Raw genomic sequence first — 57671 nt, forward strand, 5'->3', positions numbered from 1 at the left:
TCGGTCGCGCCCAGACCGGTACCGGCAAGACCGCTGCGTTCCTGATCTCGATCATTACGCAGTTGTTGCAGACCCCACCGCCAAAAGAGCGCTACATGGGTGAACCCCGCGCACTGATCATCGCCCCGACCCGGGAGCTGGTGGTACAGATCGCCAAGGACGCCGCCGACCTGACCAAGTACACCGGCCTCAACGTGATGACGTTTGTTGGCGGGATGGACTTCGACAAGCAGCTCAAGCACCTGGAAGCGCGCCACTGCGACATCCTGGTGGCCACGCCGGGGCGCTTGCTGGACTTCAATCAGCGCGGCGACGTGCACCTGGACATGGTCGAAGTGATGGTGCTGGACGAAGCCGACCGCATGCTCGACATGGGTTTCATCCCGCAAGTGCGTCAGATCATTCGCCAGACCCCGCCGAAAAACGAACGCCAGACCCTGCTGTTCTCCGCGACCTTCACCGAAGACGTGATGAACCTGGCCAAGCAGTGGACCACCGATCCGTCCATCGTCGAGATCGAGGCACTCAACGTTGCCAGCGAGAACGTCGAACAGCACATCTATGCCGTGGCCGGTGCCGACAAATACAAGCTGCTCTACAACCTGGTCAACGACAACGGTTGGGAGCGGGTCATGGTGTTTGCCAACCGCAAGGACGAAGTGCGACGCATCGAAGAACGCCTGGTGCGTGATGGCGTGAATGCAGCGCAACTGTCCGGCGACGTGCCGCAGCACAAGCGCATCAAGACCCTGGAAGGTTTCCGCGAAGGTAAGATTCGCGTGCTGGTGGCCACCGACGTGGCCGGGCGCGGGATTCACATCGACGGCATCAGCCACGTAATCAACTTCACCCTTCCGGAAGTGCCGGACGACTACGTGCACCGGATTGGCCGTACCGGCCGTGCCGGTGCTGCGGGCGTGTCCATCAGCTTTGCCGGTGAAGACGATTCGTACCAGTTGCCGTCAATCGAAACCTTGCTGGGCCGCAAGATCAGCTGCGAAACGCCGCCGACGCATCTGTTGCGTCCGGTGGAACGCAAGCGCCCTTAAGCCAAAGGCTCAGGCCGAATTCCATTCGGCCAGGATCGGTTGGCGAACACGCGAGGCCTCCTGCGAAAAGGCCTCATGGAAAGTGAAGCTGCTGCCCGACATATCGACAAGGCGATGGGCCTGAGGCTGGGGTTGCGGCTGCCCCAGTGGCTGCTGCAAGTTCTCGGCATCGCCCCCGATAGGCGCTGCCGGCTGGCGCTTTCTGATCCGACCGTCGACCGAGCGGTACAGATTGACCACGCGCAAGCCAAAACGCGTCACCCCCCAGGCTTGGCTTGGCAGCGTAATGTCATTGAAGAACTTGTAAGAAGCACCGGTCAGCAACTTGCCAGCGGCCTGCAATCCAGCCCTTGCTTGGGAACTCAATAGACTGAAGCTTCGGACCGCCGGGCTTGCGGCGACTTCAACCGCCCGGGAAGCGCCCGTCGCCGCTATGCCTGCGCCCCCTAAACTGGCCGCGACACCCACCGCTGCAAAGGTCAGCGATGCCCAGTTCAGGACGTTGATTTGACTGGAGCGATCCCAGCCCATCTGATTGTCGACCGCCTCAACGCTCAGTGCGGCAATCCCCAACGTCCCACCTACCGAGGCCGCGCCTGAGGCTACCAACAGCGCGCTCTTGCCGGCAATGGTCAGTGCAGCGGCTTGAGCGCCGATGGCAGCGAGCAAGCCCGCGGTTGCAAGCCCAGCGGTGACCACCGACATGCCCAGTGCAACACCGGTCAGTGCCCACCGGGCCCATGTTGGAAAACTGAAGAGGCCGCTGGGGTCCGACCAATTCACCGGGTCACCGCCACAATAGGCGTAGCTGTTGATCCCGCCCTCGTCAAAAGGACTGAGGGGATCAGGAGAGAGAAACACCATCAGTTCGGGGTCATAGGCACGGCGCCCATTACCCAGGTGATAGAGGTTGACCGGTACGTCCAGCCGCTCGCCGTTGTAGGCGGGCAATTGCATTTCCATCATCGTGGGCGACACGTCATCCCGCAACTCGATCCTGGCGTCACCGTAGGGTGCGTAATGCCGGCGCACCTGGTCCGTGATCGGTGCCACCACACCGCGGACGCTGCCAGCGCCGTCAAGAACCAGTAGTTTCTGGTAATTACCACTATCTCGGTAGGCCACCACCTGGTCACCGTCGCGCACGTAACGTGCCCGCATGCTGACCTGCGCCAGCGTGTCGAGCCGATCCCCGGCATAGGCCAGCATCACGGGAGCTTCGTTGCCTCGCGCAGCAAGCACCTGGCGTGCTTCACCGTCGTACTGGTAGCTGTACTTGTCTGTGGCGGTCTGTACAGCAGTGAGCTGGTCAAAACCGTTGTACGTGAAACCGCGACCGAAGGTGCCCTGTTGCAAATTACCGGCGGCGTCATAGCTCAGGGTCAGGTTTCGTACCGGGTTTGTATGGGTCAGGTGCGTCAGGCAGGCAGGGTCCTTACCCTGGAAAAACCGCTCGCTGCGGTCGCTACTGCCATCGATAAACGTTGTCCGCACTTCAGTCATATTATCGAGACCGTCATAACTGAAACGCTGTTCCTTGATCGCCCGATCCAATTTATCCATCGGGTATTGCGTGCCCTCGCACACATAGGATTTGAGTCGCGAATAACCATCGTAAGTGAACGTCTCGCCCGTGACCACGGCGTCATTCGCGTCTTTCAACGTGCGAGTGGCCAGCAGGCCATCGTCGTAATAGGTGCTGACAATGTTCTGCAGTAGCGCACCGTCCTGTTCCAGCTTGCGTTCCGACTCACGCCCCCATGCGTCAAAGGTCACCGAGTCGGTAAGACGCATTTGATAATTGAGGGTTCGCGCCGAAAGGCGGCCCAGACTATCGTAAGTCCGGATCATGCGGACGAAACCGGTGGTGGTCTGTTGGAGGCGTCCGAACTGGTCATATACGAGGTCACTGTGCTGCCCATCCGCCGCGGAGTGCCGCAACAGCCGCCCACCCGGCGAATAACTCGTCAGGCTAGTCAAGGGCTGGCTGCCCAGCGTCTGGACTTCCTTGGCGAGATAGCCGTTCTCGTCGTAACTCATCTCATGCTTGAGCCCGGCGGTGAGTGATTGTCGCATCGCTCCACTGATGGGGTCGTACTCAAGGTCTATCGGTGCATGCCCTGCCATCTTGACGCTCGTTAATGTCTCCAGCTCAGGATCATGACCGTACTCTTGACGATCACCGCGCGGCGAAGTCACCGCCACTGGCGCAACCTGGTTGGGCTTGTACTCCCAGGTCGTGGCTGTTGCGCTGCCGCGCGCCTGGGAAATGACGCGGTCCAGACTGTCGTATTCACGCGTGCCAACCAGCTTGCTGTCTACGGTGAGGGTGCGCACCATTGGCTCGCTGGTGCCAAGCGCATACGTCGTCAACGTCTCACGGGGTGGCGTTCCGTCGGAAGGGGTTTCCAGGCTGCGCACCACACGATCAAAAATGTCATAGGTGTATTCAGTCCGGGTCTTCCTGGCATCGACGCGCTCCGTGCAGCGTCCCAGCCCGTCATAAGTCCGGGTTTCCACCACGATGCGTGCACCGCCAGCGCTCACCCGCTCAACCCGCGCCGGCTGATTGTGTTCGTTGAACCAGGTTTCCAGTTGCGCCCCACCTTGTACCCCCGTCACCCTGCGATTGAGGAGCGGGTCATACTCGTCGATCAGTACCCGACCATCGGGTTGAGTTACCGTCCACGGATTGCCCCAAATGTTATAGGCGTGACTGGTTTTCAACGTACGCGGCCCATCCCCCAGATAATCCAGACGGGTTTGCTTCACGAGCCGCCCAAGTGCGTCGTACCCCCAGTCCCCCAGGAGCCTGTCATTGCCTGCAATACCATCAAGCGATTGTGCAGCAGAGAGCTGGCGTCCCATGCCATCGAAATACGTAAAGAGCACGGTGCCTTGTGCGTCCGTGGTGACCAAATGGGCCATCTTGGCCCCGGCCGAAAAGTGATAGGCATAACGACGTCGGGCCATCTGGAGCGTGGCTGGCGCGGCGGTTTCCGATGTCAGCCGCCCACTGACATCGTACGTCATCGCCAGGCTGCCGACGGCATCACGTGTCATGTCGAGCAGACGCTGATTGGTCAGTGACCACGTGCGCGCGGACTCGAGCCATTGACCAGGCTCACGCCCCTTCAAGCTCCGGACTTCGGTGATCGAGTCGCCATTGAAGGTGCAGGTGAAATCGGAGACCAGAGAGAGTTTGTCGATCGTCGTCGTGGAGCTTTTCAAGCGACCATGCAGGGCGGGGTTGGCGGCCACAGAATGATAGGTATAAGACGTATGGGTGCCCCCTTCAAGGTTGATGGCAAGCGGCATGACGAAGTAGCCGCCCCCCGTTATCGAGACGTCGGTGTGGGAATGTTCAGTGGTCCGAGCCGCAGTGGTCGATCTGGCCGGGAAAAGCTTTTCCAGCTTCAGGTAACGTTGAAAGAGTCCATGGGGGTCGGCAGGGCATCTTCGAGGCTCGCCGGTCACCGGGTAATAAGTGTATTCGGTGCGTACGCCGGAGGCCTCGGTGCGGCTTAGTTCGTTGCCGAAGTCATCGGTGGTAATACTGACCACTTCCGCCCTTGGGGGGTTGCCACCCTGGGGATACAGCTCAAAGGTCTTGGTGATGCGGCTCGGAAGTTGGAGATTGGCGGGCTGATTTGGAAACTGGATGCCCAGAACTTCATTGTAGACAGTCTCGGTTTTGACCTGGCTGCCATTGGCTAGCATTAATTCCTCAGTCATCAGGTGAAAACGATTATAAGTGGCGCGGGTCGACCGCAGGGGCTTGACATTATTATCAACGTAAGTTTCTTCCGCCCAATAAGCGTACTCGCTATCCACCCGATACAAATTATCCTGGCCCTGGCGGAATCCGCCATTCAGAGGATATCCCGTGAAGTTACGGTTGGGACTGTATTTATAAGATCGGACGACAGAGGGCTGCCCGCGCCCAGGATTTTGCTCCCAGTGGGTGACGACCGGAATATACAAACGGGCATCGTATTGAAGCCCATTGGGGTTATACCGAATTATCTCTTGCCCCCCCATGGGTGTCATAACCTGCGAAATAGCCACCATTGCGTCAGGCAACCTGAGGTACTGAAACGAATAGGCCTCACTTGCGACTGGCCCGGCCAGGTCATAAGGAACCGTGACCTTGGTCAGTTGGTTGTCGATATGAGTATATTCAAATCGCGTACGGGCATAACGATTACCATCAATTAGTGTATCGGCGGTTACCAGCGATCCGGCGGAATACTTCAGCATCAACAGGTCGGTTTCTTTATCGTCAACAATGCTCTGCAATAAGTTATTACCGCCATACCGGAAGCTCAGCCGCTCGCCATTTTCGAACTGGATAGCACTGATCTTATAGGGACCGGGAATGCTGAGGGGACGCAGGATTTCGACAGTGCCATCCTTGTAAATTACGTGCAGCGTATTTTGCGCAACCCGTTTTATGGTGAGGTCCTTCAACTTATGGTCGGTAATAACAGCATTGTCCCCTACGGAGGGCAGCCCTTGGGTTAGATATTGTTCACCGTTGAGTAGCGTAAGCTTGAAGCTGTTCGGGTCAAATTCGGTATTCGACAAGCTCCAGCCTTTACCGTAGCCACTGTTGCGGGTATCCATCATCGAGAACGCCAAGGCAATCTCTCGACTGACCTCTAACGGCCCTTTTGGGCTCAAGACTGCCAAACGAACCAGACACCCATACTGCCCGGTACGCAGGTCAACCGAACCGCCGAGGTGGGCACTGAAATTAAACGCGTTCGAATAGATGTCCATAGGCCCACCGCTTCGCACTTGGAGAGGGGATGAAATGCCTGGAACGTCAGGGTTTTGAAGTGGCGCGCAGCACCATCACATTGTAATTGTCGGTCTCGGTCAGGTAATAGTGATGCGAGCAGCCATAACTATCGACCATTGTCCAAATACTGGCCCCTTGTTGATCGGTGTTGGGGTTATCCAACCAGGCCTTGACTCGCGCAGCACGCATGATGGTATTGCGCTTGTTCGCAGGAATTGGGTCATTTCCCCCTGAAGATTTTTTCAGCAGGCTATTCATTGTGATGTTTCCAACAGTATTACCCCGTATGACACCGCCGATCTGTCTAATACCGTGCCCAATGTCCCGAGTGTAGTAAATATCAAAGTGATCCCCCTGAACAGATGAATCTTTTAATTTTACGGGATCAGTCGGAGGTATATTCTCGACAAATCTCAACCCAAGGGGGGGCGTCCAATAATAAATATCCACATCCACACCCTGCACTGAAAAGGCGTCGGTATCAGCCCAATGATCGAGCCGCTCAGCAGACAATGTATAGGGCTCTTGACACTTAACAGTGACAGATGATTGATAATTAACATTATCTCTCTCCATATTAGTTGTATATGTTTTACGTCCCACCGTAATTTTTGCCATAAACTGCTGATTACCACTTGATCTCAGATCACACCTCAGGTATCGCTTCTCATTTTCGAGCGGACCAATACCGGGCATCGGCTGAATAATAGGGTTAGAAGGGGCTGTAGCCATGCTGGGTTCCTCAAGCACCCCCGACCACCGACCCATGTTAAATTCGTTCCTTTTTGTATCACAATACCATCCGGCCGGAATTGTCGCTTCTGGGTTTGTGGAATACTCAACCACCGTGGCACTTTCAAGCTCCGTCGCCTCAAAGGCTGCCAGCTCCCATATACCTTCAGCGTTTCTCCTCTCCTTTTGGACAATTATATTGACTTGACATTGCTGTTTGCCACCCAGATACACCTCATTATTAACTACATTGCCACCATCGCGAGGGAATTCAATATCAAACGTTTTTAAACGAACATTGGGATCTTCCGCTTTCATTTCCTTCTCCTTATCCAACATAGAGAACAGTTATCATCAACGCCACATCTTGTACCGACCTGATGCAAGTAAGCGCTTTATAGAAGGGACCGCCTACTGTTAGAAATAACAGTTTTTCCGGAATTTTCAGGTCAAAAGGAAATAGCGATTTCCTGCTTTATCGCCAGGCTGAATATAAATGTGAAAGCGGGCTTGTGGAGGAGCAAGCAAGCCTGCACATTTGGTTTCAGCATTTTCAAATCCAGGAGGAACACATGAACCAGGCCGACTACCTCATCATCGGCGGTGGCATCGCCGGCGCATCCGCCGGCTACTGGCTGTCACACCATGCCCGCGTCATCGTGCTGGAACGCGAGTCGATGCCGGGTTACCACTCCACCGGCCGTTCCGCCGCCCTGTACATCGCCGCCTATGGTACGCCCCAGGTCCGCGCGCTGACGCTGGGCAGCCGCGCCTTCTTCGATCAGCCGCCCGCAGGCTTTGCCGAACACCCCTTGCTCACCCCACGGGGCGAATTGCTGGTGGACTTGATTGGCGACCCCGGTGAGTTGCAGCGCCAGTACCTGAGTGCCAAAGCCCTTGTGCCAGAAACGCGACTGCTCGACGTCGAGGAGTCGATGGCCATGATGCCGATCCTGCGCCGGGAAAAAGTCCATGGCGGGATCTACGACCCGACCGTGTGTGACATCGATACCGATGCGCTCTATCAAGGTTACCTGCGCGGCATTCGGCGCAATGGCGGAGAAATCCACACCGACAGTGAGGTGCAGAAACTAACCCGTGACGGTCAGGGACTGTGGCAAGTGCGCACGGCCCAACAACACTTCAGCGCCCCGGTGATCATCAACGCCGCCGGCGCCTGGGCCGACCATATCGGCGAGTTGGCCGGTGCACAGAAAATCGGCCTGCAACCCAAACGTCGCAGCGCGTTCGTCTTCTCTCCACCCGCCGAGCTGAACATCCACGCATGGCCGGAGCTGGCGGCCCTCGACGGTTCGTTCTATATGAAACCCGACGCCGGCATGTTCCTCGGCTCACCGGCCAATGCCGACCCGGTGGAGCCCCACGATGTGCAACCGGAAGAGCTGGACATCGCCACGGGCATCTATCACATCGAGGAAGCCACCACCCTGAGCATCCGCCGGCCTGCGCGGACCTGGGCCGGGCTGCGCAGTTTCGTCAGCGATGGTGATCTGGTCTGCGGGTTCGATCCACAGGTGGAGGGATTATTCTGGATTGCGGCTCAGGGCGGCTACGGGATCCAGACGTCTCCGGCGATGGGCCAGGCCAGTGCGGCGCTGGTGCGCGGCAAGCCTTTGCCGGATGCATTGGCGGCGTTCGGGTTGACCGAAGCGATGCTTTCTCCACACCGGCTGCACGCCTCGACCTGACCTGTGTGGCGGGGGAGCTTGCTGTGGGGAGGGAGCTCCCTCGCCACACGTTATTTCCAGCGGTCAGCGGCTGCGTGATCGCTGTCGCGCCCTTCCACCCAGCGTGGCCCTTCGCTGGTGTTTTCCTTCTTCCAGAACGGAGCGCGCGTCTTCAGGTAGTCCATCACAAAGGCGCAGGCATCGAACGCGGCCTGACGATGGGCGCTGGCCGCCGCAACAAACACGATCGGCTCACCCGGCTCCAGGGCGCCAATGCGATGCAACACTTCCAGCTTGAGCAGCGGCCAGCGTTGCTCGGCCTCCACGGCGATTTTGCCGAGGGCCTTTTCAGTCATGCCCGGGTAGTGTTCGAGGAACATCCCTGCCACATCCAGGCCATCATTGAAGTCGCGCACATAGCCGACAAAACTCACCACCGCGCCTACGCCCACATTGGCCGCATGCATCGCATTGACCTCGGCGCCGGGATCAAACGCCTCGGCCTGCACCCGAATCGCCATGGTCAGCCTCCGGTCACGGGCGGGAAGAATGCCACTTCGTCGCCAGCTTGCAGCGGCTCTTCAAGGTCGCACAGTTCCTGGTTACGAGCGCACATCAGGCTGGCCTCATTGAGCACTGCGAATTCCGGGTCACTGGCCAATGCCTGGCGTACAGCGTCGACCGTCGCGAAGTCACCTTCCATCTCCAGGGAGTCCAGGCCAATCGCTTCGCTGTAGCGCGCAAAAAACAGTACGTTGATGCTCATGCCTGGTCCGCCTTGAAATGCCCGCTCTTGCCGCCGAGTTTCTCCAGCAGCCGAATGGTTTCGATGGTCATGCCACGGTCCACGGCCTTGCACATGTCGTAGATCGTCAGGGCGGCAACACTGGCCGCGGTCAACGCTTCCATCTCCACGCCGGTCTGCCCGGAGAGTTTGCAGCGGGCGACGATGCGCACCGCGTCCAGGCCATCGGCACTGAGCTCGACCTTGACCCCGGTGAGCATCAACGGGTGGCACAGGGGAATCAGATCACTGGTTTTTTTTGCGGCCTGGATCCCGGCGATACGGGCCACGGCAAACACGTCGCCCTTGGGGTGGGCGCCGTCGACAATCATTTTCAGGGTCTCGGGCAACATGCGCACCCGCGCTTCGGCCACGGCTTCACGGAACGTCACGGCTTTTTCAGTGACGTCGACCATGTGGGCGCGACCTTGGGAATCGAGATGAGTCAGCACAGGGATACTCCTGATCAGGAGCTCCGATTGTAAACCCAACGCCGATCAAATGTGGGAGCTGGCTTTTGTGGGAGTCGGGCTTGCCCGCGATGCAGGCACCTCGGTATGTCAGTTACACCGAGGTGATGCTATCGCAGGCAAGCCAGCTCCCACATTGACCGTGGTTACAGGTGAGATTCGGCGTATTCGGCCAGAATCGAACGAGGGACACCTTGCAAGGCGATGTGCACGCCGTTCGGGAAGTCCTTGAAGCGTTCCGTCAGGTAAGTCAGCCCGGAGCTGGTCGCGGACAGGTAAGGGGTGTCGATCTGTGCCAGGTTGCCCAGGCACACCACTTTGGAACCGGCGCCGGCACGGGTGATGATGGTTTTCATCTGGTGCGGCGTGAGGTTCTGGCATTCATCGATCAAAATCAGGCTCTGCTGGAAGCTGCGACCTCGAATGTAGTTGAGGGATTTGAACTGCAACGGCACTTTGCTGAGGATGTAGTCGACGCTGCCATGGGTGTTTTCGTCATCCATGTGCAAGGCTTCGAGGTTGTCGGTGATCGCCCCCAGCCACGGCTCCATTTTTTCCGCTTCGGTGCCGGGCAGGAAACCGATTTCCTGGTCCAGGCCCTGCACGCTGCGGGTGGCGATGATGCGGCGATAGCGTTTGGTAACCATGGTCTGTTCGATGGCGGCAGCCAGGGCGAGGATGGTTTTCCCCGAACCTGCGGCGCCGGTCAGGTTGACCAGGTGGATGTCCGGATCAAGCAAGGCATACAGCGCCAGGCTCTGGTAGATATCACGCGGTTTCAGGCCCCAGGCTTCCTGGTGCAACAGGGGTTCCTGATGCAGGTCGAGGATCAGCAGCTTGTCGACCTGGATCTCTTTGATCCAGCCCACAAAACCCTGTTCGTCGATGATGAATTCGTTGATGTGCACAGCCGGCAGGTTGTCGATCAGCTGTACCTGGTGCCAGGTGCGGCCATGGTCCTGACGGGTTTCGACCTTGCTGACGCGATCCCAGAACGAGCCGGTCATGGTGTGATAACCACGAGACAGCATTGACACGTCGTCAACCAGTTGGTCGGTACTGTAGTCCTCGGCAGCGATCCCACACGCTCGTGCCTTGAGGCGCATATTGATGTCTTTGGTCACCAGCACCAGGCGCAGGTCCTTGTCGCGTGCGTGCAGGTCGATCAATTGGTTGATGATTTTGTTGTCGTTCAGATTCTCCGGCAGCAAGCTGTTGGGCTCGCTGCGCTTGTTCATCAGAATCGACAGCAAGCCCTTGGGCCCGCCTTTGCCACGCTGGATCGGTACGCCCACCTCGACGTCGTCGGGGGAGGCTTCGCCGAGGGTCTTGTCGATCAGGCGGATGGCCTGGCGGCATTCGGCGGCAACGCTGTGGTGCCCGCTTTTGAGTTTGTCGAGCTCCTCAAGCACGATCATCGGGATGGCGACGTGGTGTTCTTCGAAGTTGAGCAGTGCGTTTGGATCGTGAATCAGTACATTGGTATCAAGCACATAAAGGATTGGCTGGTCGGAAGAAGGGTTACGTCCATGATCATCCATACTCGGTCACCTTTGTGGGAGCCAGTCGACGCAATACCGCGACAGTGCTGCGCCTCGATTCGACCGTCGAACGCACTTGAGGGGCGTCAAGTGCGGTGCACACAAGAGGTGTCTTGGAAGACGCCACCTGTGTTGCAGGTTTCGGCTGTCTGTCTTCGTAATACCGCAAAACACATGACAGGAAAAAGCACTTTGACGCTTTTTTGAAGTTTATTTTTCAGGATGACGAATAGCACTAGGCGCGCCGGCATTGCACCGTTAAAGTCGGAAGTCCGCCTGTATCGAAATACCTCCCAAAATCCCCCCTGAAAAACCTCAGCCCCAACAGGGCCGGGCTTTTCGTGCTTTTTCAGCGAAACGCTTCGCGGCAATCCTGCCAGCCGAGTCCACTTTCTGCCGTGGCGTGTAAAAGCCAGGGTAAAGCGATGCGCGCCTTGTCCTGGGTGTCGTGGAAGACGATCACCCCGCGCCGCCACAACAGCATCAGTGTGAGCACGCGGTTCGCCGACTCATCAGCCTTGAGCTTGCCGGGTTCGTCTTCCGAGTCGATGTCCCACAAGGCCACTTGCAGCCCTTGTGACTGGAAAAATCCCTGGCTGTCGGACCGGCGCTGACCGTACGGCGGGCGGAACAGCGGCAAGTAGTTTTCCGGCATCAGGTTTTGCGCCAGGGAGGCGCTGCGGGTGATGGACGACTGCCAGTCGACCCAGTGGCTATGGGAGCGGTACTGCCAGCCCTGGATGCCGACGCACTGGCCCTGGTACAGCGCCTGCACATCGGTGGCCGAGCTTTTCTCGACGCGGGTTTGCAGGCTGTTGCCCAGCACGAAGAAGAGGCTGTGCATTTTCTGTTTGCGCAGGTAGTCGGCGAGCCAGTCGGTATTGCCGCTGACCGGGGACGGTCCGCTGTCGAAGGTCAGCAGGAACATCCGGTCGTTGAGTTCGTCGCCGTTGCGTTCGTGATCGCCGAAGCGCGCGATTTCGCTGCTGATCTGGGGGAACAGGGCGGCCTTGCGCAACTGTTCATCCAGGTAGCGCTCGTGGAATGCGCGGCTGGGGCCGGCCCAGCCTATATAGAAGGAGTTGTCGCTGACTTCGAATTTGGCGGCTTGTTCGCGCAGGTCGTCCATGTTTTCCACCAGGTAGCAGAAGGAGGCGTCCTGTTCGCAGCTTTGTTGGGCGAAGGTGTAGTTTTCCAGTAGCCGTTGCCAGAGTTGACGGCGCAGGTCGTCGATCGAGGCCTGGTTGATGATCTTCAGGCCCAGGCGCTGCTTGAGGGCGGGTTCGTCGAGGGATTCGCTGGCGAGCAGGGTGTGGGCGAACATCAGGATTTCTGCGCGTGAGGCGACGTCGAACAGGGCGGGGCTGCTGAGGCGTTCGGGCCAGGTGCCGCGGTCCAGGGTTGCGACATCCACGGGGGCGGCTTGGGCGCCCAGGCAGATGAGCCAGGCTGACAGTAAAAGCGCAATTCGCACGAAGGGTCTCCCTTTCCAGAGTCGTCGGGCACTATAGCCGATCGTGTGGGGGCGCTATTGGGTTGGTGTGTATATGCGTTATTTGAGTGATGGCTTGTATTGGTTCCGCTCTTACAGCGGCTCACTTTTGAACGCTTTTGCAAAGTGACTCGCTGTAAGAGCGAAACCATAAGCCGCCGTAACCGCAGAAACGGATATGCCCCCCCCAACGACCGCACAGCTATCTATCACCATCATAGGTGGAGTCAAACCGCCCTACCCCCTAGAATCCCCCCACGATTAAAGGAGACGACTTCATGCTGACGGTGATTTCCCCCGCCAAAACCCTCGATTTCGAGTCAAAGCCGGTCACCCCGCGCTTCACCCAGCCGCAATACCTCGACCACTCCCAGGAGCTGATCGAACAACTGCGCGAACTCAGCCCGGCGCAAATCAGCGAACTGATGCACGTCTCCGACAAAATCGGCGGCCTCAACGCCGCACGCTTCGGCAGCTGGACCCCCGCCTTCACCCCCGCCAACGCCAAACAAGCCCTGCTGGCATTCAAGGGCGACGTCTACACCGGCCTCAACGCCGAAACCCTCAAGGACGCCGACTTCACCTACGCCCAGGACCACCTGCGCATGCTCTCCGGCCTGTACGGCCTGCTGCGGCCGCTGGACCTGATGATGCCGTACCGCCTCGAAATGGGCACCAAACTGCCCAACGCCCGTGGCAAGGACCTGTACGCTTTCTGGGGCACCCGCATCAGCGAGTGGCTCAACGAAGCCCTGGCCGAACAAGGCGATGACGTGCTGCTCAACCTCGCGTCCAACGAGTACTTCTCGGCAGTCAAACGCCCGGCATTGAATGCGCGAATCATCAACACCGAGTTCAAGGACCTGAAAAACGGCCAGTACAAGATCATCAGCTTCTACGCCAAGAAGGCCCGGGGCATGATGAGCCGCTTTGTGATTGAAGAACGCATCAACGACCCGGCCAGGCTCAAGGAGTTTGACGTGCAGGGTTATCGCTTCAATGCGGAGCAGTCGAAGCCGGATAACCTGGTGTTCCTGCGGGATCACGCACCGGAATAACCTGACAACGAAGATCCAAATGTGGGAGCGGGCTTGCTCGCGAAAGCGGTGGTTCAGTCGATGCCTTTATTGCCTGACACGCCGCTTTCGCGAGCAAGCCCGCTCCCACATTTTGTTTGCATTCCAACTCCGAATTCGCCATTTATTTGGCGTCAAAAATAATTCTTCAGATTCCCTAACATTTATTTCACTCGACATTCGTCATTTTTTTTCGTAGTGGCACCACTTTTTTAAAACAGTAGTGGCACAAAACTATTTACCCCTCGCAACTCCCCGCAACTACTGGCCTAAATAGCAAGTGCTATCAGAATAGTACTAGTGCCATCTTTCCTAATATTTCAAGAAATTTCCGGAAACAGGATGAGTGGACAGGAACTATGTCCTAAAGCACCGCTCATACCACCGGTAACGATTATCTCTGAAGATGTAAGAGATGACTTACGTGGCGACCAAGGGAAGTAGCAAAGTTGTCATATAACTTTGACTCAATGGTCAAATCATCAACTGATTAGTTGAAGGCGGACGCAAAGGTTTCACTACTTTCTCCGACAAGGCCAAGGCTGAGCTCACCTGTATGGGTCAGTGAGACAACCCAAGCCGTTGATATATAAGGGCTCAAAGCCCCTGTCAACGCCTTGCGGCACTGGCGCCAGGCCCTTCCCCAGGAAGGCTGGCTGCATTTCAGGGCAAGCCCCAACAATAAGGCCAAGTTGCGCACAACTTGAGTGCATTAGTTAGTCACTCGACTTTTAGTATGCCTGCACTGGATATACCGACGTTTATTCGTCGCACTTCCCAGTGCCTGGGTGACGCTTCAAAACATGAACTCCGGCCATCTAGTGGCACGATTAACAATGAGGTAAATGCGATGCGCATCAGCATATTTGGTTTGGGTTACGTCGGCGCGGTATGTGCCGGTTGCCTGTCTGCACGGGGCCATGAGGTCGTTGGCGTAGACATCTCCAAGGAAAAGATTGACCTGATCAACGCGGGTAAATCCCCCATCGTTGAACCGGGTCTGGGCGAGCTGTTAAGCCAGGGCGTTCAAACCGGCCGACTGCGCGGCACCACCAATTTCGCCGAGGCAATCCGTGATACCGACCTGTCGATGATTTGCGTCGGCACGCCGAGCAAGAAGAACGGCGACCTGGAACTCAACTACATCGAATCGGTGTGCCGCGAGATCGGTTTCGTCCTGCGTGACAAGACCTCCCGTCACACCATCGTGGTCCGCAGCACCGTGCTGCCAGGTACCGTGGCCAATGTGGTGATTCCGATTCTCGAAGACTGCTCGGGCAAGAAAGCCGGCGTCGACTTCGGCGTCGCCGTAAACCCTGAGTTCCTGCGTGAAAGCACCGCCATCGCCGACTACGACCTGCCGCCGATGACCGTCATCGGTGAATTCGACACCGCTTCCGGCGATGTTCTGCAGTCGCTGTACGAAGAACTCGACGCGCCGATCATCCGCAAGGACATCGCCGTCGCCGAGATGATCAAGTACACCTGCAACGTCTGGCATGCGACCAAAGTGACCTTCGCCAACGAGATCGGCAACATCGCCAAGGCGGTGGGTGTCGACGGTCGCGAAGTGATGGAAGTGGTCTGCCAGGACAAGACCCTCAACCTGTCCCAGTACTACATGCGCCCGGGCTTTGCCTTCGGCGGTTCCTGCCTGCCCAAGGACGTGCGCGCCCTGACATACCGCGCAGGCTCTCTGGACGTGGATGCGCCGCTGCTCAACTCGCTGATGCGCAGCAACGAGTCACAGGTGCAAAACGCTTTCGACATCGTTTCCAGCCACGACAAACGCAAAGTCGCCCTGCTGGGCCTGAGCTTCAAGGCCGGCACCGATGACCTGCGCGAAAGCCCGCTGGTGGAACTGGCAGAAATGCTGATCGGCAAGGGTTTCGACCTGAGCATCTACGACAGCAACGTCGAATACGCTCGCGTGCACGGCGCCAACAAGGACTACATCGAAGGCAAGATCCCTCACGTGTCGTCCCTGCTCAACTCGGACTTCGACGAAGTGATCAACAACTCCGACGTGATCATCCTGGGCAACCGCGATGAGAAGTTCCGTGCCCTGGCGCACAACGCACCCCACGGCAAGCAAGTGGTCGACCTGGTGGGCTTCATGTCCAAGGCCACCAGCGTGAGCGGCCGTACCGAAGGCATTTGCTGGTAACAGCAACGGCAAGTTTCAAGCGGCAAGCGTCCTGATCCCCGGCGCTTGCTGCTTGAAGCCTCCTTCACCTGCGGAATGACGCCTATGTCCAAGTTAAAACACGTACTCCTCCAATCTGCCGGCTGGCTGTTTTTCCTGAGCCTGCTGATGGGACTCGCCCTGCTGTTGCCGGCGAGTACGTTCGACTCAGAGTCGAAGAATTTTATTTTCCTGATTGGCGCCGTCGGTATCTGGCGCTACTCGATGGGTGCTACGCATTTCTTTCGCGGCATGCTGTTCCTGTACGTGGTCTACCCGCACCTGCGGCGCAAAGTGCGCAAGCTGGGCAAGGCGGCAGACCCGTCCCACGTATTCCTGATGGTCACCAGCTTTCGGATCGACGCGCTGACCACGGCCCAGGTCTACAGCTCGGTGATCCGCGAGGCCATCGAATGTGGCTTCCCTACCACCGTGGTCTGCTCCCTGGTGGAAATGTCCGATGAGCTGCTGGTCAAGAGCCTGTGGGCCAGGATGAACCCGCCCGACCACGTCAAACTGGACTTCGTGCGCATCGCCGGTACCGGCAAGCGTGACGGCCTGGCTTTCGGTTTTCGCGCCATCTCCCGCCACCTGCCGGACGACCGTGCCGTAGTGGCCGTGATCGATGGCGACACCGTGCTCGCCGAGGGCGTAGTGCGCAAGACCGTGCCGTGGTTCCAGCTGTTCGGCAATGTCGGCGGCCTGACCACCAACGAGTTCTGCGAAGTGCGCGGCGGCTACATCATGAGCGAGTGGCACAAGCTGCGCTTCGCCCAGCGCCACATCAACATGTGCTCCATGGCCCTGTCCAAACGCGTGCTGACCATGACCGGCCGCATGTCGGTGTTCCGCGCCAACGTGGTCACCGACCCGGGCTTCATTGCCGATGTGGAAAGCGACTCGCTGCAACACTGGCGCCTGGGCCGCTTCAAGTTTTTGACCGGTGACGACAAGTCCAGCTGGTTCAGCCTGATGCGCCTGGGCTACGACACTTTCTACGTACCGGACGCCGCGATCCACACCGTGGAACACCCGCCGGAAAAGAGCTTTATCAAGGCCAGCCGCAAACTGATGTTCCGCTGGTACGGCAACAACCTGCGCCAGAACTCACGTGCCCTGGGCCTGGGTATGCGTCGCCTGGGCCTGTTCACCAGCATCGTGCTGTTTGATCAACGCGTGTCGATGTGGACCTCCCTGCTGGGGCTGACCGTGGCGATCATCGCCACCTTCAAATACGGCGGCGCGTTCATCCTCGCCTACCTGCTGTGGATCGGCATCACCCGCCTGATTCTGACCCTGCTGCTGTCGTGCTCCGGCCACAAGATCGGCCCGGCTTACCCGGTGATTCTCTATTACAACCAGATCATGGGCGCGCTGGTGAAGATCTACGTGTTCTTCCGCCTTGATCAACAGTCCTGGACCCGCCAGGACACCAAACTGACCCGCGATTTGGCCAGCTTTCAACGTTGGTTCAACACCTGGTCGTCTCGGACCATGACCTTCTCCGCCGGCAGCATTTTCGTCGCCGTGTTGCTGATGATGGTTTGACCCTGCCAAGCCTGAATTAACTAGGAACTAAACACCATGAATAGCCCAGTAAACGCCAACGTTGTCCACGAATCCGAAGCCCAGCGCCAACACGCCCGGGTCAAAATCCCGGCCAAGCTGCGCTTCTTCGGCGCCGATCAAACACCGATGGAAGTGCGGGTGATCGACCTGTCCGCCGGCGGCCTGGCCTTCAACGCCCCGCAGCAGCCGCTGAAAGTCGGCGATGTGCACAAGGGTCGCTTGCAATTCGTGATCGACAACCTGGGCCTGGCGATGGACGTCGAGCTGCAGATTCGCTCCTACGATCGCCAGACCGGCCGCACCGGTTGCCAGTTCCAGAACCTCGATGCACAAGACATCTCCACCCTGCGCCACCTGATCACCTCGCACCTGGCCGGTGACATCGTGACCATGGGTGACGTGCTGGCAACCCTGCAACGCGACAACTTCACCAAGGCGCGCAAGGTCAAGGACGGCGGCAGCAACATGAGCGTCGGTGGCCGCCTGCGGGCGGTGACTTTCAGCCTCGGGATCTTCGTGGTGGGCCTGGCGGCATTCGGCTTCGTGGTCAAATCGGTGTACGGCATGTACTTCGTCAGCCACGCCACCTCCGGCCTGGTGAGCGTGCCCGGGATGAACGTGACCATGCCCCGCGATGGCACCGTGCAAAGCCTGATCAAAGGCGATGCGGTCGCCGCCAAAGGCGCGCCATTGGCAACCTTCAGCACCAGCATGCTCGACGTACTCAAGGGCCATCTGGACGAAGACCAGCTGCAACCGGCCAAGGTCGAAGAGCTGTTCGGCAAGCAAATGACCGGCACCCTCACCTCCCCTTGCGACTGCGTCGTGGCCCAGCAACTGGTCGCCGACGGTCAGTACGCCAGCAAGGGCGACGTGATCTTCCAACTGGTGCCACGCGGCAGCCAGGCCAACGTTGATGCGCGCTTCTCCTATCGCCAGTTTGCCGACGTACGCCCGGGCACCCGCGTGAACTTCCAGGTAGCGGATGAAGAGCAGGTACGCACCGGCACCATCGTCAGCAGCACCAGCCTGAACAGCAGCGAAATGTCCTCCGACATCCGCGTGCAGATCAAACCCGACGCCCCGCTGGACAGCACCTACGCCGGTCGCCCGGTTGAAGTGACCAGCGATCGCGGCCCGTCCCTGAACTGGCTGATCGACAAAGCCATGGCCAACGGTCTGTAAGCAGAGGACATGCCTGTGATGACTCTCTCAAAAACACCGCAATCCCTGTGGGAGCGGGCTTGCTCGCGAAAGCAGTGTGTCAGCCAACACATGCATCAACTGACAGTGCCCCTTCGCGAGCAAGCCCGCTCCCACATGGGAACTGCGGCGTTGCTGGCTGTTGCGGTCAGCCTCGCCGGTTGCGCCGGCCTGCCCGACCAACGCCTGGCCAATGAAGCGCTGAAACGTGGCGACACCGTCACTGCCCAGCAGAACTACCAGCAGCTCGCGGATTTGGGCTACAGCGAGGCCCAAGTGGGCCTGGCGGATATCCAGGTCGGCACCCGCGACCCCGAGCAAATCAAGCAGGCCGAAGCGACGTACCGCGCGGCTGCCGATACCTCGCCCCGTGCCCAGGCACGCCTGGGCCGCCTGCTGGTGGCCAAGCCCGGCGCGACCGAAGCCGAACACCATGAAGCCGAAGGCCTGCTGAAAAAGGCCTTTGCCAATGGCGAAGGCAACACCCTGATCCCGCTGGCAATGCTCTACCTGCAATACCCGCACAGTTTCCCGAACATCAACGCCCAGCAGCAGATCAGCAAATGGCGCGCCTCGGGTTACCCGGAAGCCGGTCTCGCCCAGGTGCTGCTGTATCGCACCCAGGACACCTACGACCAGCACCTGGATGAAGTGGAAAGCATCTGCAAGGCCGCACTGAACACCACCGATATCTGCTACGTCGAGTTGGCCACGGTCTACCAGAAAAAAGCCGAGCCGGAAAAACAGGCCGACCTGCTCAAGCAGATGGAAGCCGGCTACAGCCGCGGCACCGTCACCGCCCAACGGGTCGACAGCGTGGCTCGTGTACTGGGTGATGCAAGCCTGGGCAAGACCGACGAAAAAACCGCCCAGGCCCTGCTGGAAAAAATCGCCCCCGGCTACCCGGCCTCCTGGGTCAGCCTGGCACAACTGCTCTACGACTTCCCGGAACTGGGTGACGTCGACCAGATGATGAAGTACCTCGACAACGGCCGCGCCGCCGACCAGCCCCGCGCCGAACTGTTGCTGGGCAAGCTCTACTACGAAGGCAAGTGGGTCCCGGCTGACGCCAAGGCCGCCGAAGAACACTTCCAGAAAGCCGTCGGCCGCGAAGTCGCCGCCGACTACTACCTCGGCCAGATCTACCGCCGTGGCTACCTGGGCAAGGTCTATTCGCAAAAGGCCCTGGACCATCTGTTGACCGCTGCGCGCAACGGCCAGAACAGCGCCGACTTCGCGATCGCCCAGCTGTTTTCCCAAGGCAAGGGCACCAAGCCCGACCCGCTTAACGCCTATGTCTTCAGCCAGTTGGCCAAGGCCCAGGACACGCCGGAAGCCAACGACCTGGCGACCCAGCTCGAAGCGCCGCTGACCCCGGAACAACGCGCCGAAGGCCAACGCCTGGTGCAACAGGAGCTGGCCGTGCGCGGCACCCTGGCCCAAAGCACGCTGCAATTGCACGCCCTGCAAGAAGAAGACGGCGAGGAATCCCTATGAAGCTCAACCCATTCGTCAAGGCCGGTATCGGCCTGACCTTCGCCCTGCTGTGGTCGTGCCCGACCCTGGCGGCGCTGACCGAAGCCAAGAACTTCGGCCTGGAAGTCAAAGTCACCGGCCAGTCCGAAGATGACCGCGACCTGGGCACCCAGAAAGGCGGCGACGTCAACGGCATCGGCCTTGACCTGCGCCCGTGGATCTACGGTGAAAGCGGCAACTGGAGCGCCTACGCCATGGGCCAGGCCGTGACCTCCAGCGACATCATCGAGACCGACACCCTGCAACAGTCCTCGGATGACGCCACTCAACAGACCAGCAACGACGACCGCAAGAGCAAGAAGAACTACCTGGCGATGCGCGAGTTCTGGGTCGCCTATGGCGGCTTCACGCCCTACCCCGGCGAGATCCTCAAGCTCGGTCGCCAACGCCTGCGCAATGACGACGGCCAATGGCGCGACACCAATATCGAAGCGCTGAACTGGACCTTCGACACCACCTTGCTCAAGGCCAATGTCGGCGTCGCCGAGCGCTTCAGCGAATACCGCACCGACCTCAAGGAACTGTCGCCCAAGGACAAGGACCGTCAGCACCTGTACGCCGACGCCGCCTATCAGTGGACGCCAGGCCAGTGGATCGGCCTGCGCGCGCACCACACCCATGATGACGGCAAGCTCGACTACCCGGAACCGGGCGTGGCCACCGACTCGCTGGACAAGCGCGAGAACGGCGACCTGACCTGGCTCGGCATCGAAGCCAACAGCGACGCCTACAACTGGCGCAACACCAACACCGTCAACTACTGGGCGAGCGTCACCGGCATGCAGGGCGACCGCGACACGGTCAACGCCTTGAACGCCGACGGCACCCGCCCGGCCAACGCCAAGCGCAGCGATGACGTGAATGGCTGGGCCACCGATTTGGGTGTACGCCTGCGCCTCGACCCGCAGTGGCAAGTGGGCGCCGCCTACTCCCGCGCCAGTGCCGAATACGAGCAGAACGGCCTGCAAAGCAACCGTTCGAACTGGACCGGTACCCAGTCCCGCGTCCACCGCTTCGGTGAAGCGTTTCGCGGCGAGATGAACAACATGCAGTCCATGAGCCTGTTCGGGTCCTGGCAGCTGCGCGAGGACTATGACGCAAGCCTTGTGTACCACAAGTTCTGGCGCGTAGACGGCAACAAGCCGGTGGGCAGCAACGGCATCGATGCCGTGCAGAACAACACCGATGACGTGACCGGCGCGATCCTGTCCAGCACGTCCCTGCCGCTTGAAGACGGCAAGAAAGACCTGGGCCAGGAGATGGACCTGGTGGTCACCAAGTACTTCAAGAAAGGCCTGCTGCCGGCCGGGCTCAGCCAGTCGATCGACGAGCCGTCGGCCCTGGTGCGCTTCCGTGCAGGCGTGTTCAAGCCGGGCGACGCCTATGGCAGCCAGGTCGACTCGTACATGCATCGCGCCTTTGTCGACGTGATCTGGAAGTTCTGATGGGAGCCTGCGCAATGAAGTCTCAAAGCCTGCTCGTCGCGGCCATGCTGCTGGCCAGCGCCTCGGCCTTCGCCGACAAAGCGCCGACCATCGCCAAAGAGCTGCAACAGGCCAAGACCTACACCATCTCCAGCCCGCCGACCGAGCCGCTGGAGATGGCCAAGCCTGCGCTGCCGGACGTGTCCGGCTACACCGCGGCGAATATCGCGAAAAAGATCGTGCGTACCAAGCCAGGCAAAATCAGCATCCGCCGGATGATGCAGGAAGACGCCCTGAAGGACTTCATCGGCGGCGACAACAAGATGGCCGAATGGGTAGTGCGCCAGCACGGCATTCCCCAGGCGATCTTTGTCGACGACGGCTACATGAACCTCAAGGACCTGCTGAAGAAAGTGCCCAAGCAGTACTTCAGCGAAACCTCGCCGGGGGTGTTCCTGGCCAAGTTGCCGATCGTGGTGGGCCGTAAAGGCATCCTCGAAATCGACAAGCAGACTCAAGAGCTGCGCCTGTCCCAGGAAGCCGGTTCGTTCCTGATCAACGACGGCCAGTTGTTCGTACGTGACACCAGAATCACCGGCTGGCGCGAGAAGACCAACGGCCCGGCGACCTTCCAGTCGCCCAAGGAATTCCGCCCGTTCCTGCTGGCCTGGGGCGGCACCGAGACCTACATCGCCAATAGCAAGATGGCCAGTTTCGGCTACGCCAACAGTAAGTCGTATGGCGTGAGTATTTCCCAATACACGCCGAACATGGCCAAGGTGCTCAAGCGTCCTGAACCGACGGGCTGGATCGTCGACTCCGAGTTCTCGGACATGTGGTACGGCTTCTACTGCTACGAAACCACCGGCTTTGTGCTCAAGGGCAATACCTACAAGGACAACATCGTCTACGGCATTGACCCCCACGACCGTTCACACGGCCTGATCATCACCGACAACACCGTCTACGGCACAAAGAAGAAGCACGGCATCATCATTTCCCGGGAAGTGAACGACAGCTTCATCTTCAACAACCGCAGCTTCGACAACAAGCTCTCGGGCCTGGTGATCGACCGTAACAGCGTCAACAACCTGATCGCCGACAACGAGATCTACCGCAACCACACCGACGGCATCACCCTCTATGAGAGCGGCGATAACCTGCTGTGGGGCAACAAGGTCATCAGCAACCGTCGCCACGGCATCCGCGTGCGTAACAGCGTGAACATTCGCCTGTACGAGAACATTGCCTTGGCCAACGGGCTGACCGGCGTGTACGGCCACATCAAGGATTTGACCGACACCGACCGCGACATCGCCCTCGACCCGTTCGACACCAAGGTCTCGCTGATCGTGGTCGGCGGTGAACTGGCCGCCAACGGCAGCGGGCCGCTGTCCATCGACTCGCCGTTGAGCGTCGAGCTGTACCGCGTATCGATGCTTGCGCCGACCAAATCCAGTGGCATCAGCTTCTCGGGCGTTCTTGGCGATCGCCAGGAAGAGATCCTCGACTTGCTGGTACGCCAGAAGAAAGCCGTGCTGATCGACCCTGTCGAACGCCAGACCGAAATGCAGGACTGAGGATGACCTTTATGCACCCACACATGATCAAACTGCTCAGCCTTTCGGGTTTGACCCTCGGCCTGCTCGCGGCCAGCCAGGGCGTGCGCGCCGACGAAATCAAGGCGCCAACCTTCACCGCCGAACCGTGCTGCAGCCTGTGCCCGGCCGCCCACGACGCGAAGAACTACACCACGCGCTACCAGCAGAACTTCACCACCCTGGTGCAAGCTCAGGGCGATTGGCTGTTCCGGACCCAGGAAGACCTGCGCACCGAATTCGACACCAGCCCCGCCGGCTACAAACGCATGCAGCAGCTGCACGATGCGTTCAAGAGCAAGGGCGTGGAACTGGTGGTGGTCTACCAGCCGACCCGTGGTTTGGTGAACCGCAACAAGCTCAACCCTGAAGAGAAAGCCAGGTTCGATTTCGACAAGGCCCTGGGCAATTACAAGACCATGCTCGGGCGTTTCGCCAAGATGGGCTACGTCGTGCCGGACCTGTCGCCGCTGACCAACGAGCAACTGCCGGACGAGTTACCGGCCCACGATTTCTACTTCCGCGGTGACCAACACTGGACGCCATACGGCGCCCAGCGCACCGCCAAAATCGTCGGCGCGAAAGTGCGGGCGATGCCTGAATTTGCCGGCATCCCGCAGCGCGAATTCGAGACCAAACGGTCCGGGCGCATGGGCAAGACCGGCACCCTGCACAACATGGCCGGGCAACTGTGCGGCACCAGCTACGCGATCCAGTACATGGACCAGTTCACCACCGAGCCCAAGGGCGAAGCGGCAGACGGCGACCTGTTCGGTGATTCCGGCAACCCGCAGATCACCCTCGTGGGTACCAGCCACAGTGGCAAGAACTACAATTTCGCCGGCTTCCTGGAACAGGAAATCGGTGCCGACATCCTCAACGTCGCCTTCCCCGGTGGTGGCCTGGAAGGCTCGATGATCCAGTACCTGGGCAGCGAAGAATTCCAGAAGACCCCGCCGAAGATCCTGATCTGGGAATTCTCGCCGCTGTATCGCCTGGACCAGGAGACCATCTACCGCCAGATGATGTCGCTGCTGGACAACGGCTGTGAAGGCAAGATCGCCCAGATGAGCGCCAGCACCACGCTGAAACCCGGCAAGAACGAATTGCTGGTGAACAGTTCGAACAAAGACCTGCGCAACAGCAGTCACCAGGTCGACATCCGCTTCGCCGACCCATCGGTGAAAACCCTGCAAGCCACCCTCTGGTACATGAACGGGCGCCACGAGGACATCAAGATCGAGAAACCCGAAACATCCGATACAGACGGGCGTTTCGCCTTTGAACTGCGCACCGATGAAGACTGGGCCACGCAAAACCTGCTGGCCGTGGAAGTGCAGGGCCCTGAAGCGGGCCAGGCCGCGCAGAAAGTCGAAGCGAAAATTTGCACACGCAACGTATTCCCCGCCGGTGGTCAACAGACTGCTTCAACGGGGCAATGAGGTTACTTATGCAGAAGTTATTGATTCCAACGCTGCTGGGCCTGGCGATGTTTGCCGGCCAAGTCAACGCCGCCTCACCACTGCGTCCGCCCCAGGGTTATTTCGCCCCGGTGGAAGCATTCAAGACCGGCGACTTCAAGAATGACTGCGACGCCATGCCCGCGCCGTACACCGGCTCGCTGCAATTTCGCAGCAAGTACGAAGGTTCGGACAAGGCTCGTTCCACCCTGAATGTGCAGTCCGAAAAAGCCTTTCGCGACAGCACCGCCGACATCACCAAGCTGGAAAAAGACACCAGCAAGCGTGTGATGCAATTCATGCGCGACGGCCGTCCGGAGCAGCTGGAATGCACGCTGAACTGGCTCACGAGCTGGGCCAAGGCCGATGCATTGATGTCCAAGGACTTCAACCACACCGGCAAGTCCATGCGCAAATGGGCACTGGGCAGCATGGCGTCGGCCTATGTGCGCCTGAAGTTCTCCGACTCTCATCCGCTGGCCAACCACCAGCAGGAGTCGCAGTTGATCGAAGCCTGGTTCAGCAAAATGGCCGACCAGGTGGTGAGCGACTGGGACAACCTGCCGCTGGATAAAACCAACAACCACTCCTACTGGGCTGCCTGGTCGGTGATGGCGACCTCCGTCGCCGTGAACCGCCGCGACCTGTTTGACTGGGCCGTGAAGGAATACAAGGTCGGCGCCAACCAGGTGGATGCCCAAGGCTTCCTGCCCAACGAATTGAAGCGTCAGCAACGGGCCCTGTCGTACCACAACTACGCCCTGCCGCCGCTGGCGATGATCGCCAGTTTTGCCCTGGTGAACGGTGTGGACCTGCGCCAGGAAAACAACGGCGCGTTGAAACGCCTGGGTGACAAGGTGCTGGCCGGGGTGAAAGACCCGGAGATCTTCGAGCAGAAGAACGGCAAGGAACAGGACATGAAGGACCTCAAGGAAGACATGAAATTTGCCTGGCTTGAGCCCTTCTGCACCCTCTACACCTGCGCCCCGGATGTGATCGAGCGCAAGCACGGGATGCAGCCGTTCAAGACGTTCCGCCTCGGGGGTGACCTGACCAAGGTCTACGACCCGGCGCATGAGAAAGGCAACAAAGGCAGCTAGTCGCTGATCGTTCCCACGCTCCGCGTGGGAATGCAGCCAGGGACGCTCCGCGTCCCAAAAGCGGACGCAGAGCGTCCAGTGAGGCATTCCCACGCAGAGCGTGGGAACGATCACATAGCCCTCTCATTTCGGTGGGGGGTTTGGGGGGGCCGTTGGCCCTTGACTGTTGGTTAAACATGGAGAGATCGGGATGGTTTTCTCGTCCAATGTGTTCCTGTTCCTGTTCTTGCCGATCTTCCTCGGCTTGTACTACCTGAGCGGGCAACGCTATCGCAATCTGCTGCTGCTGGTTGCCAGTTATGTGTTCTACGCCTGGTGGCGAGTGGACTTCCTGGCGCTGTTCGCCGCCGTGACGCTGTGGAACTACTGGATCGGCCTCAAGGTCGGTGCGGCAGGCGTGCGCACCAAGCCGGCCCAGCGCTGGCTGCTGCTGGGCGTGGCGGTCGATCTGTGCATCCTCGGCTACTTCAAGTACGCCAACTTCGGTGTCGACAGCATCAACCTGATGATGAAGTCGGCCGGCCTTGAGCCTTTCATCCTGACCCACGTGCTGTTGCCGATCGGGATCTCGTTCTACATCTTCGAGTCCATCAGCTACATCATCGACGTGTACCGCGGCGACACCCCGGCCACCCGCAACCTGATCGACTTTGCGGCGTTCGTGGCGATCTTCCCGCACCTGATTGCCGGCCCGGTGTTGCGCTTTCGCGACCTGGCCGACCAGTTCAACAACCGCACCCACACCCTCGATAAATTCTCCGAGGGCTGCACGCGGTTCATGCAGGGTTTCATCAAGAAGGTGTTTATCGCCGACACCCTGGCGGTGGTCGCCGATCATTGCTTCGCCCTGCAAAACCCTACGACGGGTGACGCCTGGCTCGGCGCACTGGCGTACACCGCGCAGCTGTACTTCGACTTCTCCGGCTACAGCGACATGGCCATCGGCCTGGGCTTGATGATGGGTTTTCGCTTCATGGAAAACTTCAAGCAGCCGTACATCAGCCAGTCGATCACCGAGTTCTGGCGGCGCTGGCATATCAGCCTGTCCACCTGGCTGCGTGACTACCTGTACATCACCCTGGGCGGCAACCGTAAAGGCACGCTGACCACCTACCGCAACCTGTTCCTGACCATGCTCCTCGGTGGCCTGTGGCACGGTGCGAACATCACCTACATCGTGTGGGGCGCCTGGCACGGCATGTGGCTGGCGATTGAAAAAGCCATCGGCCTCAACACCGCACCGCGCAGTTTCAACGTTGTGCGCTGGGCCTTCACCTTCCTGCTGGTGGTGATGGGCTGGGTGATCTTCCGCTCGGAAAACCTGCACGTCGCCGGCCGTATGTACGGCGCGATGTTCAGCTTCGGCGAGTGGTCGCTGTCGGAACTCAACCGCGCCAGCCTCACCGGCCTGCAAGTGGCAACCCTGGTGGTGGCGTACGCGACCCTGGCGTTCTTCGGCCTGCGGGACTTCTACAGCAACCGCCCACCGGAAAAAACCAAGCCTGCGGTGAACACCCAGGCCGATGGCCCGGCGACTGCGCAACCGGGCTTGATCAAGGCCGTACCGGGCGACAACCCGGGCAGCATCCATGAGCCCGGCTACACCGTGGGCACCGAGGCCACCGTGCAACCGGCCTACTGGAGCGCCACCTGGCCACGCTACGCCATGCGCGCCGCAGTACTGCTGCTGTTCGTGGCGTCGATTCTCAAACTTTCGGCGCAGAGCTTCTCGCCGTTCCTTTACTTCCAGTTCTGAGGGAGCCGACCATGACCCGTTCATTACGCGTCCTCTACATCGCCTTGTTCCTCGCCGTGCTGCTGGCGTTGGGCGCCTGGTCGATGCGCAGTTTCCTGGGCTTCAGCACCAACGCCGACGCCACCGTGCTCAACGGCCGCTGGACCAAGGCCGTCGAGACCCACTACGACGACCAGTTCCCGATCAAGCGCCTGGGCACCAACCTCTGGGCAGCGCTGGACTACAAGCTGTTCAACGAAGGCCGCCCTGGCGTGGTGATTGGCCGCGACCACTGGTTGTACAGCGACGAGGAATTCAACCCCATCGTCAACGAAGACCAGAACCTGCAAGGCAACTACGCCTTGGTGGAAGGCGTGCGCCAGAAGCTCAAGGCCCAGGGTATCCAACTGGTGATGGCGATCGTGCCGGCCAAGGTGCGGCTGTACCCGGAACACCTGGGTGAAGTGCAGCCGGCGAGCATCCGCGCCGGTCTGTACCAGGACTTCCATGCCCGCATGGCCGCCGACAAGATCGTCGCCCCTGACCTGATGGGCCCGCTGCAACAGGCCAAGCTGCACGGCCAGCAAGTGTTCCTGCGCACCGACACCCACTGGACCCCGGACGGCGCTGAAGTGGCGGCCAAAGAATTGGCCAAGACAATTGCCAACAAAACGCCCCTGAGCGGCGAGCCTCAACGCTTTGTCACCGAAGCCGAGAAGACCGAGCCACACAAGGGCGACCTGCGCCTGTTCCTGCCGCTGGACCCGCTGTTCGAAAACCTGATGCCGCCCAAGGAGCCACTGCAAAAACGCGTGACGCACCTGGCTGAAACCAAAGGCGACGATGCGCTGTTCACCGACAGTGAAACCCCGGTGGCCCTGGTGGGCACCAGCTACAGCGCCAACCCGAACTGGAACTTTGTCGGAGCGCTGAAGCAAGCCCTGGGCAGCGACGTCATCAACTACTCCGAAGACGGCCACGGCCCGATCCTGCCGATGCTCAGCTACCTGAAAAGCGACGACTTCAAGAACAGCCCGCCACAGGTGCTGATCTGGGAGTTTCCCGAGCGTTATCTGCCTGTGAACAACGAAATCGGTGATGCCGACCCGCAGTGGGTTGCGCAGCTCAAACAAGCCGGTATGCGCCAACAGAACATGGCTATCAACACCCCCACCGTTAAAAACATGAACTCCGAGACGCCCGACCGGGCGCAAAACTGAAAGAGAGGTAACTCACATGACTTTCACTACTAACCTCGCAAAGACTTTTGCCCTCGTCGCCGGCATGAGCGTTGTTTCGATGTCCGCCTTCGCCGGTGGCGACGCCGCCCTCTACGGTCCCGTCGCGCCAAAAGGCTCGAGCTTTGTGCGGGTGTACAACGCCAGCAACCAGGAAGTCAGCGCCACCGTCGGCAGCACCAACCTCAACGAGGTTGCACCGCTGGCCAGCAGTGACTTCAGCTTCATGCCGGGCGGTGACTACAGCGCCAAGGTCGGCAGCCAGACCCTGCCGGTCAAGCTCGCCGCCGACCACTACTACACCCTGGTCAGCAGCGGCAGCGGCCAACCGCAACTGATCGAAGAACCGCCGTTCAAGAACAAGCAGAAATCCCTGGTGCGCGTGCAGAACCTCAGTGACAAGTCGCTGACCCTGAAAACCGCCGATGGCAAGACCGACGTGGTCCAGGCCGTGGCCGCCAAGGGCCGTGGCGAGCGCGAGATCAACCCGGTGAAGGTCAGCCTGGCGCTGTATGAAGGCGATAAAAAAGTCGGCGACGTGAAGCCGGTAGCTCTGGAACGCGGTGAGGCCGCAGTGCTGTACGTCACCGGCACCGGCGCCAACCTGTCGCCAGTGTGGGTGAAACGCCCTGTGTCGACCCGCTGATTAGATTTTCAGATTGACGCTGCCCCTTGTGGGAGCTGGCTTGCCTGCGATACGGACAACTCGGTGTATCAGGTACACCGAGGTGATGCCATCGCGGGCAAGCCCGGCTCCCACAGGCTCTAACCAAATTTGATTCAAGGAGAAACACCATGATCCCAGTAATCCTTTCCGGTGGTAGCGGCTCACGTCTTTGGCCGCTTTCGCGTAAACAGTTTCCCAAGCAGTTCCTGGCCCTGACCGGCGAGCACACCTTGTTCCAGCAAACCCTGGAGCGCCTGGTGTTCGACGGCATGGACGCGCCCATCGTGGTGTGCAACAAGGACCACCGCTTTATCGTCAACGAGCAACTGGCTGCCCGCAAACTGGAAACCCAGCGCATCCTGATGGAGCCGTTCGGCCGCAATACCGCGCCAGCCGTGGCCCTGACGGCGATGATGCTGGTCAACGAAGGCCGCGACGAACTGATGCTGGTGCTGCCCGCCGACCACGTGCTGGATGACCAGAAAGCCCTGCAACGCGCCCTGGCCCTGGCCACTGTGGCGGCTGAGCGTGGCGAAATGGTGCTGTTCGGTGTGCCGGCCACCCGTCCGGAGACCGGCTACGGCTACATCAAGTCGACCAACGATTCGCTGCTGCCCGAAGGCGTCAGCCGCGTGCAACAGTTCGTGGAAAAACCCGATGAAAAACGCGCCGCCGAATTCGTCAAGAGCGGTGGTTATTTCTGGAACAGCGGCATGTTCCTGTTCCGTGCCAGCCGCTTCCTCGAAGAGCTGAAAAAACACGACCCGGACATCTACGACACCTGCCTGCTGACCCTGGAACGCAGCAACCAAACCGCCGACACCATCGACATCGACGAATCCACCTTCGCCTGCTGCCCGGACAACTCCATCGACTACGCCGTGATGGAAAAAACCCAACTGGCCTGCGTGGTGCCGTTGACTGCCGGCTGGAGCGACGTGGGTTGCTGGGCATCGCTGTGGGACGTGAATGAAAAAGACGCCAACGGTAACGTCAGCAAGGGCGACGTGGTGATCCAGGACAGCAAGAACTGCATGATCCACGGCAACGGCAAGCTGGTGTCGGTGATTGGCCTGGAAAACATCGTGGTGGTGGAAACCAAGGACGCGATGATGATTGCCCACAAGGACAAGGTCCAGGGCGTCAAGCAGATGGTCAACACCCTCAACGAGCAGGGCCGCAGCGAAACCCAGAACCACTGCGAGGTGTACCGTCCATGGGGCTCGTACGACTCGGTGGATATGGGCGGGCGCTTCCAGGTCAAGCACATCTCGGTGAAACCGGGCGCGTGCCTGTCGTTGCAGATGCACCACCACCGCGCAGAACACTGGATCGTGGTCAGCGGCACCGCCGAAGTCACCTGTGACGAGAACGTGTTCCTGCTCACCGAAAACCAGTCCACCTACATCCCGATTGCCTCGGTGCACCGTTTGCGTAACCCGGGCAAGATTCCATTGGAGATTATCGAGGTGCAGTCCGGCAGCTACCTGGGTGAAGACGATATCGAACGCTTTGAAGATATCTACGGTCGATCCACGCCAATCGAGCGTGGCGTGTCGGTGAAAACCATCGCGCAGTAAACAGAGCAGCACAACAAGCCCCCGCCCCACCGACTGCGTCCCCTATCCGCAGCCGGTGGGCCGGGGGCTTTTTCTTTGGGGCCGGGGAACCCGAAGATGGTCAACTCCACCTACGCTTGGTTAGGATGCCCGTTCCGTTTTCGAGGTTGTTGCCATGTTCTTTGGTGTCTTGCTGATTATCACCTGGCTGATCCTCTTGCTGCGCTACCCCGCCAGGGCGTTGCCGGTTTCCCTCGCGGCCGCCGTCGGCCTGGGCCTGGTGGCGGTATGGGTGGTGTGGCTGGACAACCGCGAGGCCCAGCAATTGGCACGCCTGGAACTGCGTACCGTCTACGCGCCGAAAGAATGCCCCGCAGACCGCCCGCTCAAGCTCACCTTGAACAACGGCAACAACGTACCGCTGACCGAACTGCGTTGGCGCATCGCCGCGTATGCGCCGGGCGATACGGTCAACCTGGCAGACAACGTGTACGCTGCCCCGCGCTATCGCGGCCCCGGCGAACTGCAGGCCGGCGCCACCTGGGAAGACTGCCTGCCAGTGCCGCCGCTGCGCCCCGGCTACCGCCCGCAAACCCTGGAATTTCGTGCCGAGCATTTGCAAGGCAGCTTCTCTGACTGATAACGACAAAGGACTGATCCATGCCCAACGTACTGATCACCGGGTGCTCCAGTGGCATTGGCCGTGCCCTGGCGGACGCCTTCAAGCAAGCCGGCTTTGACGTGTGGGCCAGCGCCCGGCGCAGCGAGGATGTGGCGGCACTTGCCAGCGCCGGCTTTAACGCGGTGCAACTGGACGTCAACGACAGCGCTGCACTGGCGCAGTTGGCCGGGCAGGTCGGCGAGCTGGATGTGCTGATCAACAACGCCGGCTATGGCGCCATGGGTCCGTTGCTCGACGGCGGCACCCAGGCGATGCAGCAGCAATTCGAGACCAACGTATTCTCAGTGGTCGGCGTGACTCAGGCGCTGTTCCCGGCCCTGCGTCGCCGTAAAGGGTTGGTGGTGAATATCGGCAGCGTGTCCGGCGTGTTGGTCACACCGTTCGCCGGTGCGTATTGCGCCTCGAAAGCCGCAGTGCATGCCTTGAGTGATGCGTTGCGCATGGAGCTCGCACCGTTCGGCGTGCGGGTGATGGAAGTGCAGCCAGGCGCCATCGATACAAGTTTTGCAAAAAACGCCGGCACCCAGGCCGAACTGTTGATCAATGAAAAGTCGCCCTGGTGGCCACTGCGCGAAAGCATCCGCGCCCGGGCCAAGGCCTCCCAGGATCGGCCTACGCCCGCCAGCCAGTTTGCGGCAGACGTGCTCAAGGCCGTGCAACAGGGCACGCCGCCGCGCCTGTTGCGCTCGGGTAATGGTTGCCGGGCACTGCCGTGGATGGCGGCGCTGTTGCCCAAGGGCTTGCTGGAGACTGTCTTGAAAAAGCGCTTTGGCCTGAGCGGCCAGCTCTAAGAGCCCCCGCCTCCCCGTGGCGAGGGAGCTTGCTCCCGCTGGGCTGCGCAGCAGCCCCAAAACCACCCATCCAAGTTTCCTGAAAGAATGCGCTGACCTTTTCAGGGGTGCTTCGCCCCCCAGCGGGAGCAAGCTCCCTCGCCACACGGTTTCTCGGCTGATCAGCCTTTCATGAAATCAATGAAGGCCCGCACTTTCAGGGGCAAATGCCGGGTATCCGGGTACAACGCGTACACCCCCTGCGGCGCAAATCGATACCCCGGCAGCAACCGCACCAAACGCCCCGCATCCAGGTCTTCCTGCACCAGCCACTGGGGCAGGATCGCCACGCCATGCCCGCGCACGGCAAACGCCTGGAGAATCGCGGCACTGTCGGCAACCAGTGAAGCCTTGCCGGGGCCTGGACGGTACAGGTGCTCATGGCCGGCCGGGTCGAGCACCGTCAACTCCGTCAGCCGCCCGTGCCCCAGCTTGGGCAGTTGCTCCAGCTCTTCCAGCGTGGCGACCCCGGCAAACCCCGGTGCAGCCACGGCGAGGATTTCGTAGCTCGACAGCTGCACCGCCCGATGATTGGAGTCGAGCATCCGCCCCAATCGAATAGCCACATCGAAGCGCTCGGAGATCAGGTCGGCGTGGCTGGAGGAGGTGGATAACTGGATGTTCAATTCCGGGTGCAGGCCGCGAAAGGTTTCCACTGCCGGCACCACCACCGCCAATCCGTATTCGACGGTGGTGGTGATCCGCAATGTGCCCTTGAGCTGGCTGTGCTCCGAACGGGCTTCTTCCACCGCCAGGCGCGCTTCTTCCAGCATGCGCGTGCAGCGCAGGTAAAAGCGTTCGCCCGCATCGGTCAGTGCCAGTTGCCGAGTACTGCGGGTCAGCAGGGTCACGCCCAGCTCGGCTTCCAGGCGCTTGAGGTTGAAGCTCACCACCGCTCGCGTCTGCCCGAGGACATCAGCGGCTGCCGTCAACGATCCGGCCTCGACCACGGCCTTGAAGGTGTCGAAACGGTCCAGGCTGACCATATGCCACGCGATCCTTTGTCAAAATATTTTTGACAAACTAACAGTCAAACCGCTGTTTCCCAAGTGCCCGCACCCGCCTACCCTGCCGCCATCCACAGCAGGAACCGCGCAATGACCTACCGCTCGAAAGTCACCTGGATCTTTCTACTGGGCTTCGCCCTCGACCTGGTGAACATGTTTGTCGCCACCATCGCTTACCCGGACATCGCCCGCGAGTTGCACGCCTCGGTCACGCAACTGGCATGGATCGGCAACGCCTACATGCTCGGCCTGACCGTCGTCATTCCCCTGAGTGTTTGGCTGGCGGCGCTGTTGGGTGAGCGCCGGTTGATTGCCGTCAGCCTGTTGCTGTTCGGCGTAGCCTCGGTGCTGGTGGGCCAGGCCGCCTCGATTGAAGCGCTGATCGGCTGGCGCCTGTTGCAGGGCTTGGGTGGCGGCTTGTTGATTCCGGTGGGGCAAGCCTTGGCCTATCGGCATTTTCCGCCGGCAGAACGCAGCCAACTGACAGCCAGGGTCATGCTGGTGGCGCTGCTGATTCCGGCGTTGTCGCCAGCATTGGGCGGCCTGGTGGTGGACAGCGTGTCGTGGCGCTGGATCTTTTTCGCCAACCTGCCGCTGGCGCTGATCACCGTGATGCTGACCTTGCGCTGGCTGGTGGCAGACACGCCCGCGTCCACACGCCCGGCGCTGGAGCTCGGTCACGTATTGGGCCAGGCTCGCCGCCCGATGCTGCGGGTCGCGATGCTGGTTTACCTGTTCATCCCGGGGGTGTTTATCGGCACCAGCCTGGTGGCGATTCTTTATCTGCACGGTCTTGGCTTTACCGCCAGCCTCATCGGCGCGCTGATGCTGCCGTGGGCGCTGGCCTCGGGGCTGGCGATTGCCTTGAGCAAAAAACTGTTCAATCGCTGCGGGCCGAGGCCGCTGCTGCTGGCGGGCATGCTGCTGCAAGCCCTCGGCATCCTGTTGCTGATCGAGCCGCACCCGGTTGTCGTGGTGCTCGCCTACCTCCTGATGGGCCTGGGCGGCAGCCTGTGCAGCAGCACCGCGCAAACCCTGGCCTTTCTCGACATTCCGGCCGAGCGCATGGGGCATGCCAGCGCCTTGTGGAACATCAATCGGCAATTGAGTTTTTGCCTCGGTGCCGCCGTGCTCAGTGGGGTGCTGGCTGCGCTGGACTCGTTCACCGTCACCTTCGCGATTGCCGCAGCGTTGACCCTGTTTCCGTTATTTGCCGTACTGTGCCTGGATGCGTCCAAGGTACGGACACTGCTTCACCCTGCCAGCGAGCCCACACGATGATTGACTACCGCGATTTTTTTGATGAAGTGATCCAGGCCCATGTCGAAATCGAACAATGGTTTGCCGGCACAGCCCCCGAGGGAACACTGGAGGTTTTGCTGAGGCGTTTTTCGCCGGACTTTTCCATGATCACCCCGGCGGGCAAACAACTGGATTTTGCACTGCTCAACCAGCTGTTCAGCCAGGCTGGCGGCAAGCGGCCCGGGTTCAGGATCAGCCTCAGCGAGTTTGCCGGGATTGACCGACACGCCCGTGGCGCAACGGTAAGTTATCGCGAACAGCAGGTGGATGGCAGCGGTGCCCAAACCGATCGGCGATCGACCGTGGTGTTTGAAAAGCAGGCCAGTGGCGCCCTGCTGTGGCGCCACTTGCACGAGACGTTTCTACAGGCCTGACACGGTAAAAATGTGGGAGCGGGCTTGCTCGCGAATGCGGTGGATCAGTCGATATTTTCGTTGACTGACACACTGCCTTCGCGAGCAAGCACGCTCCCACATTCAGTTCTGTGTTTGATTGACGATCACGGTGCAGGTGATCCCCGCCGCCAACAGCACACCTTCCGGCACTTCATCGATATGAATCCGCACCGGCACCCGCTGGGCCAGGCGCACCCAGTTGAACGTCGGGTTCACATCGGCGATCAACTCGCGGCTCTCCGGGTTGTCCCGGTCGTAGATGCCGCGCGAAATGCTTTCCACGTGGCCCTTGAGGGTTTCGCCGCTCATCAACTGCATGTCGGCCTTGTCCCCGACTTTGACGTGGGGCAGCTTGGTTTCTTCAAAGAAGCCGTACACCCAGAACGAGTTCATATCCACCACCGCCATCTTCGCCTCGCCAATACGCGCATAGTCGCCGCGGTGCACGTTGAGGTTGGTGACGTAGCCGTCGACCGCCGCCACCACCTGGGTGCGCTTGAGGTTCAGTTGCGCCGCTTCAAGCTGGGCCAGGGCATGTTGGTAGTCGGCCAGGGCCGAGTCGGCGATGTTACTGGCGTCGTCGCGGTTTTCCTTGGAGATCACCAGGGCGTCGAGGTCGGCGCGGCGGTGGGCGTTGACCTTGCGCATCTCCCAGGTGGCCTTGCGGGAAGCCACCAGGGATTGCGCCTGCTTGACCGCAATCTGGTAATGCTCAGGGTCGATCTGCATCAGCAGGTCACCCTTTTTCACCAACTGGTTGTCACGCACCGGAACGTTGACCACTTCGCCGGTGACGTCGGCGGCGACGTTGATGATGTCGGCGCGCACCCGGCCATCGCGGGTCCAGGGAGTTTCCATGTAGTGCACCCACAACGTGCGGCCAATCCAGATCGCCAGGGCCAGTACCAGCAAGGTCGCGAGCAGGCTGAAAAACTTTTTCATCGGGGCATTCTCAACGGTAGACGGTCAGCGCCAGGGCGCCGAACAAGCAAGCGAACAGGCTCAGGCGCAGCAGCGCCGGGTGCCAGAAAAAACGGTACAGGTCAAAGCCGGCCAGAAACCGGTCGAGGGCCCAGGCCAGGCCCGCCGCGATCAGAAACATCAGGGTCATGGTGGGCATGTAGACGCCGTGGAAGGCGATTTCACGAGGCATGGGCGGGTCCTTCGGGCTTGAGGGCAGCCAGGGGTGATTGCGGGTCCAGCAATGAGGTGCGGATAAAGTGCAGGTAGCTTTTCACCCGGCGCAGGGCCGAGGTGTCGAAGTGCGGGGCGAAGGGTTCGTCGGTGGCCTGCACGCGGCTGATCGCGTGGTCCACGGCGACCAGGCTGCGCTCCAGGTTGCTGGCGCTGGGTTGCAGGAACAGCCGCACCAGCGAACGGCCCATCACCCGGATCGCCTGGCGCCACGGCTGGGACTCGGCATACGCCGGGTGCACCGGCAGGATCGCCTGTTCCTTGCGCAACTCGATGATCGCGTGGCCGACTTCCAGCACCACGAACATCCAGCGCAGCAGGTTGCGTTGCACCTGGGGTTGCCCGGCGGCAAAGCCGTAGGCCTGGTGCAGCAGGTCGCGGGTGCGGCTTTCGAAACCCGACGCCAGGCCCTTGAGTTTGCCGCTGATGGCGAACACCACTTGCTCGCGCAAGTCCTGCTCCAGCCGACGCCACAACCAGCGGCTGTTGGGCGGCAGGATGATCGCGCCCGCCGCCGCACACACCAGCATGCCGATGACCATGGCGATGTAGTCGTTGATGAAGGTATAGGGGTTGTAGATCGTGAGGTTGTCCGGCACCGAGCCAGTGCTGAAGAAGATCAGCAACCCGACGCCGACTCCCGCGTACTGCGGGCGCGAAGCCAGGAACGAACCGAAGATGATCACCGGCGCGAGCATCACGCACAGCAACGGGAAACCGTCGATCCAGGGGAACACGAAGAACATTTCGACAAAGCCCACCAGCGCCCCGATCAAGGTGCCGCAAGCCATTTGAAAGGCCATGCGCTTGGGGTTGGGGGTGGCGGCCGACAAACCCACCGTCGCCGCGGCGATCAGGGTCATGGTGGCGCCACTGGGCCAGGCCGTGGCCACCCAGTAACTGCCGAGCACGATCAGGATAAACGAGGCGCGAATCCCCGAGGCGGCGCAGGCCAGCCAGTTGGTTTTGGGGGTGTAGGGTTCGTCCCAGTGTTCGCGCTCGTGGCTGTGATCCGCCAGGGAGGCGTGGGTCTGGGCGTAGTTGTGCAAGTCGTCGACGAAGCGGTACAGCAGCTCATAGGCGGTGTGAAAGTCCAACAGTTCGGCGTCGCTGGGGGCGCTTTCCTGGAAGCGGGTGCGCAGGCTGCGCACCTTGGCGGGCAGGCCTTCCTTGTAGGCGTTCAACTGATTGGCCAGGCGCGCCGCATCGGGGCTGGTGAGCGCACGGCCGGAAAAACCGTCGAGCAGTTCCGCCAGGTCTTGCAGGCCCGGCTTGATGGCAGCCACCACGTGATCGGCCTCCTGGCTGCGCAGGCGCTCGAGCAATTGGTGCAAGGCGTTGAAGCGCGTGGTGATGCCCATGAACTCGCTGTTCAAGCGCGTCAGCCGGCCATTGCGCCGACGCATGTGCGGGTCTTCGAACACGGTGATGCTGCGCAGCCCTTCCAGGCCCACGGCTTCGGCGATAAAGCGCACGTTGCTGCGTTCAAAGCCTTCGCGCTCGCTGCGACCGCGCAGGCCGTCGGTGACGAACAGCGCGAACACACCGAAGCGCTGGTACAGGGCGTTGCGCATCGCAGCGCTGGAGGTTTGCGGCAGGATCGCGGCGCTGACCAGCGTGGAGCAGACAATCCCCAACGAGATTTCCAGGACTCGCCACACCGCCGCCATAAACGCGCCGTCGGGATGGGCCAGGGCCGGCAAGCCAACCATCGCCGCGGTGTAGCCGGCCAGCACAAAACCGTAGGCGCGAAAGTTGCGATTGCGGGTCGCGCCAGCAGTGCAGATGCCGACCCAGATCGCCAGCGAACCGAGGAACAGTTCAGTGTTCTGCGCAAACAACGCGATCAGGAACACCATCACCGCCGAGCCCGCCAGGGTGCCCAGGAAGCGGTAGAAACTCTTGGCGAACACCTGGCCGCTTTGCGGCTGCATCACGATAAACACCGTGATCATCGCGGTACGCGGTTGCGGCAATTCCAGGCGCATGGCCAGCCACAACGTCAGGAAGGCCGCGATCAGCACCTTGAAGATATAGACCCAGGTCACGCCATCACTGCGTGCCCAATCGAAGAAACCGCGGCGCCACTCAAGCGAGTGCAACCAGCGCAGCGGTGCAGGCAAGGGAGTCATCGCATCCTACTCAGTGATCAAACACGGCGAGGGCCGCCGGGGTCTTGCTCGGTAAGGTCTGGCTGTCCTGAGGCACATCGCTGCCGGCACCGAGGCCACCGCCCAACGCGGTCACCAGTTCGGCGTGGGCACTCAGGCGTGCAGCCTGGACCTGCTGCTGCACCTGCTGTTGGCGGAACAACAGGCTTTGGGCATTCAGCACGTTGAGGTAGTCGGTGAGGCCGCGCTGGTAGGCGATCATCGCGATGTCATAGGTCTTCTGCGCCGAAGCCACGGATTCGGCGGCGAAGGCTTGCTGCTTGTCCATCGACTCGCGGCGGATCAACTGGTCGCTGATGCCCTTGAGCGCGTTGACCAGGGTCTGGTTGTAGTGCGCGACGGCGATGTCGTAGCCGGCGCTGGCTTCACCCAGTTGCGAGCGCAGGCGGCCACCGTCGAAGATCGGCAGGCTGATGGCAGGGCCGGCGGTGTAGTTGAGTTTCTTGCCGGTCAGGAAACTCAGCATTCCGCCGCCGGTGGCGACGTAGCCGAGGCTGCCCACCAGGTCGACGTTGGGGTAGAAACCGGCGTGGGCCACATCAATGCCACGGGCCTGGGCCGCCACTTGCCAGCGGCTGGCGACCACGTCCGGGCGCTGGCCGAGCAGTTCGGCGGGCAAGCTCGACGGCAGTTTCAGCGGCGCGGCCAGGGACAAGGTGGGCCGCTGCAACTGCGCGCCCGCCCCCGGCCCTTTGCCCGCCAGCGCGGCCAACTGGTTGCGACTCAGGGCGATCTGTTCATCCAGGGCGTCCAGTTGGCGATGGGTTTCCGGCAGCGGCGTCTCGGCCTGGCTGACTTCAAAGTGGGTGCCGATCCCGCCATTCAAACGCTTTTGCGCAAGGTCGAGAATCTGTTGTTGCTGGGCCAGGGTGGCGGCCACAATATCGCGCTGGGCGAAGTGCAACGACAGCTGGATATAGGCGCGCACCACGTTGTTCTGCAATTCGAGCTGCGCCTGGCGCGCTTCGGCGGCGCTCATGTGGGCCATGTCCACGGCGCGCTCGGTGGCATTGCTTTCGCGGCCCCAGAGGTCGAGGGCATAGCTCAAGCCCAGGGACGCGTTGTTGTCCCAGGTGGTGGAATTGTCCAGCGCGCCTGGGCCGTAGAATTGGTCGCTCGGCCAGTTATGGCGCTTGAGCGTGGCATCACCATTGATCTGCAACGACTCGGCCGACTCGGCGATCCCGGCCATGGCCCGGGCTTCACGCACACGTGCAGCGGCCATGGCCATGCTCGGGCTGCCTTGCACGGCGAGGTCGATCCAGTGGTTGAGTTGCGGGTCGCCGTAGGCTTGCCACCATTGCGCGGTGGGCCAGTGGGCGTCCTGGGCAGCGCTTTTGATCGCCTCGTCGGTGGCCAATGAATTGGCGACGAGTGACTGGCCTTGAGGGGCAATTCCTCCGGTTCCGATGCAGCCGCTGATTGCTAACGATAAGGCCCAAACACTGAGAGTCTTCAGCTCTCTGCTGATGCGACGCGGCACTGCTGCGAATTCCTGAGAGGGTGTTGCGGGGAAGGTGGCGCAATTCTAAGGGGCGGGCCGGATGGCGATAAGGTGGGATTCTTGTGAATCTTTGTTACCGTTCAGGCGATAATCCGTTCGTAGGGATCACTGGATCCTGCAACTTCGTGTCACAATTTGCCATCTCCCCTGAGAGCACCTTAATGGACACCTTGCAAAACATGCGCGCCTTCAGTTGTGTGGCCGAAGCCGGCAGCTTCACCGCCGCCGCCGTGCAACTGGATACCACCACGGCCAACGTCTCGCGCGCGGTCTCCAACCTTGAGGCCCATCTGCAAACCCGTTTGCTCAACCGCACCACCCGCCGCATCGCCCTGACCGAGGCCGGCAAGCGCTATTTGCTGCGTTGCGAGCAGATCCTGGCGTATGTCGAGGAAGCGGAAGCCGAAGCCAGCGACGCCCACGCCCGCCCCGCCGGGCAGCTGAAAGTGCACACCATGACCGGCATCGGCCAGCACTTCGTGATCGATGCGATTGCCCGCTACCGCCGCACCCACCCGGACGTGACCTTTGACCTGACCATGGCCAACCGCGTGCCGGACCTGCTGGATGAGGGTTACGACGTGTCCATCGTGCTCGCCAGCGAGTTGCCGGATTCGGGGTTTGTCTCGCAGCGCCTGGGGATAACTTACAGCATCGCCTGTGCCTCGCCGGCCTACGTCAAGGCCAACGGCTGCGCGCAACGGCCCAGCGACCTGCTCAACCACGCGTGCCTGCGCCTGGTCAGCCCGGTGATTCAGCTGGATAAATGGTCGTTCAATGGCCCGGAAGGCCAGGAAAGTGTGGCGATCAACAGCTCACCGTTCCTGGTGAACTCGGCCGATGCGATGAAGACCGCGATCACCAGCGGCATGGGCGTTGGCCTGTTGCCGGTGTATGCGGCGATAGAAGGGCTGCGCAACGGCACCCTGGTGCGGGTGATGCCCAACTACCGCTCCCAGGAGCTCAACCTGTACGCCATCTACCCGTCGCGCCAATACCTGGATGCGAAGATCAAGACGTGGGTGGAATACCTGCGCAGTTCCCTGCCGGAAATCATGGCCGCGCATCAGGCGGAACTGGCGGCCTATGAGCTAAGTGGCAGTTTGGGCGGGGTACGACTGAGTAACTGAGGGGGGCAGGCGCTACACCGGCAGCGTAATGCCAAAGGTGTTGCCGCCGCCCTCGCTGCGCACAAACACATCTCCGCCGTGCATCAACGCGATCGCCTTGACGATCGCCAGTCCCAACCCGTGATTCGCCCCACTATTGCTGCGGGACGCGTCCACCCGATAGAACCGCTCGAACAACCGGGGCAGATGCTCGCTGGCAATCTCATCGCCCGGGTTGGTCACCCCGATCGCCACGTGATTCGCCAGCACTTCGATCTTCACCTCGATCACCTGGCCAGGCGCCGTATGCTGCACCGCATTGCTCAACAGGTTGATCAACGCCCGGCGCAAGTGCGCCTTCTCGATCTGCACCTGGGCATCGCCGGTCACACGCACCTGCACCTGGGCGTCCTCGAGGATAAAGTCCAGGTAATCCAGGGTGGTCGCCACTTCATCCGCCAGCGAACTGGTGATCAGCTTGGTGGCCTTGCTGCCCTGGTCTGCACTGGCCAGGAACAGCATGTCATTGATGATCGAGCGCAGCCGTTCCAGCTCTTCGAGGTTCGATTGCAGCACCTCGAAATAATGCTCGGCCGAACGCCCACGGGTCAGTGCCACCTGGGTCTGGCCGATCAGGTTGGTCAGCGGCGAGCGCAGTTCATGGGCCACATCGGCGTTGAATGACTCCAGGCGCGAATAGGCCTGCTCCACCCGGTCGAGGGTCGAGTTGAAGGAGTTGACGAACTGCTTCAGCTCCGGCGGCAATGGCGACAATTGCAGGCGCCCGGAGAGTTTCGGCGGTGCAAGTTTCTGCGCCTCGTCCGACAGCTTGATCAGCGGCTTGAGACCGATGCGCGCCACCCAGAACCCCAGCAGCGAGGCCAGCAGCACGCCGACAAACGCCAGGCCGATCAGCGCCACCAGCAGTTGATGCTGGGTGGCGCGGAAGTTCTCGGTGTCGACCGCGATCAGGAAACGCAGCGGCGGGCGCTGCTCCTTGGCTGGAAACTGGCTGACCAATACTTTGAACGGGTAGGCATGGCCCGGCAGGCGCAAGTCGCGCTTGCCGGTCGGGCCGGCGGCGAACGCGCGAATCTGCGCGTCCGGGTTGCCGTATTCGTAGGTCGGGTCGCTGCTCACCACCCAGAAGCGAATGCGCTTGTCTTCCTCTCCCAACAACTTGAGCTTGGCGGTGATCTTCGCCCAATGGTCCGGCGTACCGAAGCGATTGACCGAAGACTCCAGCACGCTGTAGCGCGCATCCAGCTCGGCCCCGGGCAGCAGGCCCAGGCCTTTGTCCACCTGCTGGTACAGCGCGCCGCCGATCAACAGGAAGATCAGCAGCGCCACCAGGGTGAACATGCCGCTCAGGCGCAGGGCGATGGAGTTAGCCGACACTGCGGTTCTCCAGCACGTACCCCATGCCACGGATGGTGTGCAGCAGTTTCTGTTCGAACGGCCCGTCGAGCTTGGCCCGCAGGCGCTTGATCGCTACTTCCACCACATTGGCGTCACTGTCGAAATTGATGTCCCAGACCATTTCCGCAATCGAGGTCTTGGACAGGATTTCACCCTGGCGCCGGGCCAATACGCTGAGCAGCGAGAACTCCTTGGCGGTCAGGTCCAGGCGAACGCCGTTGCGACTGGCCTTGCGGCTGATCAGGTCGATCCACAGGTCGGCGATGGTCACCTGCACCGGCTCATGCCCGCCGCTGCGACGGGTCAGCGCTTGCAGGCGCGCCACCAGTTCGAGGAACGAGAACGGCTTGCCGAGGTAATCATCCGCGCCTTCGCGCAGGCCGCGAATACGGTCTTCCACGCGCTCGCGGGCGGTGAGCATGATCACCGGCGTCTGCTTGCGCGCCCGCAGCGCGCGCAATACACCAAAGCCATCCAGGCCGGGCAGCATCACGTCGAGCACGATGACCGCGTAATCGTTCTCCAGGGCCAGGTGCAACCCTTCGACGCCTTCACGGGCGACGTCGACGGTATAGCCTTGCTCCGTCAGGCCGCGGTGCAGGTAGTCGGCGGTTTTTTCTTCGTCTTCAATAATCAGTACACGCATGAGCCTTTTGTTCCAGGACGGGGCCTCAGCCTCAGTGTGTGATTGCCAGCTGGGGAGCTGGTTTGGGTCTGTGGAAAAACTTCTCGAGGTACAAGTATATGACCGGTGTGGTGAACAGCGTCAGCGCCTGGCTCACCAGCAACCCGCCCACCACAGCGATACCCAGCGGCTGGCGCATTTCCGCGCCGGGGCCGGAGCCCAGCATCAGCGGCACCGCACCCAGCAGGGCAGCCAGGGTGGTCATGATGATCGGCCGGAACCGCGTGACACACGCCTCATAAATCGCTTCCTCGGGCGGCAGGCCGCGTACGCGCTGGGCGTCCAGGGCGAAGTCGATCATCAGGATACCGTTCTTCTTCACGATCCCGATCAGCAGCACCAGGCCGATCAACGCCATGATCGAAAAGTCCTGGCCCATCAGTGACAACATGATCAGCGCCCCCAACCCCGCCGATGGCAAGGTGGAGATGATCGTCAGCGGGTGCACGAAGCTCTCGTACAGCACACCCAGGATAATGTAGACCGCCACCAGTGCCGCGAGGATCAGCCAGGGCTGGCTGGCCAATGAACTCTGGAACGCCTGGGCCGCGCCCTGGAAGTTGCCGATGATAGTGGTCGGCATGCCGATTTCATTCTTCGCCTGGTTGAGCAGGATCACCGCATCGCCCAACGCGACGCCGGGTGCCAGGTTGAACGACAGGTTGGCCGCCGGGAACATGCCGTCATGGCTGATGGACAATGGCCCTACGGTAGGCGGATCGACCTTGGCCACCGCCGACAGCGGCACCATCTCGTTGGTCAGCGGCGAGCGCAGGTAGAAGTAGTTCAGGCTTTCGGCCTTGCCGCGTTGCTGGGTGTCCAGTTCCAGCACCACCTGGTACTGGTTGATCTCGGTCTGGAATTCGTTGATCTGGCGCTGGCCGAAGGCGTCGTACAGTGCCTGGTCCACATCGGTGGCGGTGAGGCCAAACCGCGCGGCGGCCTGACGGTCGATGCTGATGTGGGTGATGCTGCCGCCCAGCTGCAAGTCGTTGGACAGGTCGCGGAACGCCGGGTTGGCCCGCAGTTTTTCGGTGAGGCGCTGGGTCCAGGTATTCAGGGTCGGGCCGTCATTGCTCTTGAGCACGTACTGGTACTGGGCGCGGCTGGGGCCGGAGCTCAAGTTGATGTCCTGGCCGGCCCGCAGGTACAGGACGATGCCCGGCACTTTCGCCAGTTTCGGGCGGATCCGGTCGATAAACTGGCTGGCCGACACGTCGCGATCCCCGCGATCTTTCAAGGCAATCCAGAACCGGCCGTTGGCGATGGTCTGGTTGCTGCCGGTCACACCCACCGAGTGGGAGAACGCTTCCACCGCCGGGTCATCCTTGACGATCTCGGCGATAGCCTTGTGCTTGGCGACCATGTCCGGGAACGACACGTCGGCCGCCGCTTCGCTGGTGCCGAGGACGAAGCCGGTGTCTTGTACCGGAAAGAAACCCTTGGGGATAAACACGTAGCCGACCACGGCCAGGGCCAGGGTCACCATGAAGATCGCGGCCATGGTGCGTTGATGGGCCAGGGCGCGGCGCAGATTGCGCGCATAGCCGGCCAGCAGGCGTTCGCTGAAACCGGGTTTGTCGTGGGCATGATGGGTTGGTGCGCGCATGAACAATGCGGCCAGGGTCGGTGCCAGGGTCAGCGAGACCACCACCGAAATCAGGATGGTCGAGGTGGCTGTCAGTGCAAACTCCTTGAACAACCGTCCCACGACACCGCCCATGAACAGCAGCGGGATAAACGCCGCCACCAGTGAGAAGCTGATGGAGACCACGGTAAAACCGATTTCACCCGCGCCCTTGATCGCGGCTTCGCGCTTGTCGAGGCCCGCTTCCAGGTGGCGGTGAATGTTCTCCACCACCACGATCGCATCGTCCACCACAAACCCCACGGCGATCACGATCGCCACCAGGGTCAGGTTGTTCAGGCTGAAGCCCATCAGGTACATCAGGGCAAAACTGGCTACCAGCGACACACCGAGCACGCTGGACACGATCAACGTGGCCGACAACTGGCGCAGGAACAGCGCCATCACCGCCACCACCAGCAGGATGGCGATCAGCAGGGTCACTTCCACTTCATGCAGGGACGCGCGGATGGTCTTGGTGCGGTCGGTCAACACGCTGACCTGCACCGAGGCCGGCAGCATGGCTTGCAGGCGCGGCAGTTCGGCTTGAATGCGGTCCACGGTCTCGACGATATTCGCGCCGGGCTGGCGGGAGATCACCAGGTTGACCCCTGGCGTGTCGCCGGACCAGGCCTGCACGTAGGCGTTTTCCGAGCCGTTGATGACTTTGGCGATATCCCGCAGCTGTACAGGTGCCCCGTCCTTGTAGGACACGATCAGTTGGGCGTAATCCTCGGGGTGGAACAACTGGTCGTTGGTCGAGAGGGTCGACACGCTGTTTTCGCCGTAGATCGCGCCCTTGGCCAGGTTCAGGCTCGATTGCTGGATCGCCAGGCGCACGTCCGCCAGGGTCAGGCCGATGGCCGCGAGTTTATCGGCCGACGCCTGCACCCGGATGGCCGGGCGTTGCTGGCCGGTAATGTTGATCTGGCCGACCCCGTCGATCTGGCTGATCTGCCGGGCCAGCAGGGTTTCCACGTAGTCGCTCAGCTCGGTGCTGGGCATGCTGTCGGAGCTGACGCTGAGGATCAGCACCGGGCTGTCCGCCGGGTTGACCTTCTTCCAGGTCGGCAGGCTCGGCATGTCGCTGGGCAGTTTGCCGGACGCGGTGTTGATCGCCGCCTGCACTTCCTGGGCGGCGGTGTCGATGCTCTTGGTGAGGGTGAATTGCAGGGTCAGCAGGCTGGAGCCCAAGGCGCTGCTGGAAGTCATCTGGGTCATGCCGGGGATGGCGCTGAATTGCACCTCCAGCGGCGTTGCCACGGATGAGGCCATGGTGTCCGGGCTGGCGCCGGGCAGCGTGGCGCTGACCTGGATCGTCGGAAATTCCGCTTCCGGCAGTGGGGCGATGGCCAGGCGTGGAAAGGCAATCATCCCGAGCAATACCAAAGCGAAGGTCAGCAGCAAGGTGGCGACCGGGTGGTCGACGCACCAGGCCGACGGCGAACGACTGCCGCTCATGGCTGCACCTTGGCATCAACGGTCTGGATCACCTGCGGCGGCTCCTTGAGCACATCGACCTGGGCGCCCGCCTTGAGCCGGGACTGGCCGTCGCTGACCAGCACATCGCCGGCCTGCACACCCTGGAGGATGTTCATGTCGCTGTTCTGGTACAGCACCTGCACCGGCACCACCTCAACCTTGTCACCCTTGAGCCGGTACACGAAGTGCGAATCCAGGCCGCGTTGCACCACGGTAGGCGGCACCACCAGGGCATTTTTGTGCAGGGCGGTCTGGATGCGGATCGTCACCAACTGCCCCGGCCAGAGTTTCTGTGCGCCGTTGCTGAACTCGGCCTTGGCGCGGATGGTGCCGGTGGTGCCGCTGATCTGGTTGTCGATCAGGCTCAGGCGGCCCTCCCCCAGCAGGTCGCCGGTCTGGCCGTCGGTGTCGGCGCCCATGTAGGCGTTGACGTCGGCGGGCAGTTGCGCGGCGATCAGGCCTTGCAGGGTCGGCAGCATCTGTTGCGGCAGGGAGAACTCGACGGCAATCGGGTCGATCTGGGTCACGGAGAACAAGCCCTGGGTGTCGCTCATGCGCAGGAAGTTGCCTTCATCCACCGTGCGAATCCCGACGCGACCGGTAACCGGCGAGCGAATCTGGGTGTAGGAAAGCTGCACCTGGGCCGAATCAATCGCGGCCTGGTTGCCTTGGGCCGTGGCCTTGAGCTGGTTGACCAGGGCTTGTTGCTGGTCATAGGTCTGCTTGGACACGCCGTCGTCGATGCTCAGTTCCTTGTAGCGCTTGAGGTTGACCAGCGCGACTTGCAGTTGCGCCTGGCTTTCCCCGAGTTGCGCCTTGGCCTGGTCCAGGCTGGCGCGGATCGAGCGGTCATCAATGGTGGCCAGCAGGTCACCGGCCTTCACCAGTTGACCTTCCTTGACCAGCAATTTGGTAAGGATGCCGTCGATCTGCGGGCGAATCACCACACTGTGCAACGACAGCACCGAGCCGATGCCGCTGACAAACCGCGGGATGTCCTGCTGTTTGACGCTGATCACCCGCACCGGGATCGCCGACGATGCGGTCAGTTTGGTCTTGGCCGGGCGGGTCATCACCCAGGCAACCACGGCCAGTACCACAAGGACGCCCACGATCAAGGCCGGTTTTCGTTGAATGTGCATGGGGTGAGGCGCCAGGGCAAAGGATCGGAAGAATGTAGGTTCTTTATAGCCCGCCAACCCGGTCAGCAAAGTGACTGCTAACTGACAGCGCCGTCAGTAAAGTCCGACCATTCGTACGAGCAGTGGTTAAAGATCCAAGGCGCGCAGGTATACTGCGCGGCGGTGTGGCCTGCAAGTCGGGCCCGCGTCATTTTCAGTACTCCCCGGAGCCACCATGAATTCCCCGACACAACCCGCTGTTGAAGCGGTCGACATCGACCAACAGGCCAACCCTGACAGCGTCGAAGGCGAAACCAAGGCCGAGATCCCGGCGTTCAAGTTTCCGTTCAAGCCGGGCGAACTGGCCGGGGCGAAAAACGCCAGCCAGCCGTGGTACAAAAACGGCGCCAAGAACGGCCACACCAAGAGCCCGGGCATGGCGCCTCCCGGCACCCGTCGCTCGATGGGCAAGCGCTGACCGGTAATAAATCCTCCGTAATGGAGATTTATGCCTACAACAGTTACTGACGTTTCGCCTTGTAGGCCTGCGGCCAATTCTTGAAAGCTTGCATGACACCCGCTTGCCCCGACTCTTTCGCTCGGGGCTGGACGTGGTAAAGCTGGTTTTCTGGAAAAGGACGTCCCCTGTGGTTCTGATACGCACCTGTGTCGTGCTGTTGTTGTCGCTGATGGCCAGCGTTTTCTCCACCACTGCGGCCAGCGGTCAACCACGGCATGAAATTCGTTTCGCCGTTGCTGCGCAATTTCCACCCTTCCAAAGCCGCAATCAACATGGCCAGCTTGCAGGGCTGAACATCGAGCTGGGCAATGCCTTATGCATACAGCTCAATGTGCGGTGTACCTGGGTCGACCAGGTCCTTGTGGAAAACTTCCCCGCCCTTGAAGCCAGGCAATTCGACGCGATCATGGGCATGGCCCCTACACTGAAACGGCGCCAGCGGGTGAATTTCACCGATAACCTTTATCCGATCACCACGCGCCTGGTGGCCCGCAAGACATCGGGGTTGAAGCCGACCCCACGGTCACTGAAGGGCAAGCGCGTGGGCGTTCTGGTGGGCAGCAACCGCGAAGCCTTCGCCCTGTCGAAGTGGGCGCCCAAGGGGGTCATCGTCAAGGCATTCTGGCGCAATGACGAGCTGATCCGCAGCCTGCTGGCAGGCGACATCGATGCAACATTGCAAGGCACCGTGGAAATCCGTGAGGCGCTGCTCGACACCGCTGATGGTCAGGTTTTCGACTTCCTCGGCCCTCACGTCTCCACCGAACTGCTGGGTAACGGCGTGGCGATCGCACTGCGCAAGCCCGACACCGCTTTGCGCAGCGCCCTCAATCACGCCCTCGAGCAACTGAAGCAGAGCGGCGAATACCAACGCATCATCGAGCCCTACCGGCTGGACGCGCCGCTCTCCAGACCGTAATGGCCAATTAATTGCGCGGAACATGAGCTGGATCAGTATTTGCCCAACCGGTGCGCTTAGAGTCGACGCCCTGCCGACTCCTCCAACAATCACGAGCGCGCTTTTCCATGAAGATCAATCTGCCGGTCACCGGTCGAAATGTGGATTTTGCCCCCGACGCCAATATCCTCTCGACCACCGACCTGACCAGCGCAATTACCTACGCCAACCAGGACTTCATCGATATCAGCGGCTACACCCGCGAGGAGTTGCTGGGCACGCCGCACAACCTGCTGCGTCACCCGGACATGCCGCCCGCGGCGTTTGCACACATGTGGCAGGTATTGAAAAGCGGTCGCTCGTGGATGGGTATGGTGAAAAATCGCTGCAAGAACGGCGATCACTATTGGGTCAGTGCCTATGCCACGCCGGTCACCCGGAACGGCGTGACGGTGGAGTATCAATCGGTGCGCACCAAGCCCGATGCACGGCGGGTGCTTCGGGCCGAACGGGCCTATGCCCGCCTGCGTGCCGGCACTCGGCGAGCACGGCCCGTGGTGGGCATGACCTTCAAGCTGTCGGCATGGGTCCTGGGGGCTTGCGCCACAACCTGGGCATTGGGCCTTGGGCTGGCGACTTATCCGCTGACCTGGCAACTGCTGGCGGGAACGGCGGCCTGCGCCGCGGGGGTAGCGGGTGTGCATGGCTTGTTACGGCCCCTGGCACAGTTGAACCAGCGGGCACGGCTGATTGCCGATAACCCGCTGAGCCAGGCGATCTACACCGGGCGCAAGGACGAGTTCGGGCGTATCGAGTTTGCCATGCAGATGCTGGAGGCCCAGGTGGGCGCGGTGGTCGGCCGGATTGGCGATGCATCGCAACGTCTGTCCGGCCATGCCGCGGCGCTGGTGCAACAACTGGACAGCAGCCACACCAGCAGCCTCGGCCAACAGACCCAGACGGATCAGGTCGCCGCCGCGATCAATCAAATGGCCGCCAGCGTGGCGCAAGTCGCCGAGCACGCGTTGCAGGCGTCCAGGGCCGCAGACCAGGCCGGCAGCGAAACCCGCGAGGGCCATCAACGTGTGGATGAAAGCCGCGACGCGGTGCTGCGTTTGTCCGAGGAACTGGCGCGGGCCACCGACGTGATCCATCAACTGGAAAGCCACAGCGGCGATATTTCCGGGGTCCTGGAAGTGATCCGGGCGATTGCCGAACAGACCAACCTGCTGGCGCTGAATGCCGCCATCGAAGCGGCGCGGGCCGGGGAGCAAGGACGCGGGTTTGCCGTGGTGGCCGATGAGGTACGAGGCCTGGCCCAGCGTACGCAGGATTCGACCAATGAGATCCAGCGCATGATCAGCACCCTGCAAGGCGGCGCCCGGGATGCGGTGCAGGCGATGGCGCAAAGCAGCCAGCATGTCGAGGCCAGCGTCGATCAGGCCCAGCGCGCCGCTGCCGCACTGGATGGGATCAGCCAGCGAGTGACCCGAATTACCGCCATGAGCCAGCAGATCGCGGCGGCGGTGGAAGAACAGAGTGCGGTGAGCGAAGACATCAATCGCAACATCATCGGCATTCGCAATGCCGGGGAAGTGACGGTCAGCGCTGGCCAGCAGAGCCAGCTCAGCTCAGGGGACGTGGCGGGGCTGGCGGATGACTTGCGGCGGTTGGCGGAGGAATTCTGGGGCAAGCGGCGCTAGCGCTTAAGCCGCCCGCAATGAAATGAAGGCGTAGTTCGCCGGCACCTCGGTGGCAATCCGGGCGCCGGCATCCAGCAGTTGCTCGGCAATGTCCATCCCGGACACATGAAACACCCACTCATTGGCCTGCACGACTTCTTGCGTCGCCAACTCGATCGCCTGGGCAAACAGGCCCATGTCGGGCAAGTACGCGGTAAACCCATCGCCCTTGAGCGCCGTGGTATGGATGCCCAGCAACCCGCACACGGCTTCCTTGGCCTGGATATCATCGCGGTCAGCCTGGCGTGAGCGGCGGATCAACTCGGCCAGCTCCTTGTCCATCAACTCGCCCCCCACGATCAGCGCCGGCCCCTGCTCCCAGGATTCCGGCGGGCAGTCCTTGGCTGCCGGGTTCAACGGGATGTGCGGATTGATCTCCATCGGGTAGATGCGGCACACCAACGGCCGCCGCTCGTAAATGCGGCAACGGTCGTCTTCGTCAAGATTCCGGCAGCGCCCGGCGTTATAGGCGGCAAAGGTGATTGCCACATACGCCTCGGTATTGCCGCTGGGCACGATGGCGGAACGGCGTTGTGCGTGGTCACGTTGCAACTCGGGCAGCCCCAGGCCACTGCCCAGGAAACCTTCCACCAGCAGGATGACATTACCGCCGTCAGCCGCCCAGCTTCGGGCTTCTTCGAGGGTCAAGGGCACATGGTGGTCGGTGCAGCATTTGCCGCAACCGACGCAGGAAAAATGGGTATTCATGGAGGATCTGTCACCAGGCAAGGTCAGAAGGCACTCATGAACGGTGGCGGGTTTTTGCCTCTGTTCACCGTTCTGCCTCTGTGCAAAGCAAGTTATGCGCCAGCGCCGTCAGTCCTCGGGGACAAGGTCGCGAAGCACAAACACCATGCCCACACGTTCATACAGCCGCCGTGCCCGCAAGTTGGACTCCAGCACCTTGAGGTCGACAAACGCTTCGCCGCGTTGCTTGAACACCTGGAAGGTGTGCAGCAATAACGCACGGCCCAACCCCATGCCCTGGGCACAGGGGTGAATGGCCAGGTTCTTGATGTAGGCGCTGGTCCAGCATTGGGACACACCCAGAATGCCGCTGGCGTTACTCGCCACCAGGCACAGTTTTGGGTCGAACTCGGCATCGGTAACGAACTGCTGGCGCCAGTGCTCAAGGGAGCCGACGCGTCCGCCGCCTTGTTCCTGGGCCAGGCTCAATACCGCGTGGATCGCCGGGGCCATGGCTTCGCGGTAATGATCCAGCTGGATATCCGCCGGCCACTGCGGGGCGGGCAGGCTGCCGGTGAGGTCGCGGCGCAGCAGCTGGAAATATTCACCCACCGGTCACAGGCCCTGTTGCGCCACGGTCTGGGCGGCTACCACCAGGCACTTGGTCAGTTCCGGCGAAGAAAACTTGGTGAGTACCGCATTGGCGCCGGCCAGGCGGGCTTTTTCGCTGTTCATCGCACTGTCCAGGGAGGTGTGCAGCAGCACGTAGAGGTCCTGGAAGTCCGGGGTTTCCCGCAGGGTACGGGTGAAGGCGTAGCCGTCCATTTCGGACATTTCGATGTCCGAGACCACCACGTTGATTTGCTCGACGGTGCCTTGCAGCTCCAGCAAACGGTCAATGGCCTCCTTGGCGCTGCGGGCGGTGTGGCAGGTGAGGCCGAGGTTGCGCAGGGTGTGCACCGACTGCTGCAGGGCCACCTGGCTGTCGTCCACCACCAGGATTCGGGCGTTGCCCAGCACTTCGGCTTCTTCCATGGTCAGGTCGGTGGGCGCCGCTTCGATCTGCGCCGGGGCGATGCCGTGGATGACTTTCTCGATGTCCAGCACTTGCACCAGGGCGCCTTCGACCTGGGTCACGCCGGTGATAAACGAACGCGTACCGCCGGAACCAAACGGCGGCGGGCGAATGTCGGTGGTCAGGCAGTGCACGATCTTGCTTACCGCCTGCACATGCAGGCCCTGCTTGGAACGGCTTACATCGGTGACGATCAGGCAGCCGCCGTCCGGGTCTTGCAGGGGCATTTCCCCCAGGGCGCGGCTCAGGTCGATCACCGACAACGCGGTGCCGCGCAAGGTGGCGATGCCTTTGACGTGGGGGTGCGACTCCGGCAGCTTGGTCAGCGGCGGGCAGGGAATGATTTCACTGACTTTCAGCAGGTTGATCGCCATCAGCTTGCCGCTGCGCAAGGTAAAGAGCAGAAGCGAGAGTGAATCTGCGCGGGCTTTGGTGGTGGACATAAAAACCTTCTGTGGATCAGGGATGACGATCTATAGACCGTTATCGACTTGCACGCTGAAAACTGTAGGAGCGGGCTTGCTCGCGAAGAACCTGAGGGCGCTGTGTTTATCCAGGCTGCCCGCGTTATCGTTGACGCTTTTCGCGAGCAAGCTCGCTCCTACCTACAACAAGCAGTCGTCAGCCCTTCCACACCTGCGGGTTTACCAGATCCTGCGGACGCTCGCCCAGCAAGGCGCTGCGCAGGTTTTCCAGGGCGCGGTTGGCCATGGCTTCGCGGGTCTCGTTGGTGGCCGAGCCGATGTGCGGCAGGGTCACGGCATTGCTCAGTTGGAACAGCGGCGACTCGGACAGCGGCTCCTGCTCGTACACATCCAGGCCGGCACCACGGATGGTCTGGTTTTGCAGGGCCTGGATCAGCGCCGGCTCATCCACCACCGGGCCACGGGAGATGTTCACCAGGATCGCACTGGATTTCATCAGGCCCAGCTCGCGATGGCTGATCAGGTGGCGGGTTTTCTCGCTCAGTGGCACCACCAGGCAGACGAAGTCGGCTTCGGCCAGCAACTGGTCGAGGCTGCGAAACTGCGCGCCGAGTTCCTGTTCCAGTTCGGTCTTGCGGCTGTTGCCGCTGTACAGAATCGGCATATTGAAACCCAGGCGACCCCGACGGGCGATGGCCGCGCCGATGTTGCCCATGCCGACGATACCCAGGGTCTTGCCGTGTACATCACAGCCAAACAACGGCGCGCCGACGCTGGCTTTCCACTGGCCGGCCTTGGTCCAGGCGTCCAGTTCGGCGACACGGCGGGCGCTGCTCATCAGCAGGGCGAAGGCCAGGTCGGCGGTGCTTTCGGTGAGCACATCCGGGGTGTTGGTGAGCATGATCCCGCGCTCATTGAAGTACGCCAGGTCGTAGTTGTCGTAGCCCACCGACACGCTGGAAACCACTTCCAGTTTGCTCGCACCTTCCAGTTGCGCGCGGCCCAGTTTGCGGCCTACGCCGATCAGGCCGTGGGCATGGGGCAAGGCTTCGTTGAACTGGGCGTTGATGTCGCCCTGCTTGGGGTTGGGGGCGATGACATCGAAATCCTGTTGCAGGCGTTCGATCATTTCCGGGGTGACGCGGCTGAAGGCGAGGACGGTCTTTTTCATGGAAGGCGGGCTCATCGACTACGTGGGAATGGCAAGCACGCTAACATTCTTGGGTAGGGCTTGTCAGGCCGCCCCTCACACCCCACTGCCAGACTGTTGCGATTTGGGCAACAGTCATTATCTTGTTACACTCTGTATCGCACCGCTCACCTGCGCTAATTTGTCGCATCGATGAGCGCAGCGGTTAAGACCGACCCGCTCTCCCCCGATTTCCCTCGACTTATTTCCAGGGCTCTACACTGGGAATCTGTCTTAAAGCCGCTGAGTTCAGCGGCTTTTTTTTGCGCTGAAAAAAGGCCAGGAACCCCAACAACACTGGCCGGTTTCGATTGACCCAAAGGAGCTCCACCGGTGAAAACCTCGCTGACGTTCACCCCGTTATTCCTCGCGATTGCTGCAACGATCGTTCCCCTTGCCCACGCGGCAGACACCCCGGCCACCGACGGCTTCGTCGAAGGTTCCAGCTTCAAGATCAACACCCGCAACTACTACATGAACCGCGACCGTCGCGACATTCACACCGATGACAGCAAGGAATGGGGCCAGGGCTTCATCGGCATCTTCGAATCCGGCTACACCCCCGGCATCGTCGGCTTCGGCCTGGACGCCAACGCCATGCTCGGCCTCAAGCTCGACGGCGGTGGCGGCACCGACGGCTCGAGCATCCTGCCGGTAAGCTCCGGCAACGGCAAAGCGCCCGGCTCGTTCTCCACCGCCGGCGCCACCCTGAAAATGCGCGCCTTCGACACCGAACTGAAAGCCGGCGACCTGTTCCTCAACAACCCGGTGATTGCCGGCGGCATGACCCGCATGCTGCCCCAGACCTTCCGCGGCGTGAGCCTGACCAACCACAGCCTGGACGGCTGGATGTTCGAGGGCGGCCAGGCCAGCTTCACCAAGCTCTACAACCAGAGCGGCCGTCGCCGCATCGGCACCAGCTACGGCGCATTGCCCAATGGCGAAGACAGCCGCCACCTCGACTGGGCCGGCGTGTCCTTCAGCGGCGTGCCGGGGCTGACCAGCAACCTGTACGCGTCCGAACTCAAGGACATCTGGAACCAGTACTACTACGACCTGGACTACACCTGGCAGTTGAACGAGCTGGTCAGCCTGAACCCGGGCCTGCACTACTACCACACCCAGGAGACCGGCAAAGCCTTGCTGGGCAACATCGACAACAACACCTACAGCCTGCATTTCACCGTGGGCGTGGGCAATCACAGCGTTACCGCCGCCTACCAGCGGGTCAACGGCAACACGCCGTTCGACTACATCAGCCAGGGCGACAGCATCTACCTAGACAACTCCCAGCAATACTCCGACTTCAACGGCCCCAACGAGCGCTCGTGGAAGCTCAAGTACGCCTATGACTTCGTCGGGCTGGGCCTGCCGGGCCTGACCTCGGCAGTGTCTTACATCAGCGGCAAGACCGACCTGACCACGGTCGATCCGGACAGCCGTGGTCACTCATCCTGGTACAGTGCCGACGGCAAGAACGCCAAGCACTGGGAACGGGACATCGACCTCAAGTACGTGGTGCAAGGCGGCAAGGCCAAGGATCTGGCCGTGCGCCTGCAATGGGCGACCAATCGCGGCGGCAATGGCTACGCGGCAGTGGACCGGGACGTGGATGAGTACCGCGTGATCGTCGACTATCCGATTGACGTTTTTTAACCTTCAGGCTTTCTTTTAGCGGCGACGACTTATTTTTCACAGCATGGAACTAAACTGCCAGCATCTTGAGTGCCGAAGCCAGTCCCATGAGTCAACGCCGCGCCTTCACCCTGCCTGCACGCCCGGAGCTTTTGCTGATTCTGGGCAGTGGCCTTACTGTCGTGCTGATCGTGGTCATCGTTGCCGTACTGCTGATCCGCGAACACGCCAGCGCCTTGCAGGCAGCCAAGCGTTCCACCAGCAATATCACCCAACTGATCAATGCCGATGTGCTGCGCAACGTCGAGCTCTACGACCTGGCGCTGAACGGCCTGATCACCGCAACCACTCGCGATGACCTGCCCCAGGTTTCCGCCGAAGTCCTGCATATGGTGCAGTTCGACCAGTCCACGGCCGCCCCTTTCAAAGGCGAAGTCCTGCTGCTGGACAAAACCGGCGCGGTCACCGCCGACTCTTCCACGCTGACCCCCACGCCACGTAATTTCGCCAATCGCGACTATTTCCAGATCCACCAGCAGAACCCCGATGCCGGGCTGTTCATCAGTCGGCCCTTCAAGATTCGTTGCGACTGCGATCAAGTCTGGCGCATCGCCTTCAGCCGCCGGGTGCCCGGACCCAATGGCGAGTTTGCCGGTGTGGCGGTGGCAACCATGCGCCTGGCGTATTTCGACCAGTTGTTCAATAGCCTGACCATCGGCAGCGGCAGCAGCATCAACCTGCTGAATAACGACGGCATCCTGTTGGCCCAGCAGCCGCTGCTCGAAAGAGACATGATCAACAAGGACCTGAGCGCGCGGCCCAACTTCAAGCGAATGCTGCGCGAAGGCAGCGGCAGTTTCAGCGCCATCTCCGCCATCAGTGGCGCGCAACGGCTGTACACCTTCACCAGCGTCGGCGCGCTGCCGCTGATTGTGGTGGTGGCGTTGTCGAGCGATGACGTGTTTGCCGCCTGGAAGCGCGCCGCCCTGCTGATCAGTGGCGCCACCGGCGTACTGTGTGTGGGGCTGTTGTGGCTGACCTGGATGCTGCGCCTGGAACTGCGCCGCCGCTATCGCGCCGAGAAGGTGTTGTCGGAACTGGCGGCCACCGACGGCCTCACCGGCCTGGCCAACCGCCGCACCCTCGACCAGCGCCTGCGCCTGGAATGGGAGCGCGCGCAACGCTCAGGCGAGCCACTGGCCTTGCTGATGATTGATGTCGACCACTTCAAGGCCTTCAACGACCGCCATGGTCACCAGGGTGGCGACGAGGCCTTGCGCAACGTGGCCCGGGTCATCGGCAGCAATATTCGTCGCCCCGCCGACCTGGCCGCGCGCTACGGCGGTGAAGAGTTCGCGGTGATCCTGCCGGATACCGACGGCGAGGGCGCTAGCACCATCGCCGAACATATCCGCAGTGCGGTGGAGCACTTGCCACCGGCAGACGGCGACGCCCTGTCGGTCACCGTCAGCGTCGGGCTCAGTGCCTGGGACAAACGCAGCCGTGGCTCGCTGGAAGAGCTGCTGCTGAGTGCCGATCGGGCGCTGTATGACGCCAAGCATTCCGGGCGCAACCGCATCGTTCACAGCCAGGCCACATAAGCCGTTATCAGCAACTACGCTAAGGGCATCCTCGAAGCAGAAGTACGCCCGATGAGCCCAGGCACTACCCGCCCGCCCCGCCCCACCCACCGTCCGGAGCTGCTGCTGATCATCGGCAGTTGCGTCACGGTGCTGCTGATCATGCTGGTGGTCGCGGTGCTGCTGATTCGCGAACACGCCAACACGTTGCAGGCGGCCCAGCGCACGGCCAATAACATCACCCAACTGATCGACGCCGACGTGCTGCGCAACGTCGAGCTGTACGACTTGTCGATCAAAGGCCTGATCGCCGCCACCGAACGCACTGATTTGGCTGGGGTATCGGCCGGCATCCGTCACCTGGTGCTGTTCGACCGTTCGGAAGCGGCGCCCTACAAAGGCGACATCCTGTTGCTGGACAAGGATGGCAACGTGATCGCCGACTCAGCCCTGCAGACGCCCAAATCCGCCAACTTCGCCGA

At 61.1% G+C, this 57671-nt stretch carries 46 protein-coding genes and 1 pseudogene (2 of these 47 only partly in view); 27 read left to right on the forward strand and 20 right to left on the reverse strand.

Features of this window, described 5'->3' with window-relative positions:
* Positions 1 to 1049: the 3' portion of an ATP-dependent RNA helicase RhlB gene (gene rhlB / locus C0058_RS26825; protein ID WP_032899430.1), read on the forward strand. The gene continues 439 nt to the left of window position 1, outside the view; the window shows 1049 of its 1488 coding nt (coding positions 440-1488); its start codon lies off the left edge, out of view; the stop codon is at positions 1047 to 1049.
* Between the two features lie 9 nt (positions 1050 to 1058).
* On the opposite strand, the gene C0058_RS26830 is transcribed toward rhlB, so the two are convergent.
* Both C0058_RS26830 and C0058_RS26835 read right to left on the reverse strand, forming a co-directional pair.
* On the reverse strand, positions 1059 to 5831 hold the full coding sequence (locus C0058_RS26830; RefSeq protein ID WP_102369870.1) for an RHS repeat domain-containing protein: 4773 nt from the start codon (positions 5829 to 5831) through the stop codon (positions 1059 to 1061).
* Between the two features lie 46 nt (positions 5832 to 5877).
* A complete protein-coding gene (locus tag C0058_RS26835) occupies positions 5878 to 6903 on the reverse strand; it encodes a hypothetical protein (RefSeq protein WP_087692829.1) in 1026 nt (341 codons plus the stop codon).
* 254 nt (positions 6904 to 7157) lie between these two features.
* Here C0058_RS26835 and C0058_RS26840 point away from each other — a divergent pair, with 254 nt between their 5' ends.
* On the forward strand, positions 7158 to 8294 hold the full coding sequence (locus tag C0058_RS26840) for an FAD-binding oxidoreductase (RefSeq protein WP_102369871.1): 1137 nt from the start codon (positions 7158 to 7160) through the stop codon (positions 8292 to 8294).
* A 50-nt stretch (positions 8295 to 8344) separates the two neighbouring features.
* Here C0058_RS26840 and moaE read toward each other — a convergent pair whose 3' ends face one another.
* From moaE to C0058_RS26865, 5 genes are all read right to left on the reverse strand, one after another.
* Entirely contained in the window at positions 8345 to 8794 is a 450-nt protein-coding gene (gene moaE / locus C0058_RS26845) for a molybdopterin synthase catalytic subunit MoaE (protein WP_087692831.1), read from the reverse strand.
* A gap of 2 nt (positions 8795 to 8796) precedes the next feature.
* Positions 8797 to 9039, reverse strand: a complete 243-nt coding sequence (moaD, locus tag C0058_RS26850; protein ID WP_102369872.1) for a molybdopterin converting factor subunit 1 — start codon at positions 9037 to 9039, stop codon at positions 8797 to 8799.
* Positions 9036 to 9509 (reverse strand): cyclic pyranopterin monophosphate synthase MoaC, encoded by a 474-nt coding sequence (gene moaC / locus C0058_RS26855; protein ID WP_008435663.1) that lies wholly within the window; start codon positions 9507 to 9509, stop codon positions 9036 to 9038. The genes moaD and moaC overlap by 4 nt, the downstream gene beginning before the upstream one ends.
* 164 nt (positions 9510 to 9673) lie before the next feature.
* Positions 9674 to 11068 (reverse strand): PhoH family protein, encoded by a 1395-nt coding sequence (locus C0058_RS26860; protein ID WP_008435664.1) that lies wholly within the window; start codon positions 11066 to 11068, stop codon positions 9674 to 9676.
* A 349-nt stretch (positions 11069 to 11417) separates the two neighbouring features.
* Positions 11418 to 12542, reverse strand: a complete 1125-nt coding sequence (locus C0058_RS26865; protein WP_003216300.1) for a polysaccharide deacetylase family protein — start codon at positions 12540 to 12542, stop codon at positions 11418 to 11420.
* Between the two features lie 296 nt (positions 12543 to 12838).
* On the opposite strand from C0058_RS26865, the gene yaaA reads away from it, so the two are divergent.
* From yaaA to C0058_RS26950, 15 genes are all read left to right on the forward strand, one after another.
* A complete protein-coding gene (gene yaaA, locus C0058_RS26870; RefSeq protein ID WP_008435666.1) occupies positions 12839 to 13618 on the forward strand; it encodes a peroxide stress protein YaaA in 780 nt (259 codons plus the stop codon).
* An 868-nt stretch (positions 13619 to 14486) separates the two neighbouring features.
* Positions 14487 to 15803: a nucleotide sugar dehydrogenase gene (locus tag C0058_RS26880; protein ID WP_003216295.1), complete on the forward strand. Its 1317-nt coding sequence runs from the start codon at positions 14487 to 14489 to the stop codon at positions 15801 to 15803.
* Between the two features lie 84 nt (positions 15804 to 15887).
* Positions 15888 to 17369: a mannuronan synthase gene (alg8, locus tag C0058_RS26885; protein ID WP_017477650.1), complete on the forward strand. Its 1482-nt coding sequence runs from the start codon at positions 15888 to 15890 to the stop codon at positions 17367 to 17369.
* Positions 17370 to 17405: 36 nt separating this feature from the next.
* The gene (locus tag C0058_RS26895; protein WP_003216292.1) at positions 17406 to 18575 is read left to right on the forward strand and encodes an alginate biosynthesis protein Alg44; all 1170 of its coding nucleotides are present in this window, start codon (positions 17406 to 17408) and stop codon (positions 18573 to 18575) included.
* A 90-nt stretch (positions 18576 to 18665) separates the two neighbouring features.
* A complete protein-coding gene (gene algK, locus C0058_RS26900) occupies positions 18666 to 20090 on the forward strand; it encodes an alginate biosynthesis TPR repeat lipoprotein AlgK (RefSeq protein WP_371857008.1) in 1425 nt (474 codons plus the stop codon).
* Positions 20087 to 21574 carry an alginate export family protein gene (locus C0058_RS26905; RefSeq protein WP_003216288.1) on the forward strand — a complete coding sequence of 496 codons (1488 nt, stop codon included), beginning with the start codon at positions 20087 to 20089 and terminating at the stop codon, positions 21572 to 21574. Before algK ends, C0058_RS26905 begins: the two co-directional genes overlap by 4 nt.
* Positions 21574 to 23133, forward strand: a complete 1560-nt coding sequence (algG, locus tag C0058_RS26910) for a mannuronan 5-epimerase AlgG (protein ID WP_102369875.1) — start codon at positions 21574 to 21576, stop codon at positions 23131 to 23133. Before C0058_RS26905 ends, algG begins: the two co-directional genes overlap by 1 nt.
* A gap of 11 nt (positions 23134 to 23144) precedes the next feature.
* Positions 23145 to 24593 (forward strand): alginate O-acetyltransferase, encoded by a 1449-nt coding sequence (locus C0058_RS26915; protein WP_102370301.1) that lies wholly within the window; start codon positions 23145 to 23147, stop codon positions 24591 to 24593.
* Between the two features lie 8 nt (positions 24594 to 24601).
* Entirely contained in the window at positions 24602 to 25711 is a 1110-nt protein-coding gene (locus C0058_RS26920; RefSeq protein WP_102369876.1) for a mannuronate-specific alginate lyase, read from the forward strand.
* Positions 25712 to 25901: 190 nt separating this feature from the next.
* On the forward strand, positions 25902 to 27467 hold the full coding sequence (locus C0058_RS26925) for an MBOAT family protein (protein WP_008434176.1): 1566 nt from the start codon (positions 25902 to 25904) through the stop codon (positions 27465 to 27467).
* Between the two features lie 11 nt (positions 27468 to 27478).
* Positions 27479 to 28666 carry an alginate O-acetyltransferase gene (locus C0058_RS26930; RefSeq protein WP_102369877.1) on the forward strand — a complete coding sequence of 396 codons (1188 nt, stop codon included), beginning with the start codon at positions 27479 to 27481 and terminating at the stop codon, positions 28664 to 28666.
* 16 nt (positions 28667 to 28682) lie between these two features.
* Positions 28683 to 29330, forward strand: coding sequence for an alginate O-acetyltransferase AlgF (locus C0058_RS26935; protein ID WP_008434181.1), 648 nt, complete (start codon positions 28683 to 28685; stop codon positions 29328 to 29330).
* A 149-nt stretch (positions 29331 to 29479) separates the two neighbouring features.
* Positions 29480 to 30931 carry a mannose-1-phosphate guanylyltransferase/mannose-6-phosphate isomerase gene (locus C0058_RS26940; RefSeq protein WP_003216275.1) on the forward strand — a complete coding sequence of 484 codons (1452 nt, stop codon included), beginning with the start codon at positions 29480 to 29482 and terminating at the stop codon, positions 30929 to 30931.
* Positions 30932 to 31085: 154 nt separating this feature from the next.
* Positions 31086 to 31550 (forward strand): hypothetical protein, encoded by a 465-nt coding sequence (locus C0058_RS26945; protein WP_003216273.1) that lies wholly within the window; start codon positions 31086 to 31088, stop codon positions 31548 to 31550.
* 20 nt (positions 31551 to 31570) lie between these two features.
* Entirely contained in the window at positions 31571 to 32383 is an 813-nt protein-coding gene (locus C0058_RS26950) for an SDR family oxidoreductase (protein WP_102369878.1), read from the forward strand.
* 161 nt (positions 32384 to 32544) lie between these two features.
* Here the strand turns inward: C0058_RS26950 and C0058_RS26955 are convergent, their stop codons facing one another.
* Positions 32545 to 33408 (reverse strand): LysR family transcriptional regulator, encoded by an 864-nt coding sequence (locus C0058_RS26955; RefSeq protein WP_003216270.1) that lies wholly within the window; start codon positions 33406 to 33408, stop codon positions 32545 to 32547.
* A 111-nt stretch (positions 33409 to 33519) separates the two neighbouring features.
* On the opposite strand from C0058_RS26955, the gene C0058_RS26960 reads away from it, so the two are divergent.
* Positions 33520 to 34710, forward strand: coding sequence for an MFS transporter (locus C0058_RS26960; RefSeq protein WP_087692838.1), 1191 nt, complete (start codon positions 33520 to 33522; stop codon positions 34708 to 34710).
* Positions 34707 to 35105: a hypothetical protein gene (locus tag C0058_RS26965; protein WP_008434185.1), complete on the forward strand. Its 399-nt coding sequence runs from the start codon at positions 34707 to 34709 to the stop codon at positions 35103 to 35105. Before C0058_RS26960 ends, C0058_RS26965 begins: the two co-directional genes overlap by 4 nt.
* A 102-nt stretch (positions 35106 to 35207) precedes the next feature.
* On the opposite strand, the gene C0058_RS26970 is transcribed toward C0058_RS26965, so the two are convergent.
* The 4 genes from C0058_RS26970 to C0058_RS26985 are packed head-to-tail and all read right to left on the reverse strand — an operon-like array spanning position 35208 to position 39974.
* Positions 35208 to 36068, reverse strand: a complete 861-nt coding sequence (locus C0058_RS26970; RefSeq protein ID WP_087692839.1) for an HlyD family secretion protein — start codon at positions 36066 to 36068, stop codon at positions 35208 to 35210.
* Between the two features lie 10 nt (positions 36069 to 36078).
* On the reverse strand, positions 36079 to 36279 hold the full coding sequence (locus C0058_RS26975) for a DUF1656 domain-containing protein (protein ID WP_003216262.1): 201 nt from the start codon (positions 36277 to 36279) through the stop codon (positions 36079 to 36081).
* Positions 36269 to 38452: an FUSC family protein gene (locus tag C0058_RS26980; RefSeq protein WP_003216260.1), complete on the reverse strand. Its 2184-nt coding sequence runs from the start codon at positions 38450 to 38452 to the stop codon at positions 36269 to 36271. The genes C0058_RS26975 and C0058_RS26980 overlap by 11 nt, the downstream gene beginning before the upstream one ends.
* A gap of 10 nt (positions 38453 to 38462) precedes the next feature.
* Positions 38463 to 39974, reverse strand: a complete 1512-nt coding sequence (locus C0058_RS26985) for an efflux transporter outer membrane subunit (RefSeq protein ID WP_032899258.1) — start codon at positions 39972 to 39974, stop codon at positions 38463 to 38465.
* Positions 39975 to 40156: 182 nt separating this feature from the next.
* Here C0058_RS26985 and C0058_RS26990 point away from each other — a divergent pair, with 182 nt between their 5' ends.
* A complete protein-coding gene (locus C0058_RS26990; RefSeq protein WP_003216257.1) occupies positions 40157 to 41125 on the forward strand; it encodes a LysR family transcriptional regulator in 969 nt (322 codons plus the stop codon).
* A 12-nt stretch (positions 41126 to 41137) separates the two neighbouring features.
* Here the strand turns inward: C0058_RS26990 and C0058_RS26995 are convergent, their stop codons facing one another.
* The 4 genes from C0058_RS26995 to C0058_RS27010 are packed head-to-tail and all read right to left on the reverse strand — an operon-like array spanning position 41138 to position 47459.
* The gene (locus C0058_RS26995) at positions 41138 to 42502 is read right to left on the reverse strand and encodes a heavy metal sensor histidine kinase (RefSeq protein WP_102369879.1); all 1365 of its coding nucleotides are present in this window, start codon (positions 42500 to 42502) and stop codon (positions 41138 to 41140) included.
* On the reverse strand, positions 42492 to 43169 hold the full coding sequence (locus C0058_RS27000) for a heavy metal response regulator transcription factor (RefSeq protein ID WP_003216255.1): 678 nt from the start codon (positions 43167 to 43169) through the stop codon (positions 42492 to 42494). The genes C0058_RS26995 and C0058_RS27000 overlap by 11 nt, the downstream gene beginning before the upstream one ends.
* A 31-nt stretch (positions 43170 to 43200) precedes the next feature.
* Complete coding sequence (locus C0058_RS27005; protein WP_008434191.1) at positions 43201 to 46296, reverse strand: multidrug efflux RND transporter permease subunit; 3096 nt, start codon at positions 46294 to 46296, stop codon at positions 43201 to 43203.
* Entirely contained in the window at positions 46293 to 47459 is a 1167-nt protein-coding gene (locus C0058_RS27010) for an efflux RND transporter periplasmic adaptor subunit (RefSeq protein WP_102369880.1), read from the reverse strand. Before C0058_RS27010 ends, C0058_RS27005 begins: the two co-directional genes overlap by 4 nt.
* Before the next feature lie 214 nt (positions 47460 to 47673).
* Between C0058_RS27010 and C0058_RS27015 the strand changes: the two genes are divergently transcribed.
* The 4 genes and pseudogenes from C0058_RS27015 to C0058_RS27025 all read left to right on the forward strand — a co-directional run bounded on the left by C0058_RS27015 (position 47674) and on the right by C0058_RS27025 (position 50559).
* Complete coding sequence (locus C0058_RS27015; RefSeq protein WP_003216247.1) at positions 47674 to 47916, forward strand: hypothetical protein; 243 nt, start codon at positions 47674 to 47676, stop codon at positions 47914 to 47916.
* Positions 47917 to 48085: 169 nt separating this feature from the next.
* Positions 48086 to 48877, forward strand: coding sequence for a transporter substrate-binding domain-containing protein (locus C0058_RS27020; protein ID WP_008434195.1), 792 nt, complete (start codon positions 48086 to 48088; stop codon positions 48875 to 48877).
* Between the two features lie 107 nt (positions 48878 to 48984).
* Positions 48985 to 49266: pseudogene (locus C0058_RS33340) on the forward strand (PAS domain-containing protein); the annotation flags it as partial.
* Between the two features lie 153 nt (positions 49267 to 49419).
* Positions 49420 to 50559, forward strand: coding sequence for a methyl-accepting chemotaxis protein (locus C0058_RS27025; protein WP_371857031.1), 1140 nt, complete (start codon positions 49420 to 49422; stop codon positions 50557 to 50559).
* A gap of 3 nt (positions 50560 to 50562) precedes the next feature.
* Here the strand turns inward: C0058_RS27025 and C0058_RS27030 are convergent, their stop codons facing one another.
* The 4 genes from C0058_RS27030 to C0058_RS27045 form a co-directional block, all read right to left on the reverse strand.
* Positions 50563 to 51306, reverse strand: a complete 744-nt coding sequence (locus tag C0058_RS27030; protein WP_102369882.1) for a YkgJ family cysteine cluster protein — start codon at positions 51304 to 51306, stop codon at positions 50563 to 50565.
* 108 nt (positions 51307 to 51414) lie between these two features.
* A complete protein-coding gene (locus C0058_RS27035; RefSeq protein WP_003216240.1) occupies positions 51415 to 51897 on the reverse strand; it encodes an N-acetyltransferase in 483 nt (160 codons plus the stop codon).
* A gap of 3 nt (positions 51898 to 51900) precedes the next feature.
* Positions 51901 to 52803: a chemotaxis protein CheV gene (locus C0058_RS27040; RefSeq protein ID WP_102369883.1), complete on the reverse strand. Its 903-nt coding sequence runs from the start codon at positions 52801 to 52803 to the stop codon at positions 51901 to 51903.
* Between the two features lie 178 nt (positions 52804 to 52981).
* Positions 52982 to 53956, reverse strand: a complete 975-nt coding sequence (locus C0058_RS27045) for a D-glycerate dehydrogenase (protein ID WP_102369884.1) — start codon at positions 53954 to 53956, stop codon at positions 52982 to 52984.
* 351 nt (positions 53957 to 54307) lie between these two features.
* On the opposite strand from C0058_RS27045, the gene C0058_RS27050 reads away from it, so the two are divergent.
* From C0058_RS27050 to C0058_RS27060, 3 genes are all read left to right on the forward strand, one after another.
* A complete protein-coding gene (locus tag C0058_RS27050) occupies positions 54308 to 55630 on the forward strand; it encodes an OprD family porin (RefSeq protein ID WP_102369885.1) in 1323 nt (440 codons plus the stop codon).
* A gap of 86 nt (positions 55631 to 55716) precedes the next feature.
* Positions 55717 to 57210: a sensor domain-containing diguanylate cyclase gene (locus C0058_RS27055; RefSeq protein ID WP_102369886.1), complete on the forward strand. Its 1494-nt coding sequence runs from the start codon at positions 55717 to 55719 to the stop codon at positions 57208 to 57210.
* A gap of 51 nt (positions 57211 to 57261) precedes the next feature.
* Positions 57262 to 57671, forward strand: partial view of a diguanylate cyclase gene (locus C0058_RS27060; RefSeq protein WP_102369887.1) — the beginning only. Its footprint extends 1096 nt past the window's final position; 410 of the gene's 1506 nt are visible here — the first part of the coding sequence; its start codon is at positions 57262 to 57264; the stop codon falls past the right edge of the window.

The organism is Pseudomonas sp. NC02 (assembly GCF_002874965.1).
Taxonomy (GTDB): Bacteria; Pseudomonadota; Gammaproteobacteria; order Pseudomonadales; family Pseudomonadaceae; genus Aquipseudomonas.

Coding starts and splice junctions, on each gene's coding strand:
- C0058_RS26830 (WP_102369870.1), bottom strand. CDS start 5,831: ATGGACATCTATTCGAACGCGTTTAATTTCAGTGCCCACCTCGGCGGT.
- C0058_RS26835 (WP_087692829.1), bottom strand. CDS start 6,903: ATGAAAGCGGAAGATCCCAATGTTCGTTTAAAAACGTTTGATATTGAA.
- C0058_RS26840 (WP_102369871.1), top strand. CDS start 7,158: ATGAACCAGGCCGACTACCTCATCATCGGCGGTGGCATCGCCGGCGCA.
- moaE (WP_087692831.1), bottom strand. CDS start 8,794: ATGGCGATTCGGGTGCAGGCCGAGGCGTTTGATCCCGGCGCCGAGGTC.
- moaD (WP_102369872.1), bottom strand. CDS start 9,039: ATGAGCATCAACGTACTGTTTTTTGCGCGCTACAGCGAAGCGATTGGC.
- C0058_RS26860 (WP_008435664.1), bottom strand. CDS start 11,068: ATGGATGATCATGGACGTAACCCTTCTTCCGACCAGCCAATCCTTTAT.
- yaaA (WP_008435666.1), top strand. CDS start 12,839: ATGCTGACGGTGATTTCCCCCGCCAAAACCCTCGATTTCGAGTCAAAG.
- C0058_RS26880 (WP_003216295.1), top strand. CDS start 14,487: ATGCGCATCAGCATATTTGGTTTGGGTTACGTCGGCGCGGTATGTGCC.
- alg8 (WP_017477650.1), top strand. CDS start 15,888: ATGTCCAAGTTAAAACACGTACTCCTCCAATCTGCCGGCTGGCTGTTT.
- C0058_RS26895 (WP_003216292.1), top strand. CDS start 17,406: ATGAATAGCCCAGTAAACGCCAACGTTGTCCACGAATCCGAAGCCCAG.
- algK (WP_371857008.1), top strand. CDS start 18,666: ATGCATCAACTGACAGTGCCCCTTCGCGAGCAAGCCCGCTCCCACATG.
- C0058_RS26905 (WP_003216288.1), top strand. CDS start 20,087: ATGAAGCTCAACCCATTCGTCAAGGCCGGTATCGGCCTGACCTTCGCC.
- algG (WP_102369875.1), top strand. CDS start 21,574: ATGGGAGCCTGCGCAATGAAGTCTCAAAGCCTGCTCGTCGCGGCCATG.
- C0058_RS26915 (WP_102370301.1), top strand. CDS start 23,145: ATGCACCCACACATGATCAAACTGCTCAGCCTTTCGGGTTTGACCCTC.
- C0058_RS26920 (WP_102369876.1), top strand. CDS start 24,602: ATGCAGAAGTTATTGATTCCAACGCTGCTGGGCCTGGCGATGTTTGCC.
- C0058_RS26925 (WP_008434176.1), top strand. CDS start 25,902: ATGGTTTTCTCGTCCAATGTGTTCCTGTTCCTGTTCTTGCCGATCTTC.
- C0058_RS26930 (WP_102369877.1), top strand. CDS start 27,479: ATGACCCGTTCATTACGCGTCCTCTACATCGCCTTGTTCCTCGCCGTG.
- C0058_RS26935 (WP_008434181.1), top strand. CDS start 28,683: ATGACTTTCACTACTAACCTCGCAAAGACTTTTGCCCTCGTCGCCGGC.
- C0058_RS26940 (WP_003216275.1), top strand. CDS start 29,480: ATGATCCCAGTAATCCTTTCCGGTGGTAGCGGCTCACGTCTTTGGCCG.
- C0058_RS26945 (WP_003216273.1), top strand. CDS start 31,086: ATGTTCTTTGGTGTCTTGCTGATTATCACCTGGCTGATCCTCTTGCTG.
- C0058_RS26950 (WP_102369878.1), top strand. CDS start 31,571: ATGCCCAACGTACTGATCACCGGGTGCTCCAGTGGCATTGGCCGTGCC.
- C0058_RS26955 (WP_003216270.1), bottom strand. CDS start 33,408: ATGGTCAGCCTGGACCGTTTCGACACCTTCAAGGCCGTGGTCGAGGCC.
- C0058_RS26960 (WP_087692838.1), top strand. CDS start 33,520: ATGACCTACCGCTCGAAAGTCACCTGGATCTTTCTACTGGGCTTCGCC.
- C0058_RS26965 (WP_008434185.1), top strand. CDS start 34,707: ATGATTGACTACCGCGATTTTTTTGATGAAGTGATCCAGGCCCATGTC.
- C0058_RS26970 (WP_087692839.1), bottom strand. CDS start 36,068: ATGAAAAAGTTTTTCAGCCTGCTCGCGACCTTGCTGGTACTGGCCCTG.
- C0058_RS26975 (WP_003216262.1), bottom strand. CDS start 36,279: ATGCCTCGTGAAATCGCCTTCCACGGCGTCTACATGCCCACCATGACC.
- C0058_RS26980 (WP_003216260.1), bottom strand. CDS start 38,452: ATGACTCCCTTGCCTGCACCGCTGCGCTGGTTGCACTCGCTTGAGTGG.
- C0058_RS26990 (WP_003216257.1), top strand. CDS start 40,157: ATGGACACCTTGCAAAACATGCGCGCCTTCAGTTGTGTGGCCGAAGCC.
- C0058_RS27000 (WP_003216255.1), bottom strand. CDS start 43,169: ATGCGTGTACTGATTATTGAAGACGAAGAAAAAACCGCCGACTACCTG.
- C0058_RS27005 (WP_008434191.1), bottom strand. CDS start 46,296: ATGAGCGGCAGTCGTTCGCCGTCGGCCTGGTGCGTCGACCACCCGGTC.
- C0058_RS27010 (WP_102369880.1), bottom strand. CDS start 47,459: ATGCACATTCAACGAAAACCGGCCTTGATCGTGGGCGTCCTTGTGGTA.
- C0058_RS27015 (WP_003216247.1), top strand. CDS start 47,674: ATGAATTCCCCGACACAACCCGCTGTTGAAGCGGTCGACATCGACCAA.
- C0058_RS27025 (WP_371857031.1), top strand. CDS start 49,420: ATGACCTTCAAGCTGTCGGCATGGGTCCTGGGGGCTTGCGCCACAACC.
- C0058_RS27030 (WP_102369882.1), bottom strand. CDS start 51,306: ATGAATACCCATTTTTCCTGCGTCGGTTGCGGCAAATGCTGCACCGAC.
- C0058_RS27040 (WP_102369883.1), bottom strand. CDS start 52,803: ATGTCCACCACCAAAGCCCGCGCAGATTCACTCTCGCTTCTGCTCTTT.
- C0058_RS27045 (WP_102369884.1), bottom strand. CDS start 53,956: ATGAAAAAGACCGTCCTCGCCTTCAGCCGCGTCACCCCGGAAATGATC.
- C0058_RS27055 (WP_102369886.1), top strand. CDS start 55,717: ATGAGTCAACGCCGCGCCTTCACCCTGCCTGCACGCCCGGAGCTTTTG.